This window comes from Parabacteroides sp. CAG:2 (assembly GCF_000436315.1).
Taxonomy (GTDB): domain Bacteria; phylum Bacteroidota; class Bacteroidia; order Bacteroidales; family Tannerellaceae; genus Parabacteroides; species Parabacteroides distasonis.
Genome location: NZ_FR885274.1, coordinates 1 through 48,949, shown reverse-complemented (window position 1 = coordinate 48,949; position 48,949 = coordinate 1). Strand labels below are relative to the sequence as shown.

At 46.1% G+C, this 48,949-nt stretch carries 40 protein-coding genes, 1 tRNA gene and 1 pseudogene; 28 read left to right on the top strand and 14 right to left on the bottom strand.

Translation table 11 applies throughout. From position 1 onward, the window contains the following. Positions 1–69: 69 nt before the first annotated feature. A complete protein-coding gene (locus tag QVP94_RS05130; RefSeq protein ID WP_005856666.1) occupies positions 70–1,023 on the bottom strand; it encodes an NAD-dependent epimerase/dehydratase family protein in 954 nt (317 codons plus the stop codon). Positions 1,024–1,202: 179 nt separating this feature from the next. On the opposite strand from QVP94_RS05130, the gene kbl reads away from it, so the two are divergent. Together kbl and QVP94_RS05120 are read left to right on the top strand one after the other, a co-directional pair. Beyond that, entirely contained in the window at positions 1,203–2,393 is a 1,191-nt protein-coding gene (gene kbl, locus QVP94_RS05125; RefSeq protein ID WP_005856664.1) for a glycine C-acetyltransferase, read from the top strand. 78 nt (positions 2,394–2,471) lie between these two features. After that, positions 2,472–3,317 carry a histidinol-phosphatase gene (locus QVP94_RS05120; protein ID WP_005862089.1) on the top strand — a complete coding sequence of 282 codons (846 nt, stop codon included), beginning with the start codon at positions 2,472–2,474 and terminating at the stop codon, positions 3,315–3,317. Here QVP94_RS05120 and QVP94_RS05115 read toward each other — a convergent pair. From QVP94_RS05115 to QVP94_RS05105, 3 genes are all read right to left on the bottom strand, one after another. Then, the gene (locus QVP94_RS05115; protein WP_022192115.1) at positions 3,314–3,886 is read right to left on the bottom strand and encodes a cob(I)yrinic acid a,c-diamide adenosyltransferase; all 573 of its coding nucleotides are present in this window, start codon (positions 3,884–3,886) and stop codon (positions 3,314–3,316) included. The genes QVP94_RS05120 and QVP94_RS05115 overlap by 4 nt on opposite strands. A gap of 140 nt (positions 3,887–4,026) precedes the next feature. Further along, the gene (gene dnaJ / locus QVP94_RS05110) at positions 4,027–5,181 is read right to left on the bottom strand and encodes a molecular chaperone DnaJ (RefSeq protein ID WP_005856657.1); all 1,155 of its coding nucleotides are present in this window, start codon (positions 5,179–5,181) and stop codon (positions 4,027–4,029) included. A gap of 30 nt (positions 5,182–5,211) precedes the next feature. After that, the gene (locus QVP94_RS05105) at positions 5,212–5,796 is read right to left on the bottom strand and encodes a nucleotide exchange factor GrpE (RefSeq protein WP_005862085.1); all 585 of its coding nucleotides are present in this window, start codon (positions 5,794–5,796) and stop codon (positions 5,212–5,214) included. A gap of 216 nt (positions 5,797–6,012) precedes the next feature. Here QVP94_RS05105 and QVP94_RS05100 point away from each other — a divergent pair, with 216 nt between their 5' ends. Genes QVP94_RS05100 through corA form a run of 3 tightly spaced genes read left to right on the top strand, consistent with a single transcriptional unit; the run spans position 6,013 to position 11,019 of the window. Continuing rightward, positions 6,013–7,443: a DUF4136 domain-containing protein gene (locus tag QVP94_RS05100; RefSeq protein ID WP_022192114.1), complete on the top strand. Its 1,431-nt coding sequence runs from the start codon at positions 6,013–6,015 to the stop codon at positions 7,441–7,443. Positions 7,444–7,458: 15 nt separating this feature from the next. Beyond that, positions 7,459–9,927, top strand: coding sequence for an endonuclease MutS2 (locus QVP94_RS05095; protein WP_022192113.1), 2,469 nt, complete (start codon positions 7,459–7,461; stop codon positions 9,925–9,927). Positions 9,928–9,942: 15 nt separating this feature from the next. After that, a complete protein-coding gene (gene corA, locus QVP94_RS05090; protein WP_009017510.1) occupies positions 9,943–11,019 on the top strand; it encodes a magnesium/cobalt transporter CorA in 1,077 nt (358 codons plus the stop codon). A 9-nt stretch (positions 11,020–11,028) separates the two neighbouring features. On the opposite strand, the gene QVP94_RS05085 is transcribed toward corA, so the two are convergent. After that, entirely contained in the window at positions 11,029–11,628 is a 600-nt protein-coding gene (locus QVP94_RS05085; protein ID WP_005856646.1) for a recombinase family protein, read from the bottom strand. 111 nt (positions 11,629–11,739) lie between these two features. Between QVP94_RS05085 and QVP94_RS05080 the strand changes: the two genes are divergently transcribed. Then, complete coding sequence (locus QVP94_RS05080) at positions 11,740–12,828, top strand: winged helix DNA-binding domain-containing protein (protein WP_009017512.1); 1,089 nt, start codon at positions 11,740–11,742, stop codon at positions 12,826–12,828. Here QVP94_RS05080 and QVP94_RS05075 read toward each other — a convergent pair. After that, entirely contained in the window at positions 12,790–13,065 is a 276-nt protein-coding gene (locus tag QVP94_RS05075; RefSeq protein ID WP_005862075.1) for a zinc ribbon domain-containing protein, read from the bottom strand. The two genes, QVP94_RS05080 and QVP94_RS05075, sit on opposite strands and share 39 nt — an antisense overlap. A gap of 6 nt (positions 13,066–13,071) precedes the next feature. Continuing rightward, positions 13,072–13,914, bottom strand: coding sequence for an AraC family transcriptional regulator (locus QVP94_RS05070; RefSeq protein WP_008772069.1), 843 nt, complete (start codon positions 13,912–13,914; stop codon positions 13,072–13,074). Between the two features lie 200 nt (positions 13,915–14,114). On the opposite strand from QVP94_RS05070, the gene QVP94_RS05065 reads away from it, so the two are divergent. After that, positions 14,115–14,633 carry a cupin domain-containing protein gene (locus QVP94_RS05065; RefSeq protein ID WP_022192111.1) on the top strand — a complete coding sequence of 173 codons (519 nt, stop codon included), beginning with the start codon at positions 14,115–14,117 and terminating at the stop codon, positions 14,631–14,633. Positions 14,634–14,835: 202 nt separating this feature from the next. Here QVP94_RS05065 and QVP94_RS05060 read toward each other — a convergent pair whose 3' ends face one another. Further along, positions 14,836–15,009 (bottom strand): hypothetical protein, encoded by a 174-nt coding sequence (locus tag QVP94_RS05060; RefSeq protein WP_005856636.1) that lies wholly within the window; start codon positions 15,007–15,009, stop codon positions 14,836–14,838. 215 nt (positions 15,010–15,224) lie between these two features. Here QVP94_RS05060 and QVP94_RS05055 point away from each other — a divergent pair, with 215 nt between their 5' ends. Next, complete coding sequence (locus tag QVP94_RS05055; RefSeq protein WP_005862069.1) at positions 15,225–16,433, top strand: hexokinase family protein; 1,209 nt, start codon at positions 15,225–15,227, stop codon at positions 16,431–16,433. Positions 16,434–16,656: 223 nt separating this feature from the next. Here QVP94_RS05055 and QVP94_RS05050 read toward each other — a convergent pair. Continuing rightward, positions 16,657–16,941: pseudogene (locus QVP94_RS05050) on the bottom strand (response regulator transcription factor); the annotation flags it as partial. Positions 16,942–17,058: 117 nt separating this feature from the next. Between QVP94_RS05050 and QVP94_RS05045 the strand changes: the two are divergent. After that, positions 17,059–18,255: an aminotransferase-like domain-containing protein gene (locus tag QVP94_RS05045; RefSeq protein ID WP_022192110.1), complete on the top strand. Its 1,197-nt coding sequence runs from the start codon at positions 17,059–17,061 to the stop codon at positions 18,253–18,255. Here the strand turns inward: QVP94_RS05045 and QVP94_RS05040 are convergent. Together QVP94_RS05040 and QVP94_RS05035 are read right to left on the bottom strand one after the other, a co-directional pair. Further along, entirely contained in the window at positions 18,243–19,664 is a 1,422-nt protein-coding gene (locus QVP94_RS05040; RefSeq protein ID WP_022192109.1) for an aminotransferase-like domain-containing protein, read from the bottom strand. The two genes, QVP94_RS05045 and QVP94_RS05040, sit on opposite strands and share 13 nt — an antisense overlap. 425 nt (positions 19,665–20,089) lie before the next feature. After that, a tRNA-Lys gene (locus QVP94_RS05035) sits at positions 20,090–20,162 on the bottom strand. A 494-nt stretch (positions 20,163–20,656) separates the two neighbouring features. On the opposite strand from QVP94_RS05035, the gene ettA reads away from it, so the two are divergent. From ettA to QVP94_RS05015, 4 genes are all read left to right on the top strand, one after another. After that, positions 20,657–22,345, top strand: coding sequence for an energy-dependent translational throttle protein EttA (gene ettA / locus QVP94_RS05030; RefSeq protein ID WP_005856590.1), 1,689 nt, complete (start codon positions 20,657–20,659; stop codon positions 22,343–22,345). 27 nt (positions 22,346–22,372) lie between these two features. Next, positions 22,373–23,026 (top strand): 3-keto-disaccharide hydrolase, encoded by a 654-nt coding sequence (locus QVP94_RS05025; RefSeq protein ID WP_005868394.1) that lies wholly within the window; start codon positions 22,373–22,375, stop codon positions 23,024–23,026. A gap of 131 nt (positions 23,027–23,157) precedes the next feature. Next, a complete protein-coding gene (gene glyA, locus QVP94_RS05020) occupies positions 23,158–24,438 on the top strand; it encodes a serine hydroxymethyltransferase (RefSeq protein WP_005856586.1) in 1,281 nt (426 codons plus the stop codon). A gap of 129 nt (positions 24,439–24,567) precedes the next feature. After that, entirely contained in the window at positions 24,568–26,919 is a 2,352-nt protein-coding gene (locus tag QVP94_RS05015; RefSeq protein WP_005856584.1) for a family 20 glycosylhydrolase, read from the top strand. A gap of 205 nt (positions 26,920–27,124) precedes the next feature. On the opposite strand, the gene QVP94_RS05010 is transcribed toward QVP94_RS05015, so the two are convergent. Then, positions 27,125–28,660 carry a carbon-nitrogen hydrolase family protein gene (locus QVP94_RS05010; protein WP_022192108.1) on the bottom strand — a complete coding sequence of 512 codons (1,536 nt, stop codon included), beginning with the start codon at positions 28,658–28,660 and terminating at the stop codon, positions 27,125–27,127. Between the two features lie 80 nt (positions 28,661–28,740). Next, positions 28,741–31,230 carry an alpha-L-arabinofuranosidase family protein gene (locus QVP94_RS05005; RefSeq protein WP_022192107.1) on the bottom strand — a complete coding sequence of 830 codons (2,490 nt, stop codon included), beginning with the start codon at positions 31,228–31,230 and terminating at the stop codon, positions 28,741–28,743. Positions 31,231–31,409: 179 nt separating this feature from the next. Between QVP94_RS05005 and QVP94_RS05000 the strand changes: the two genes are divergently transcribed. The 8 genes from QVP94_RS05000 to QVP94_RS04965 all read left to right on the top strand — a co-directional run bounded on the left by QVP94_RS05000 (position 31,410) and on the right by QVP94_RS04965 (position 40,343). Beyond that, positions 31,410–31,775 (top strand): response regulator, encoded by a 366-nt coding sequence (locus QVP94_RS05000; RefSeq protein ID WP_005856577.1) that lies wholly within the window; start codon positions 31,410–31,412, stop codon positions 31,773–31,775. After that, positions 31,775–32,950: a sugar transferase gene (locus tag QVP94_RS04995; RefSeq protein WP_022192106.1), complete on the top strand. Its 1,176-nt coding sequence runs from the start codon at positions 31,775–31,777 to the stop codon at positions 32,948–32,950. The genes QVP94_RS05000 and QVP94_RS04995 overlap by 1 nt, the downstream gene beginning before the upstream one ends. Before the next feature lie 17 nt (positions 32,951–32,967). Then, the gene (locus QVP94_RS04990; protein ID WP_005856573.1) at positions 32,968–33,744 is read left to right on the top strand and encodes a TolC family protein; all 777 of its coding nucleotides are present in this window, start codon (positions 32,968–32,970) and stop codon (positions 33,742–33,744) included. 3 nt (positions 33,745–33,747) lie between these two features. Beyond that, positions 33,748–35,907 (top strand): GumC family protein, encoded by a 2,160-nt coding sequence (locus QVP94_RS04985; RefSeq protein WP_009276008.1) that lies wholly within the window; start codon positions 33,748–33,750, stop codon positions 35,905–35,907. A gap of 578 nt (positions 35,908–36,485) precedes the next feature. Next, positions 36,486–37,373: an O-antigen ligase family protein gene (locus QVP94_RS04980; protein WP_288213177.1), complete on the top strand. Its 888-nt coding sequence runs from the start codon at positions 36,486–36,488 to the stop codon at positions 37,371–37,373. Between the two features lie 6 nt (positions 37,374–37,379). After that, positions 37,380–38,606 (top strand): glycosyltransferase family 2 protein, encoded by a 1,227-nt coding sequence (locus QVP94_RS04975; protein ID WP_005856568.1) that lies wholly within the window; start codon positions 37,380–37,382, stop codon positions 38,604–38,606. Then, entirely contained in the window at positions 38,590–39,720 is a 1,131-nt protein-coding gene (locus QVP94_RS04970) for a glycosyltransferase family 4 protein (protein ID WP_011966382.1), read from the top strand. Before QVP94_RS04975 ends, QVP94_RS04970 begins: the two co-directional genes overlap by 17 nt. After that, positions 39,717–40,343 carry an acyltransferase gene (locus QVP94_RS04965; RefSeq protein ID WP_005856563.1) on the top strand — a complete coding sequence of 209 codons (627 nt, stop codon included), beginning with the start codon at positions 39,717–39,719 and terminating at the stop codon, positions 40,341–40,343. Before QVP94_RS04970 ends, QVP94_RS04965 begins: the two co-directional genes overlap by 4 nt. A 6-nt stretch (positions 40,344–40,349) precedes the next feature. Here the strand turns inward: QVP94_RS04965 and QVP94_RS04960 are convergent, their stop codons facing one another. Continuing rightward, positions 40,350–41,387, bottom strand: a complete 1,038-nt coding sequence (locus QVP94_RS04960) for a glycosyltransferase family protein (RefSeq protein ID WP_005856561.1) — start codon at positions 41,385–41,387, stop codon at positions 40,350–40,352. A 125-nt stretch (positions 41,388–41,512) separates the two neighbouring features. Between QVP94_RS04960 and QVP94_RS04955 the strand changes: the two genes are divergently transcribed. The 7 genes from QVP94_RS04955 to QVP94_RS04925 all read left to right on the top strand — a co-directional run. After that, a complete protein-coding gene (locus QVP94_RS04955; protein WP_005856560.1) occupies positions 41,513–42,958 on the top strand; it encodes a lipopolysaccharide biosynthesis protein in 1,446 nt (481 codons plus the stop codon). Continuing rightward, positions 42,955–44,082 (top strand): glycosyltransferase family protein, encoded by a 1,128-nt coding sequence (locus QVP94_RS04950; RefSeq protein ID WP_005856558.1) that lies wholly within the window; start codon positions 42,955–42,957, stop codon positions 44,080–44,082. Before QVP94_RS04955 ends, QVP94_RS04950 begins: the two co-directional genes overlap by 4 nt. An 8-nt stretch (positions 44,083–44,090) precedes the next feature. Beyond that, a complete protein-coding gene (locus tag QVP94_RS04945) occupies positions 44,091–44,843 on the top strand; it encodes a glycosyltransferase family 32 protein (RefSeq protein ID WP_005856556.1) in 753 nt (250 codons plus the stop codon). A gap of 5 nt (positions 44,844–44,848) precedes the next feature. Further along, on the top strand, positions 44,849–45,697 hold the full coding sequence (locus QVP94_RS04940; RefSeq protein ID WP_022192103.1) for a glycosyltransferase family 2 protein: 849 nt from the start codon (positions 44,849–44,851) through the stop codon (positions 45,695–45,697). A gap of 525 nt (positions 45,698–46,222) precedes the next feature. Then, entirely contained in the window at positions 46,223–46,642 is a 420-nt protein-coding gene (locus tag QVP94_RS04935) for a hypothetical protein (protein ID WP_022192102.1), read from the top strand. A 3-nt stretch (positions 46,643–46,645) separates the two neighbouring features. Next, positions 46,646–48,100, top strand: coding sequence for a replicative DNA helicase (locus QVP94_RS04930; RefSeq protein WP_022192101.1), 1,455 nt, complete (start codon positions 46,646–46,648; stop codon positions 48,098–48,100). Then, positions 48,097–48,949, top strand: an 853-nt coding sequence (locus tag QVP94_RS04925) for a CHC2 zinc finger domain-containing protein (protein ID WP_288213176.1), incomplete at its 3' end; no start/stop codon positions are given. The genes QVP94_RS04930 and QVP94_RS04925, both read left to right, overlap by 4 nt.

The following is a 48,949-nucleotide window of genomic DNA, read 5'->3' as shown; positions in this document are numbered from 1 at the left end:
CGGGGATCATCCCCCCTGATGATACCCCGGCCCCTCTATCCACAAACAATCATGGCTACAACATCACTCTTATTTATTGAAACGTTCTTTCAATTTAGCTAACATGTCTTTTGTCATGGCATCCAAATCATACTCCGGCTTCCAGCCCCACTCTTGGCGGGCGCAAGTATCATCCAAGGAGTTCGGCCACGACTCGGCGATAGCCTGACGCAAAGGATCTACCTCATACTCCATCTGGAATTCAGGCATATATTTCTTGATATTATTAAAGATGATCTCCGGATCGAAACTCATCGAGGCGATATTGAAAGAGTTACGGTGAACGAACTTCGTAGAATCCGCCTCCATGATCTCGATGGCGGCACGCAAGCCGTCCGGCATGTACATCATGTCCATGAAGGTACCGGCTGCGATCGGGCAAACGAACTTCTCGCCCTTAGCGGCCGAATAATAAATATCGACAGCGTAATCCGTCGTACCGCCACCCGGAGGTGTCACGTAAGAGATCAATCCGGGGAAACGAACCGAACGTGTGTCCACGCCGAAACGGATATTATAATAATCGCTTAACAACTCGCCGGATACCTTCGTCACGCCGTACATCGTACGAGGATTACGGATCGTATCTTGAGGAGTCTTGTCTTTCGGGGTATTGTTACCGAAAACGCCAATAGAGCTCGGCGTAAATACGGCGCAGTGCATCTCACGGGCCACCTCAAGCACATTGAACAAGCCCCCCATTCCGATCTTCCACGCCAACTGAGGTTTAGCCTCTGCTACAGCCGACAAAAGAGCCGCCAAGTTGTAGATCGTATCAATATTATATTTTGATACCGTCTCAGCGATCTGCTGCTCGTTCGTGATATCCACGATAGCGGAAGGTCCCGATTCTAACAACTCGCCTTTAGGTTCCGCACCCGGGATATAACCCGCTACTATGTTCCCACCGTAGATACTTCTTAATTTCATGGTTAACTCTGATCCGATCTGACCGGTAGAACCAATTACTAATACATTCTTCATCGCGTTTAATGAGATTTAAGTTTTTTTCCGTCGGCAAAGGTATAGAGAATAAAACAGTTTAGACATGAATTTCTTCTCTTTTTTAGTATTAAAATTCAAAAAAAAAACAGACCTTTGTCTGTCGCTTTGACAACGAAGCTACTACTCACATCTAAATACTAATAAAAAACGAAGTTTTTATGTACGGAAAACTTAAAGAATTCTTGACAAATGAACTTGAAGGCATCAAAGCCGCTGGTTTATACAAGAACGAGCGTATCATTACTACGCCACAGAGAGCCGACATCAAAGTAAATGCCGGAAGTGATGTTTTGAACTTCTGCGCCAACAACTATCTTGGCCTGTCCGATAACCAACGACTGATCAAGGCCGCGAAAGAAGCCATGGATACACACGGTTATGGCATGTCGTCCGTTCGTTTCATCTGTGGAACGCAGGATTTGCACAAGCAATTGGAAGCAGCCATCTCCGACTATTTCAAGACTGAGGACACGATCCTTTACGCCGCATGTTTCGACGCTAACGGTGGTTTGTTCGAGCCGTTGTTCGGCGAGGAAGACGCTATCATCTCAGATGCCTTGAACCACGCCTCTATCATCGACGGTGTTCGTTTATGCAAGGCTAAACGTTATCGCTACGCTAACGCCGATATGGCGGACTTGGAGCGTTGCCTACAAGAGGCGCAGGCCCAACGTCACCGTATCATCGCCACGGACGGCGTGTTCTCCATGGACGGCAATGTCGCTCCGATGGACAAGATTTGCGAGCTTGCCGAGAAATATGACGCATTGGTTATGGTGGACGAGTCTCACTCTGCCGGTGTCGTAGGCCCGACGGGTCATGGCGTAGCCGAGCAGTTTGATGTTTACGGACGTGTAGATATCTTCACGGGTACGCTGGGTAAGGCGTTCGGTGGTGCCATGGGTGGCTTCACGACCGGAAAGAAGGAGATTATCGATATGTTACGTCAGCGTTCTCGCCCCTACTTGTTCTCTAACTCCGTGGCTCCGGCCATCGTAGGCGCAAGCTTGGAGATGTTCAAGATGTTGAAGGAGAGCGACGCTTTACATACGAAATTAATGAACAACGTAAGTTACTTCCGCGACAAGATGCTGGCAGCCGGTTTCGATATCAAGCCGACTCAATCCGCTATCTGCGCTGTTATGTTGTACGACGCTAAGTTGTCTCAAGATTTCGCCGCCAAGATGCAGGAAGAGGGTATTTACGTAACCGGTTTTTATTACCCGGTAGTACCGAAGGGACAAGCTCGTATCCGTGTACAATTGTCCGCCGGCCACGAGACTGAGCATTTGGACAAGGCTATCGCCGCGTTTATCAAGGTAGGAAAAGAGCTAGGCGTTATCAAATAACACCTCTCTCATTCATCATACAAGGCCACATCCGGGCAAGATGATCTGGATGTGGCTTTTTAATCACTAAGAACAATCATGCAACTCAGTAACTACCATAGTCATTGTACTTTTTGTGATGGAAGAAGTATTCCGGAGGATTTCGTGAGATTCGCCATAACACACGGGTTCCGTGCGTACGGTTTTTCCTCCCACTCGCCGCTTCCGTTCGAGACCTTCTGGAATATGTCTAAAGACGATATGCCGGAGTATCTGCAAGAGATAAACCGACTGAAACAGAAATACAGCGATCAACTAGAAATATATGCCGGTCTGGAGATTGATTATCTGGACGAGACCTATAACGCCTCGATCCCCTATTTCCAAGAGTTGCCTTTGGACTACCGGATCGGTTCCATCCATTTCCTGCCCGTATCAGAGCGTCTGGTCGAAGAGAACATGGTCTGTATAGACGGCTCATTCAGGGAATACGCCCACTCCGTGGAGCGGCATTTCGAGGGAGATGTCCGGTTGCTTGTCAAGCGTTTCTTCGATACCACGATGAAAATGATAGAGGCCGGAGGCATCGATATCGTCGGGCATATGGATAAGATCTATATGAACGGACAGAAGTACGAGATCTTCAATTTTGAGGAGGATTGGTATCGGAAGCCTTTTGAGGCTTGTCTGGATCTGGTTCAGGAGAAAGGATTGATGGTAGAGGTCAACACCAAGAACTGGACCAAGAAAAAAGAGCTTTACCCCCGTGTGGAATACCTATCACGGATGCGGGAAATGAATATCCCTGTCATGGTGAACTCCGATTGCCATTATCCGGATTTGGTGAACGACGGTCGCAAGGAGGCTTTCAAGTTGCTGAAGCAAGCTGGCTTCAAGTCCACCCGTGAGCTCGTGAAAGGCAAATGGCAAGATATCGCCCTCTAGGATTTATTTTTCCGCTTATACAGGAAGGATTGCCAACGTTCCTCGGCGTTCCCTTGACGAAACATGTCATAACGTGCCATCGTAAAGAACAGATCCGATAAACGATTCACGAACGCCATGATCCCGGCAGGAACCGGGTCTTTCCGATTCAATGTCCACAAGCGGCGTTCGGCCCTGCGGGTGATCGTACGGGCCAATTGAAGGTGCGCCGAAACAGGTGTGCCTCCCGGAAGGATAAAATACCCGTTATCCTCCATCTGGGCGGATAGATCATCGATATGGGACTCACAAAAGACGGTCAAATCATCGGGAAGCGGATTCGGATTCTGATCACGGATCGCCGATGGTGTCGCCACATGAGACATCACGGCCATCATCTCACGCTGTATCCTACCCAGCAACACCTGCCATTCATGATCGGGAGACAGCAACGTACGGACAATGCCGATCTCGGCGTTCAACTCATCCAACGTCCCATTCGCCTCGATACGGATGTCATCCTTATCGACACGCTCACCGCCATGTATGCCGGTTTTTCCTTTATCTCCTCCACGGGTATATATTCTCATAGGATACTCATTTTATGACTTATGAAAAAAGACTACCGTATTCCGGCGATAAACACTATAGTATTCATTTCCAAACACTACTGTATTTATCCACGAATACTATAGTGTTCTCACACGAACACAATAGTCTTTTCTATTTGTTAATCAAAGAAGTGCTTAAACTTACTGAAGATTTTCTCTTTCATCGTCTTATTAGGCTGGAAGTTCGGTGAATTCTCCAATCCGTTCAGCGTCTCTTTCTCCGTAGACGACAAAGTCTCGGGGATATATACACTCACGTTCACCAACAAATCGCCCGTACCATAACTATTGATGGAAGGAAGTCCTTTATTACGCAAACGAAGCACCTTACCCGGCTGTGTACCCGGCTCGATCTTCAATTTCGCCTTTCCGTCGATGGTCGGGACCTCTACCGTGGCTCCCAAGGCTGCTTGCGGAACACTCAATAGCAGGTTGTATAACAGATCGTTCTCATCACGAATCAACTCCGGATGCGGTTCCTCCTCGATAAGGATCAATAAGTCGCCGTTGATTCCACCATGTCGTGCGGCGTTGCCTTTACCATTCATGGAGAGCTGCATGCCCTCGGCTACACCGGCAGGGATATTGATCGTGATAATCTCATCGTCGCGAACGACGCCCTCACCGTTACACTCCGTACATTTCTTGACAACGATCTTGCCCTCGCCACCACAAGTAGGACAAGTCGTCTGCGTCTGCATCTGCCCAAGGATCGTGTTGGCGATACGGGTAACGACACCGCTACCTTTACACGTATCACACGTCTTCACACCCTCCGAGCCTTCCGCCCCGCTACCGTGACAATGCGAACAAGGCACATACTTCTTCACCTTGATCTTCTTTTCCACGCCGTTAGCGATCTCTTTCAGGTTCAGCTTCACCTTCACACGCAAGTCCGATCCACGGTTCACACGGCGTCCTCCACGAGAACCGCCGAAACCACCGAAGCCACCAAAACCGCCAAAATGTCCACCAAAGATGTCACCGAACTGGGAGAAGATATCCTCCATGGACATACCACCACCGAAGCCGCCACCTTGTGAAGCCCCGCCGACACCCGCATGGCCGAATTGGTCATAACGCTGACGCTTTTGCGGATCGCTCAACACGTCGTATGCCTCAGCCGCCTCCTTAAAGTTCTCCTCCGCTTGCTTATCGCCCGGGTTCTTATCCGGGTGGAATTGTATCGCCTTCTTACGGTACGCTTTCTTTATCTCATCCGCCGAAGCATTCTTCTCAACGCCCAGCACTTCATAGTAATCCCTTTTAGCCATCCTTGTATTTGTTATTTGCCGATTTTCCGATTATTCTCCCACTACTACTTTAGCGTGACGTATTACCTTGTCAAATAAGGTATATCCAGTTTGTACGCAATCCAATACCTTGCCCTTCATGTCCGGTTCCGGAGCGGGAATCGTAGCGATAGCCTCAAACTCCTCCGTGTTGAACGGCTTACCTATGGCCTCGATCGGCTTTACGCCTTGCTGAGACAGATAGCCCATGAACTTACCGAAAATCAAGTCCACGCCTTCTTTAACGGCCTCTACATCCTCAGCCGTGCGGACGTTCTGCAAAGCACGCTCGAAATCGTCGATAATAGGAAGAAGGTTCTTTAACGCACCCTCGCCGCCAGTCTTGATCAAATCGGCCTTCTCACGCATCGTACGTTTACGGTAATTGTCAAACTCCGCCATCAAGCGCAGGTGGGAATCGTTCAATTCGTTATATTTCTTTTGCAAGGCTTCCACCTCGCCCGACACATTGTCAGAGCCGGCAGTTTCATCTGCCGCATTTGACTGTTCTTCCTGCAAATTTGTCGCTTCCTCATTATTCACGTTTTCGTTTTTTGAAGCGTTTTCTTTTTTCTCGTTTGGATTCATCTTGCTCATAATCTATCTGATTTTTTTCATTACTAACTAATTGTAAGCGAAATACGGTACCACATAAATACCCTTAAAAAGTATATACACAGCATCCATATCAAGTTCATACACTATTATAGCAGCAAATATATTGCCAACTATTCCACCACATCAAAAATATCTTTACCTTTGCCTATGTTTTAAACGAAACAGGTATTTTTAGAGTAAATAAAATTCCAGAATATGATGAGAAGTGTGATTTTATCAACGTTACTATTAGTATTGGCGGTCTGTACGGTTTCCGCCCAAAACAGGAATACATCCATCTGCCGACTAGGCTTCACATACGATATCAGCCAGAGCAAGAACTGGGGAAACAACAAGCCGGTCATTAAAAGCGTCATCCCTTATTCATCCGCCGAGCAAGCAGGTATTAAGAAATACGACGTGATCGAGGAGATCAACGGTGTACCTGTGACGGAAATATCTGTCGATGAGATCCCTCAACTGCTGAATCCCGCCGGAAGAAACGATGTCCTATTGACCATCAGCAACCTTTCCTCTCCTTCTAAACAAGTATTGGTAAAGAAGGACTGCAAGAAAAGTAACGCCATCACGGAAGACCAGCTGGCGTCCGCCTATGCGATGTATAGCTTGGAGACAACCAATGAGCAAGAATTCGTATGCCCGTTCAAGACTACCGTCACATCCGACGGCGTAGATTTCGGTAACTTCAAGACATTCGCCTTCTCGACCATCGACGAGAATAACCGTAAACTGGAAACGGTCATCAACGAATGCATCGAGAACGAGTTGACCAAAAAAGGACTTACGGTTGATATCGCGAAGCCGGATTTATTGATACAGACTTTCTATTTTTTCGATAAGAACCCGAACTATCTGGGAGCGAATAAAGTATTGGTAGAAAAAGAACCGACTTACCGGTACAACTTCTCGCACAGTAAGATGGAGAAATTCCCGTTCTTGAATTACGCCGCCGCCGAAGCGGAAGCCGAATATCTGTTGCAATTCGGTATCCGTATCATCGATCAAAAAGATATCCCCGGACGTGTACTCTGGGAATGTGAGGCGAACGAGTTGCTGGAAAACTCTTATCGTTTAGACGAATACGCCCGGGTGCATGTCCCGTTGATGTGTATGCAATACCCATACACGAAATACGGACGTAACGTACCGTTCAAGGTGAGCAAGAAGACCTATAATTATACGGGGATCAGCTACGATATCGATAAATTGGATCAAGTGGTTGACGTAGATCGTAACTCTCCCGCTTATGCGGCAGGCATCCGTCCCCGTGACATTATAGAAAAGATCGGCCGCCATAAGATGGATCATTCGGCAGAGGAGTTCTCATCCGCCTACAAACGCTTTATCACGAACACGATGCAATATCGTGATCCGAAGACGATGTTTACGGACGCGAACGGTTTCAAATATTGCATGTTTTGGGACGTATTCAAATATCCCCAAATAGCGGATGCGTCGCAAAGCTCCGATTACTTGCCGGCGTTCTCTTATTTATACTATTTCGCCCCTTATATTAATCCGTCCGGCAACAACGCCTGTACATTTAATATAAAGCGTGGCAAGACAAAATTAGAAGTAATTATCCGTCCTACCATTCGCTCTGAAGTGACGGTAGAGATCAAATAAAGATTTTACAAACACGTGATATATCCACAAAATTTTGAACAAAAGACGGGCTTTGATAAGATCCGTCACTTAATCACAGAAAAATGTTTAAGCCCGCTCGGGGAAGAGCGGGTAGCGGAGATGGGATTCTCCGCCGATTTCGAGGTCGTATCCAAGCGATTGGAACAAACCGATGAGTTTATCCGTATCCTACACGGAGACACGGAATTCCCCGCCAGTTATTTCTTCGACGTGCGCTATTCCTTGAAACGGATTCGGCCGGAAGGTACTTGGCTGGATGAACGGGAGTTGTTCGACCTCAAACGTTCCTTGCAAACGATCAATGACATCGTACGCTTCTTCAAGCCCATGGACGATGAGGAAATCAAGTATCCGGCCTTGACTGAATTGGCGGGAGATATCTTTGTCTTCCCCCAATTGATTGGAAAGATCGATAGCATCCTCGATAAATTCGGCAAGGTCAAGGACAGTGCTTCCTCCACCCTATCGCAAATCCGCAGGGAGATGACGATCACGATGAGCGGTATATCCCGCAGCCTGCAATCCATCCTCCGTGCGGCGCAATCGGACGGGGTTGTCGATAAGGACGTGGCACCGACCATGCGCGACGGTCGTTTGATGATCCCGGTAGCCCCGGCCTTCAAACGAAAGATAAAAGGTATCGTACATGATGAGTCCGCCAGTGGCAAGACGGTCTTTATAGAGCCGGAGGTGGTCGTGGAAGCGAATAACCGCATCCGGGAACTGGAAGGGGAAGAACGCCGGGAAATCATTAAGATACTGACGGAATTCACGAACGTGATCCGTCCTTTAGCTCCGGATATCCTACAATCTTACGAGTTTCTTGCCGACATTGACTTCATTCGTGCGAAAGCGTTATTCGCAGAGCAAGTCAAGGCGATCAAGCCGATCGTGGAGGATAAGCGACAAATGGATTGGGTACGTGCCGTGCATCCGCTCTTATTCCTGTCTTTACAGAAACAGGGCAAGCAGGTAGTTCCCCTCGATATCGAGCTGACCGAGGGAAAACGGATCTTGATCATATCCGGTCCGAACGCCGGTGGTAAATCCGTTTGCCTGAAAACGGTCGGATTACTTCAATACATGTTGCAATGTGGTTTATTGATTCCTTTGCATGAGCGATCAAGAACCGGGATCTTCGAGCATATATTCATCGATATAGGCGATGAGCAAAGCATCGAGAACGATTTGAGTACCTACAGTTCCCACCTTACCAACATGAAGTATTTCGTGAAGAATTGTAACGAGCGGACCATTATCCTAATCGATGAGTTCGGTAGCGGTACGGAGCCCCAGATTGGCGGCGCTATCGCCGAGGCTTTATTGGATCGCTTCAACCGGAATCATAGCTTTGGGGTAATCACGACCCACTACCAGAATTTGAAGCATTTCGCCGAGGATACGGAGGGTATCGTAAACGGTGCCATGTTGTACGACCGCCATTTGATGCAGCCCTTGTTCAAGCTTTCTATCGGAAATCCGGGTAGCTCATTCGCCGTAGAGATCGCACGCAAGATCGGTCTGCCCGAGGACGTAATAGCCGACGCTTCCGCGAACGTCGGAGCGGATTATATCAATATGGACAAATACTTGCAAGATATCGTACGCGATAAACGGTACTGGGAAAGCAAACGGCAGAATATCCGTCAGCAGGAGAAAAAACTGGAAGATGTCACTTCTCGTTATGAACAAGACTTGGAAGCCGTAAACAAGCAACGGAAAGAGATCATCCGGGAGGCAAAGGCCGAGGCCCAACGTATTCTAGCGGAGGCTAACGCCAAGATCGAGAATACCGTCCGTGAGATCAAGGAGGCCCAAGCGGAAAAAGAACAGACCAAACTGGCCCGCAAAGCCTTGGAAGAGTTCAAGAACTCCGTAATGGCGACCGAAGAAGAAGACGATAAGATCGCACGCAAGATGGCGAAGCTCAAGGAACGGAACGAACGGAAGAAACAGAAACAAAAAGTGACGGCCCAGCCGATATTTAATAAAGAGGTGATAGAGGTCGGCGACAATGTACGCCTTAAAGGGCAGGTTTCCGCCGGAACCGTTATGGAACTACAAGGAAAGCAGGCCGTAGTAGCATTCGGGATGATCAAAAGCACGGTTAAGCTGGAGCAGTTGGAAAAGGTAAGCAAAGGCCAGATCAAACGGGAAATCCAGAAAAGCACGTTCGTCAGCTCCCAGACCACTGACAATATGCATGAGAAGAAGATAAACTTTAAGCAAGAAATCGATGTGAGAGGAATGAGGGGCGATGAGGCATTGCAAAGCGTGACCTATTTTATCGACGACGCCATTCAAGTCGGGGCAGGCAAGGTTCGCATCTTGCATGGAACCGGTACGGGTATCTTACGTCAGCTAATCCGGGATTATCTGCGCACGGTTCCCGGTGTCCGTCGTTTTCAAGACGAGCATGTGCAGTTCGGAGGCGCCGGCATCACCGTTGTTGAATTCGATTAAAAAGAGATCCTTATTATGAGACGGAATGAATATACACACAGGAGAAGACATATATCCAACCGGCATTTATCGGACAAGTATTATTACGCCGGCGAACATGAGACAGCAACCGGCATCCGTCTCACGCAATACAACGAACAATCTTTGCATACGAAAGAGGTGCGGATAACCGACACCTCTTTCAGCAAACTATCCGACCCGGATCAGATCAATTGGTTCGAGGTTAGCGGATTGACCAACGCGGATGCCATTACCCGTATCGTAAAAGATTTCGGACTGCATAATCTGGACGCTAAGGATATCTTGACTCCCCAACACGTGGTCAAGGTAGAGGAATACAAAGGACGAATGCTTATCGTATTAAACTCCTGCTATTACGATGTCAATAACGAGATGCGATCTGAGCACATCAGCATACTGGTAGCGAACAATACGGTTATCACTTTTACAGAAAGCAACAACCCCGTATTCGAGTCCGCTCATAAAGCGCTACTATCCAACATGCTGAACATCCGGAAAAAAGGCAGTGGATTGCTGCTCGCTTTCCTTCTAAACACCATCATAGCGAATCTAGTAGAATCCGCCTCAAAGGTAGAAGAGATACTAGAGGATATAGAAGAGACCTTGCTCGATCCTAAGAACGATCAGGGTAATATGGGTTCCCTAATCCAACAACACCGCCATGAGTACATGATTATCCGTAAGAATAGCCTACCGCTGAAAGATCAATTCTCAAAACTATTACGAACAGAGAACGGGATTATCACCCCGGATATCCTGCCGATCTATAATGACCTGCAAGACCAACTCCAATTCGTTATCCAAACAACGGAAAGCTGCCGGGAAATCACCTCTTCCCTTGTCGATCTTTATATATCCAATAACGATCTTAGGATGAACGCCATCATGAAACGGCTGACGATTGTCTCCACCCTTTTCATCCCTTTGACATTCTTGGTGGGCGTATGGGGTATGAACTTCAAGATAATGCCGGAATTGGATTGGCGTTACGGTTATTTCATAGCTTGGGCCGTCATGATAGTTACCGGAGTATTGACTTGGCTATATATGAAACGAAAGGATTGGTATTAAAACCAATCCTTACGATCTGAAGAATTTCTTCCTATACTTATAAAAAGTATTCTTAGAGACGTTGAAATGCTCGCAAATCGATCCTACCGATTCTCCCCGCTCCAACATGTTCATGATCTCCCCCTTATGGGCGTCTAAGAAGAACAACTTGGATTCCGAGCCTTTAGGACGTCCCAACCGCTTTCCCGTACTTTTCACCTGTTCCAAGGCGTCTTTTGTACGTATGGAAACCAGACTGTGATCAATCTCGTCTACTTGCTTGAAGACATTAATCATCAATTGACGATCCATCCGGTCATCGAATATATAACGGTCGTTTATACAATAGACCGTCACGTCCTTCTCCATGCAAACGGTAAGTATCCCCATCAACTCATATAAGGTAAGACACAAACGGGTAATATCCGATACGATCAAGGCATCCCCTTTCTTCAAGCGTTCGAGAACAAGTTTTAACTTTGGTCCCGGCTGTTTCGCTTTCTCTCCGGATACTTCCATGACCCATTTATCCACATGGATATCTTTGGCCGCGGCAAAAGAAGAGATCTCTTCCCTTTGAATATCCAAGTGTTGCCGGTCCGTAGCCACATTTAAATACGCTATCGTCATAAATTTCACTAATTGTTTCTAGCGTGAAGGTACAAAAAGAATGAGTATATCTTCAAGATTATGGGATGTTTAACGCTTTATTTCGTACATTTGCGTTTATATTCATATATTATGATAACACATATACGAGTAGCTAGCCAACAATTGGAACAACCCCGATTCGAGTCCCCGAAAGAGTTGGTCTCTTGGATGGGCGCTATCCAGGCGCAGGAGTATGAGATGGCCAAATGGGCGATCGGTATTCGCTTGAGATCCTCTTCCCTTGAAACGGTAAATGAGGCTTTGTACAAAGGTGATATTCTACGTACCCATGTGATGCGTCCTACTTGGCATTTCGTGGCCGCCGAGGATATCCGTTGGATGCTTATGCTATCTTCCGAGCGTATCAAGGCTGCCGTTATGTCGTACGCCAAGGGACATTTCGGGAAGATAGAAAAAACGCTGTTCACAAGATGCCTAGATCAGATCGGAAAGATACTGGAAGGATACAAAAGCCTGACCAAACAAGAAGTAACGGCGGAATTGCAAAAATCCGGGATTTTGCCCACCATAGATCACGTAAACCTTTTCCTTACATGGGGTGAGGTGGAAGGCATCGTCTGTAGCGGGATCGATAAAGGAAAGAAAACGACTTACGCCTTATTGGACGAACGTGTCCCTCCTACTCGTGAACTTTGCAGGGAAGAGGCTCTGGCGAGATTGGCATCCAGATATTTTCAAAGCCACTCCCCTGCCCAGTTACAGGATTTTGTTTGGTGGTCCGGGCTAACCGCTACCGAGTGTAGGCTCGCTATCAATCTGATCAAGGCGGAGTTAATGACCGAGACGTTCGATTCCCGTGAATATTTCATCCACCAATCATGGAAAGGAAAAAATGAGAGCGAACCTGTACTGCGTCTCCTCCCCGCCTTCGATGAATACTTGATCAGTTACAAAAACCGCACGGACGTATTGCCGCTAGAACATCATCCAAAAGCGTTCAACCGATTCGGCACCTTCTACCCGGTTATCTTGTATAACGGAAAGATAATAGGTAATTGGAGCCGCTCCATTAAAAAAAACACCATTCAAATAGAAATGGACTTTTTCGAGAAGAAGCCCCGCATTCCAGTGAAACTAATCCAGCAAGCCGAAGCGCAGATAGACGCTTTTTATAGAGGCTTATTGTACCGCCCAGCGCTTCAATGTAGGGAAAAATAATTTCATATTCGCTACGGCCTCCTCTTTCGTATAATGAAAGTCCGCATCTTTATTGAACTCATCGACAAACTGGGCACAATGATCGATCATCTGATCCATCGTACAGTCCATCGTGAAGGCCCCGTCCTTATAACAATAGCAACAATATTCCTCATTCTTGCTTCCGTCATGGTTCGTTCCAAACTCCTCATTCTTTTGCAGCGGCATACCGCAGCTTTGGCAAAATTTTGTTTCCATACTAATTTATTTTATTGGTATATAAATCTTTGTCACTTGCGTATCGTCATCCTCTTCCGAATAACTCACATATTCCTCAAACGCCATTCCATGCCGTTTGGTATAATTGAAATCTATATTTATAGTATTATATAGTTCTTGTAATCCCGCATAACTACCTTTTAAGGTATAAACCGCATATTTTCCTTTCTGCAAACGAATCGTACCGAACATCCCTGATGGAATAATCTCCTTCCCGACCGAAGCGCAAGCATAAAAACGACATTGGTCCGGATGAGTGACGTTCGGGTCATCAAAACTTAGACCAATAAAGCGGGTGTCCTCTGATAACGCTTGATTCTCTTTTAAGAATCCGATCAACAGATTCCATGCCTCCTCATAGGGTTCGGCCTCACCATATTTTCCAAAAATCCGGATATAAACCAAATCTAAATCATCTACCTCACAAACCTCAACTTCAAGATCGTGTGGATTACTCCACTTCTCGGTCTCTTCTCTCAGACGTGCTCGCAACTTATCCATATAAGCTTTCGGAGATACGCTGAATTGTTTCTTGAACGCTTTCGAGAAAGATTGGGGGTTATCATAGCCTACCCGACTCGCTAGATCTGCCAGACTCATATCTTCCGTATGCATATATAGAACCGCTCGCTCTACACGTTGCCTCGCCACATAAGCATATAATGACTCATTCAAGGCTCCTTTCATAATACGTAGTAGCTGCCGCTCGGACACGTTTACTTGCCCGGCTATTATATCCAGTCGTAAAGGGAGATGCAAATTCGCATTGATATAATCAATTACTTGATTGATTTTCCGTTGATATATGTTTTCCGTATCAGGCTTCATCCTATAGATTCTTATGATGACAAAAATACATAATCCCAACAGACTGACAATTGTCCAATCTCGCCAATTTGAGATTTCCCCTATATTTGTTTAAAAGCCATCAACTTCAAGATTCTATAGATTGTAAAATCAGTAATTCTGTTACACTTATCAGTAATTGGTATACAAAAGTAATGGAATATCTTAAATAATTTTGTGATATGGATAAAATCAAGAAAACAAATATGAATATAAAGAAAATAACCATTGCCATGTTGATCACATTAATCTCTATTGGCAATATAAACGCACAAGAAATGAAAACTGAAATTCCAAAAATTAGTGAATTCCCTACAGGAAATGAAAACACCGGGTTTGAACAATATTTCTCGGGGAAGTCTTGGCTAGCGCCATTAACAAGCAATAAGGATTTAAACGTACCAATGTTTAACGTAACGTTTGAACCTAACTGCCGAAACAACTGGCACACGCATACAGGAGGACAAATACTCATCGCCGTAGGTGGTGTGGGTTATTATCAAGAACGAGGTAAAAGCGCCCGTCGTTTACTACCCGGGGATGTTGTCGAAATCGCACCAAACATAGAGCATTGGCACGGCGCCTCACCGGACAGTTGGTTTTCGCATATCGCCGTAGAATGTAATCCCCAAACCAATAAAAACACTTGGCTTGAGCCGGTAAGTGATGAGGAATATGGGAAGACCGTAAATGATAAGTAGTAGATTTTCCTTATTGTTTACACAAACCGAGCCTAAAAGACACTCCGGTTTCCCCTAGAAGAAACTGCAGTTTCTATCCTAGCGGGAAACTGTAGTTTCCTAAGAAAGAAATACAAAGAAACTGTAATATGCTAGTAAACAGAATATTGAATAACATATTCTCATCCTATGCCCTGTATATAAGACATTCTTCTCGCAAAATTCAATCCGTGCAATTAATATCATTAACAGATTCATTCTCATACGCAGACTTTTGTGATTTTATAAATATATCACGGTACTCATCAAGTAAGTTAATGTCCTGCAAATCATTAACGCCTAAAATCTCACGGATTAAATCCGCCTTGCCTGCTTCTATCTCCACTTTCGGTATCATATATCTTAATTTAGATTAATAAATAAAATCATCTGTTTGGTGTTTTAAACAGACATCGTCACCCTTTTGTTTATACAAAATTTAAATTTAACACAACAAATTTTACAGTATCCGAAATTTATCCCCTTAACTTAATCAACCAATAAGGATAGTCAAATCCCTTTCTAAATTGTTATTCACTAACAAGGATATTTCAAAATCAAAAAATCAATCTTATGGAGAAAAATATTTTCTGGTTAGAAAATGACCAACTCAAAGAGATAGCCAGTTCATTTCGGGAAAAGGTTGAAGAGGGATTAAAACATGAAAATGCGGAGATACAATGCATACCGACTTTTATCTCTCCCAAAACCTCTGATATTAATGGAAAAGCATTGGTTCTCGATTTAGGAGGAACCAACTATAGAGTAGCGACCGTCGATCTTGGACAAGGATCACCAACCATCCATCCCAACAATGGGTGGAAAAAAGACATGTCGATCATGAAATCACCGGGATATACTCGTGAGGAGCTATTTAAAGAATTAGCCGATATGATTGTCGGGATAAAACGGGATGAGGAAATGCCAATCGGCTATTGTTTTTCTTATCCAGCAGAATCCGTACTCAGTGGAGACGCCAAATTGTTACGTTGGACAAAAGGAGTCGACATTAAAGAAATGGTAGGGCAATTAGTAGGCAAACCACTTCTCGACTACCTAAACGAACATTGTAAAATCAAATTTACAGGTATTAAAGTATTAAACGATACTATCGCCAGCTTGTTTGCCGGCCTAACCGACAATAGCTATGACGCCTATATCGGTCTGATCGTAGGAACAGGCACCAACATGGCCACTTTCATTCCGGCGGATAAAATAAAGAAATTAGATCCGAGCTATAATATACAAGGCTTAGTCCCTGTCAACCTAGAGTCGGGTAACTTCCATCCTCCATTCCTCACGACAGTCGATGATACGGTTGACGCCATTTCAGGCAGCCTTGGAAAACAGCGGTTTGAGAAAGCGGTTTCGGGTATGTATCTAGGCGATATATTGAAAGCAACTTTCCCTTTGGATGAGTTTGAGAATAAATTCGATGCCCAAAAATTGACCGCTATCATGAACTATCCGGATATTCACAAGGACGTATATGTAGATGTAGCTCATTGGATCTACAACAGATCAGCACAATTAGTCGCCGCATCGCTACTGGGCCTTATTCAGTTACTGAGATCATATAATAAAGATATACAAAAAATCTGTCTAGTAGCCGAAGGCAGTCTATTTTGGAGCGAGAATAGAAAAGATAAAAACTATAACATTCTTGTTCTGGAGAAATTACAAGAACTCCTTAATGAATCCGCATTAGCGGATGTCGAAATCCATATCAACAATATGAATAACGCAAACTTGATAGGAACAGGTATAGCGGCGCTCTCTTGAAATCAATATGAATGAAGTGAATCTTGAACTATAAAATTACGTTTTTCAAAATAAATAGAAAGTGCGGGTATTCTTTACATACGATACCCGCACTACTTTTTCCGCAGAAAAATGATTGTATAATTCACTCATAGCGCATCGCACAAATGGATTCAGCCCCAGAGGATGAAATATAACCGCAATCATATCAATATTAGCTAGTGGTTTGGATTGGATATCGTAATCAATAGAGAATACCGAAATTTTCCGCCTTATTGATAGCTTCGATCGCATTATCTACATTTAGCTTTGCCAATATATTCTTTCGGTGATTATTTACCGTATAAATACTAAGATTTAGCTTATAAGCGATCTCTTTGCTCAGAAAACCTTGCCGAATTAATATTAGTATTTCTTTCTCACGCTTGGTTAATTGAGGTTCGGCTAGAATAACTGTCGACGCAAGTATCAGTCCTGTCTTTCTATTGATAACTGTCCGTTTGATTCTTTCGGTAGGCGATACAATCGGGATAATACTTGGTTCCGAAAATCTGTACCCGCTGATATTGTGCAAATTGTATCTGTTCTCATTTATCTATTATGCTTTACTTTGCATTATTTTAGTTTTCAAATATATTTAATGATTATGAAGTTGAAATTTGCCAAGAGAATGTCTTATATAAAGGCTTCGGAAATAAGAGAAATACTCAAAGTTACAGAACGGGAAGATGTTATTTCATTTGCTGGTGGACTACCTGCCCCTGAGCTATTCCCCATAGATGAAATTAACAAAATGAATCAGGTCGTTTTGCAAGAAGCAGGAGCAAAAGCTCTTCAATATACGACTACTGAAGGGTATTATCCTTTACGTGAATGGATTGCCAAACGAATGAATGAACGCTTAGGGACATCGTTTGATAAGGATAATATTCTTATAACTCACGGTTCGCAACAAGGATTAGATTTATCCGGAAAAGTATTTCTGGACGATGGTGATATCGTATTGTGTGAAAGCCCCACCTATTTAGCAGCAATTAGCGCATTCAAATCATATGGGAGTAGCTTCATTGAAATTCCAACAGATGAAGAAGGCATGGATATGGCTACTTTGGAAGAGGTACTGAATAATACTCAAAATATAAAACTAATATATGTAATACCAACCTTTCAAAATCCCACTGGAAAAACATGGAGTTTGGAAAGACGAAAAAAACTGGCTGAACTATCTGCTTTATATGATATTCCTGTTATTGAAGATAACCCTTATGGAGAATTAAGGTTTGAAGGAGAGTCTTTACCCTCTATAAAGTCTTTTGATAAGGTAGGTAATATCTTATGTACTGGTAGTTTTTCTAAAATCTTTTGTCCGGGCTTTCGGATTGGGTGGATTGCAGGTGATAAAGATATTATCCGCAAGTATGTGTTAGTTAAGCAGGGCACTGATTTGCAGTGTAACACAATAGCTCAAATGACTATTGCCGAATATCTAAAACGATATGATATTGATGAGCATATTAGCAAAATAGTAGAAGTCTACAGAAAACGCAGAGATATAGCTTTAGAATGTATTGAACGCTATTTTCCTAATGACATAAAATATACTCATCCTCAAGGCGGGTTATTTACTTGGATTGAATTACCCGAAAATATTTCAGCGCATGACATCCTGCAAAAATGCATTGAACAGAAAATAGCCTTTGTACCCGGCAGTTCATTTTATCCTGTTGAGCACAAAGAAAATACTTTTAGAATAAATTACTCTAATATGCCAGAAGATAGAATCATGAAAGGACTTCAAGTAATAGGGGAAGTACTAAAAGAATACATACATCAGTTAAAGTGATTTTTAATTATATCCCCCAATTGTTTTAAGCGTTCTTCAAGAAGTGGAGTCCATCGTTGTCCATAGCTTAAACGCATACAATTGGTATATTGCTCTTGTAATGTAAACATACGTCCGGGGGCTATGCTTATTTTTCGCTGCATAGCCCGATAATAAAGTTCTGTTGTATCAATCTGTTTGTCTAATTCCACCCAAAGCATAAACCCTCCCTGTGGAGTAACAATTTTTGTATTCTCGGGGAAGTAATCCATGATGGAATGGGCAAAATGAATACTGTTTGCGTATAATTCTTGTCGCAGTTTACGTAAATGGTTTTCGTATCTGTCATTCTCCATGAAATTGGCAACCGCTTCTTGATTAAGCGCAGGCGTAGAAATAAGGTGAATATTCTTTTGGCGAATAATAGCATGTTTAAATTTGCCGGGAGCAATCCATCCTACCCGATACCCCGGCGCTAATGTTTTAGATACCGCACCACACCATAAAACAAGCCCCTTCTTGTCAAAAGCCTTGCAGGGCTTAGGACGTGAATTACCAAAAAATAAATCACCATATAAATCATCCTCGATCAAAGGTATATCATATCCGGCCAGCATATCAACAACTACCCTTTTATGTTCATCAGGCATACAACTTCCCAATGGGTTATTAAAGTTGCTTATAAGCAGGCAAGCTTTAATTTGTGGTAAAACTTTTTTCAGCGCATCTGGATCAATCCCTGTTACTGGATTGGTAGGTAATTCCAATATACGTAACCCCATACTATTGGCTAATTGTAACATTCCAAAATAGACCGGACTTTCAACCGCAATAGTATCTCCTACCTTAGTAATTACAGATAAAGCTAAAGCAACCGCATTAGTAACTCCAGCAGTTGTCACTATATCATCTTCTGTCAAGTTTCCCTTCCAACTATACGTAAAACGAGCTATAGATTTACGTAATCGCATATTTCCCTGTGTTTCATCATACCGGGTTCCATTACCCGGAAGTGCCTGCATAGCTCTTATAAGTTCTTTATTAAGTTTTGCAATTGGTAATAAAGTATCTTCGGGCATTCCTAATGAAAATCGAGTGATCGATTTATCTCCTATTTCTAACGAGCTGTATACGTCAGCAATCAAATCTATCACCTCTTTGCTCTCAGGCTTTACAGACGGTTGTGTTGTCGCTGGAACAGATAGGCGTATGGGTTTGTAATTGACAATATACCCTGATTTTGGGCGTGATATTATAAATCCGTCTTTTTCCAATTCATAATATGCCTGAATTGCAGTATTAAGACTTACACCATTTTCATTGCTAATAGTGCGTAAAGAAGGTAGTTTCTCACCAGCTTTCCACACGCCTTTCTTAATTTGACAGGCAATAGTTCTCGCTATTTCTTGATATAGGATTTCTTTTTTCATACTTGTCAGGTGTTATCTGTATCCTGCAAATATACAAAAATCGTGTCTGTATCTGTTTTGGACTTTGAATTACTTTTACAGAATGACTTTTGTATTGCTTTGCTATTCTTAAATGAAAGAAAGGTATTCAAGTAAACAACTGAATTTAACCACCATTAATAAAAAAATCACAGTAAAACAGGTTTCAGATGATAATATCTAAAATCAATACAGAGATTGAAACCTTCTGCATGGATAGTGATTTCCGACAATCGTACCCCCTAATCGTTTTTTGGGGAAGGGGGTACGATTTGGATACTCAACCGTGTCTTTTCGTGCCCCTTTTTTGTCTTTTAAGCAAGACTGAAACAATAAAAAAAGTCCTACAATACGTTGATATTGTAGGACTTGTCTCTTTTTTGTCGCCGTTTGGCTTTGTTCTTATGTGATCCGCCTGGGGCTCGAACCCAGGACCCCAACATTAAAAGTGTTGTGCTCTACCAGCTGAGCTAGCGAATCATCCTGTGCGTTACTTTTGTAATGCGAGTGCAAAGATAGGGGGTTTTATTTTATTATACAAATTTCAAGAGGGGTAAATTTTAGTTTTTTCATGGGGAGCAAACGCAAGAAACAAGATATAAGCACTTTACATCACGTATTACATCATGCATAAACCGGTTACATATCTTCACGAGACGAAGACGAACCACAATCCTAAATCGTTAGGATCACACAACCTAAAGCCACATGATCGCACAGTCCTAACCACAACGCCGCACAACCTCTCCTACCCTTCATTTATGATAACGCTAAAACTCAACTTCCGAGGAATAGCATATCTACCGGCTTCTTTCACAAGAGAATTGAACCGAGTAATCTCCACACGCCAAACTTGGCAATCGGTAGATATCTGATACCTATGATCTTTGTTCATTTGTAAAATAAAAGATATTTACGTAGATTTGTACACCATTATTTTAAGTTAAGGAACCAATTAACACACAAAAAATTATATGGCAGACGATAAGAAGATTATTTTCTCGATGGTAGGCGTGAACAAGATCTTTCCGCCTCAAAAACAGGTTTTAAAGAATATATATCTGTCCTTTTTCTATGGGGCGAAGATCGGAATCATCGGATTGAATGGTTCCGGTAAATCTACGTTGCTGAAGATTATCGCCGGTATCGATAAGGATTATCAGGGAGAGGTGGTCTTCTCCCCCGGGTATTCCGTAGGGTATCTGGAGCAGGACCCTAAGTTGGAGCCGGGCAAGACCGTGAAGGAGATCGTGCAGGAAGGCGTGCAGGAGATCGTGGACACCTTGAAGGAATATGAGGAGGTGAACGAGCGATTCGGCGATCCGGAGGTGCTGGAAGATCCGGATAAGATGGATGCCTTGATCAACCGTCAGGCGGAGTTGCAGGACAAGATCGACGCTACGGACGCATGGAACCTCGACAGCCGTCTGGAACGTGCCATGGACGCTTTGCGTTGTCCGCCGGAGGATCAGGTGGTGGATACGTTGTCCGGAGGCGAGCGTCGCCGGGTGGCCCTTTGCCGATTGCTGCTCCAGCAGCCGGACGTATTGCTGTTGGATGAGCCGACCAACCACTTGGACGCCGAGTCGATCGACTGGCTGGAGCAACATCTGCAACAATATGCCGGTACCGTTATCTGCATCACGCACGACCGTTACTTCCTAGACCACGTGGCCGGATGGATCCTTGAGCTGGATCGTGGCGAGGGTATCCCTTGGAAGGGTAATTACTCCTCTTGGCTAGACCAGAAGACGAAGCGTATGGCTCAAGAAGAGAAGCAAGTCAGCAAACGCCGTAAGACCTTGGAGCGTGAGCTGGAATGGATCAATATGGCGCCGAAGGCCCGTCACGCCAAGGGTAAGGCACGTCTGAACTCGTACGAGGCCCTCTTGAACGAGGACCAGAAGGAGCGTGAGGCTAAGCTGGAGATCTTCATCCCGAACGGCCCTCGCTTGGGCAATAAGGTGATCGAGGCACAGCACGTGGCGAAGGCGTTCGGCGATAAATTGCTGTTCGATGATTTGAACTTCATGCTTCCCCCGAATGGTATCGTGGGAGTCATCGGGCCGAACGGTGCAGGTAAGACTACCTTATTTAAGATGATCATGGGCATGGAAAGCATCGACAAGGGGACCTTCGAGGTGGGCGAGACCGTACAAGTAGGTTACGCCGACCAGACCCATAAGGATATAGACCCGAAAAAGACCGTTTACCAAGTCGTATCCGGCGGACAGGAATTTATCCGTATGGGCGGCAAGGAGGTGAACGCACGCGCTTACCTGTCTAAATTCAATTTCGCGGGAGCGGATCAAGAGAAGCTATGCGGCGTACTCTCCGGAGGAGAGCGTAACCGCCTGCATCTGGCGCTGACGCTGAAAGCGGACGCGAACGTATTGCTGCTCGACGAGCCGACCAACGATATCGACGTGAACACGCTACGTGCCTTGGAGGAGGGTCTGGAGAACTTCGCCGGTTGCGCCGTCGTCGTCTCTCACGACCGTTGGTTCTTGGACCGTATCTGTACGCATATCCTGTCGTTCGAGGGCGATTCCAACGTGGTCTTCTACGAAGGGACCTATTCCGAGTACGAGGAATACAAACGTAAGACATTGGGCGACGCCGAGCCGAAACGGGTACGCTATCGCAAACTAATCGTTGATTAATCATACTATTAAATAGAGTTTAATGCCATGAAAAAAAGAATGCTATCTTTGGCTGTATTAGCCGCCTCCCTCTTCTGTTTCTCCAATGGGGCGAACGCACAGAAGACCGAGAAACTGTTCAACGGGAAAGACCTGTCTAACTGGAATTTCGTAGTCGACAAAAACTCCGTCCCCGCCGATCAGGTCTATTCCGTACGCGACGGTAAGATCTTCATCACCGGCCAGCCTTTCGGCTATATGTACACCAAGGAGAAATACAGCGACTATAAATTGCACGTGGAATGGCGTTGGCCGAATGGGGATTCCAACGCAAACAGCGGCATCTTCCTGCATATCGCAGACCTAAAGAACCCCTTCCCGAACGGGATCGAGTGTAATCTGCAAGCCGGGAGGGCCGGATTGTTCGTACTGCTGGGAGGCTCCGACCTTGTCGAGTACCAGCAACGCCCGGGAGAGGAACGTCCCTTCTTCCCTGTCGTAAAGAACGTGAACCCGTCCAGCGAGAAGCCCGCCGGAGAGTGGAACGAGGCGAACATCTTCGTGAAAGACGGCGTCATCACCGTTTACATCAACGGCGTATACCAGAACACCGGAACCAACAAGGTGAAGGAAGGCCATATCGGGCTACAGAGCGAGGGTAAGGAGGTTGAGTTCAGAAACGTAACCCTCACCAAGTGGTAAGCGGAGCCGTTTCCGGCGCATCTGTAATAATTAAACGGAATCTTTTAAATAGTATTAAAATAATATAGTACATTCGCGAGGATTCCTTTTCAATGAGGAACATATCATTGCAATAACCAATTTAAGAGGTAATGAAAAGAGACAACATCATTTTTGACATTATCGAGAAGGAGCACCAACGCCAATTGAAAGGCATTGAGTTGATCGCTTCCGAGAACTTTGTCAGCGACCAGGTCATGCAGGCCATGGGAAGCTGTCTGACCAACAAATACGCCGAGGGATATCCCGGCAAGCGTTATTATGGGGGTTGCGAGGTAGTAGACCAAAGTGAGACGATCGCTATCGAACGGTTGAAAAAGCTATTCAACGCCGAATGGGCCAACGTGCAGCCTCACTCCGGGGCGCAGGCCAACGCAGCCGTATTTTTCGCCGTATTGAATCCGGGCGACACGTTCCTCGGGTTGAACCTGTCGCATGGCGGACACCTGTCCCACGGTTCACCAGTAAATAGCTCCGGCGTTCTCTATCACGCTACCGAATATAATGTAAAGGAAGATACCGGACGGGTGGACTACGACCAAATGGAGGAAGTAGCCCTTCGTGAGAAACCGAAATTGATCGTTGGCGGTGGTTCCGCTTATTCCCGTGACTGGGATTACAAACGTATGCGTGAGATAGCCGACAAGGTAGGCGCCTTATTGATGATCGATATGGCTCACCCGGCAGGCCTGATCGCCGCCGGTTTGCTGAACAACCCGCTGGAGTACGCTCACATCGTAACGTCTACGACGCATAAGACCCTGCGGGGTCCTCGTGGCGGTATCATCCTGCTGGGTAAGGATTTCGAGAATCCTTGGGGCAAGAAGACACCGAAAGGCGAGATCAAGAAGATGTCTCAGTTGTTGGACTCCGCCGTATTCCCGGGTATCCAAGGCGGTCCGCTGGAGCATGTGATCGCGGCCAAGGCCGTAGCCTTCGGAGAGGCTTTGGAGCCGGAATACAAGACGTACCAAGCACAGGTGAAAGCGAACGCCGCCGCTATGGCCAAGGCCTTCACGGACAAAGGGTACAAGATCATCTCCGGCGGTACGGACAACCACAGCATGCTGATCGACCTGCGCACGAAGTTCCCCGACCTGACCGGTAAGGTGGCCGAGAAAGCCTTGGTAGCCGCCGACATCACGGTGAACAAGAACATGGTTCCGTTCGACAGCCGCTCGGCCTTCCAGACCTCCGGTATCCGTGTGGGTACGCCCGCTATCACGACCCGTGGCGCTAAAGAGCCGCTTATGGGCGAGATCGTGGAACTGATCGACACCGTATTGGCCGCTCCCGAATGCGATAAGACTATCGGCGCCGTTCGTGAGAAGGTGAACGGTATCATGAAGGAATATCCTATCTTCGCGTGGTAAATAGGAAATTGAGAATTGAGAATTGAAAAGGATGCCAAACGGCATCTTATCTTCAACTCTCAATTCTCTTTTTAAACTCTCAAAAACATCTAAACAATATTCAATTTTCAACTTTCAATTTTTAATTCTATGAAAAAGCTCCTTGCTACAATCTGCGCCGGCGCTGTCTTGGGCCTGATGGCCTCGTGTGATGATGCTCCCGGTAAAGCGAAAGCTTACAACCAAGGTATCAACATCATCCCGACACCGGTCAGCCTTACGCAGAACGAGGGAAACTTCAAGCTAAACAAAAACACGAAGATCTACGCTTCCACCCCGGAGGCGAAAACCGTAGCCGAGTTCTTCGCAGCTAAAATGAACACGGCGACAGGCTACCAGATAGCTACCGCCGACAAAGAGACCTCCGACGGTATCTCGTTGGTTATCGACGGCTCTCTGGACGTAAACGACGAGGGATACACGTTAGACGTAGCCGACAGCGGCGTCCGTATCAAGGCCAAGACCCCTCAAGGTCTTTTCTACGGTATGCAATCGTTCTTGCAATTGCTACCCGCCGAGATCGAGAGTCCTTCCGCCGTGAAAGGTATCGCATGGACCGCTCCGGCCGTATCTATCAAGGACGAGCCTCGTTTCGGTTACCGTGGTATCATGCTAGACCCCTGCCGCCATTTCATCCCGGTAGAGAATATCAAGAAGCAGCTGGATGTATTGGCCTTGTTCAAGATCAACCGCATGCATTGGCACCTGACCGACGACCAAGGATGGCGTATCGAGATCAAGAAGTATCCGAAACTGACCGAGATCGGCTCTAAGCGCATCGATGGCGAGGGTACCGAGTACGGAGGCTTCTATACCCAAGAGGAGGTGAAGGATATCGTTAAATATGCGGCGGATCGTTTCATCACGATCGTTCCCGAGATAGAGCTTCCGGGACACGAGATGGCCGCTATCGCCGCCTATCCGGAGCTGTCTTGCGAGGGTAAGCAGGGTACTCCCCGTATCATCTGGGGCGTGGAAGACATCGTATTATGCGCCGGCAAGGAAGAACCCTTCCAGTTCTTCGAGGACGTGATCGCCGAGGTAGCTCCCCTATTCCCGGGCGAGTATTTCCATATCGGAGGCGATGAGTGCCCGAAGACGAGCTGGGAGAAATGCCCGCTTTGTCAGGCCCGTATCCGTAAGGAAGGCTTGAAAGGCGACAAGGAGCATACGGCCGAGGAGAAATTGCAGAGCTATTTCGTACAACGCATGGAGAAGGTCGTAAACAAGCACGGCAAGAAGATGATCGGATGGGACGAGATCCTTGAGGGAGGTCTGGCTCCATCGGCCACGGTAATGTCTTGGCGAGGTGAGGAAGGCGGTATCGCCGCCGCTAGTATGAACCACGACGTGATCATGACCCCGGGAAGCGAGGGTATGTATATCGACCAGTTCCAAGGCGACTACAAGATCAACCCGGTATCTATCGGAGGATTCACCACGGCGGAGCGGGTCTATAAATACAACCCCGTCCCCGACACGCTGGCAGCGGCCGGTAAAGGACATTTCATCAAGGGCGTGCAATGCAACGTATGGAGTGAGTACCTTTATAACACGGACATCATGGAGTACCGTATCTATCCTCGTATCCTAGCCCTCTCCGAGATCGCTTGGAGCCCGCTGGACCGGAAGGATTACAAGGACTTCGAACGCCGTCTGGACAACGCTCAGGTTCGCCTAGACGGGCATGGTATCAACTACTACATCCCGCAGCCCGAGCAACCGAACGGTTCTTGCAACTTCGTGGCTTTCACGGACAAGGCTACCATGACATTCACCACGAACCGTCCGATGAAGATGGTCTACACGCTGGATGGCACCGAGCCTACCCCGGAATCTACCGTATATACGGCTCCTTTCGACATCACCGAGACTACGACCGTGAAGATCGCTTCCGTGTTGCCTTCCGGCAAGATGGGTAAGCCTCGCACGATCCTCGTGGAGAAACAAACGCTGGCTCCCGCCAAGGAGGTAGCCAAGACGACCCCGGGCCTCGACATGGAGGTATTCGATGGCATGTACCTAAGCGTAAATAATCTGGAGGCCGCTCAGAAGACCGGTAAGAAACAGGTCATCAAGACGACCCGTGAACTGACCAACCAAGTGCCCGCCCCCGAATCCATGCGAGGCGTGAAGCAATACGCCGCTATCGCTACCGGCTACGTGAATATCCCGGAGGATGGCGTTTATTACATCTCTTCCGATTTAGAGGAGGTATGGATCGACGGCAAGTTGATGGTCAATAACGGTGGCGAGGTAAAACGCTTCTCCCGTCATGACACCTCCGCGGCCTTGGCAAAGGGCTTGCACGAGATCAAGCTGGTATTCCTCGGACACATCATCGGAGGTTGGCCTTCCAACTGGAACGACGGTAGCGTACAACTCCGTAAATCGGATGCCGAGAAATTCACGCCGATCACGGCTGAGATGCTAAGTCATTAAGATCATTTCCGAAGGGGGGAAGCGAGCGATCCTCCCCCCGATATATAAACCGCAGGGGCGGGATTCGTCCGCCCTCCCACGCATACACGGCACGGGAGGGCGGACAGATCCCGCCCCTACTGCATTCTTCCGGCGAATATAATTGTGTTTAATAGCGAACACTACTGGGTTCAGCCATGAATACTATTGTGTTCAACCGCAAACACTACTGTTTTTTTACCCTCAACTCATACAAGTCGTGGCGACGGTCCCGAAGGTTACGCACGCTACCATACGTATGCAACTCGTTGAGCAAATCAAGGTCCACGTCCGATACAAGGATCATCTCCGTATTCGGGGTTGCCTCCGCACGCTTGCCATCGGTCGGGAAAGCGAAATCGCAAGGCGTGAACACACCCGACTGGGCGTACTGTATATCCATATTATGCACACGAGGCAGGTTGCCCACGCTGCCCGCTATCACCACGAAGCACTCGTTCTCGATCGCCCGGGCTTGGGCACATACACGAACCCGAGAGTAACCGTTCTGCGTATCCGTAAGGAAAGGCACGAAGAGGATCTGCATCCCTTGGTCGGCCATGATACGGGAAAGCTCCGGGAATTCCACGTCATAGCAGATCAGCACGCCGATCCGGGCGCAATCCGTATCAAACGTCTTCACCATCTTCCCGCCCGAGAGTCCCCAGCTCTTCTGCTCGTCCGGGGTGACATGTACCTTCTCGTACATCTCGTAGGAGCCGTCACGACGGATCAGGTATCCCACGTTATACAGCGCCCCGTCCTCCTTCAGCAAAGGCATGCTACCGGTGATGATATTGATATTGTAACTGATGGCGAGGTTCACGAATCGCTCACGGATCTCCTCGGTGTACTGGGCCAGCCCACGGATACTCTGCGCCTCCCCCAGATGGTTGAACTTAGCCATCAGCGGAGCGTTGAAATACTCGGGGAAAAGGACGAAGTCGCTCTTGTAATCGGATACGGCGTCGACGAAGAACTCCACCTGCTCGAACACGTCGTCCAGTGTCTTATAAGGCCGCATCTGCCATTGTACCAGACCGACACGCACGGTTGTCTTCTTATCCACGTAATCCGTCGTAGGCGGCTGGTAATAGATATTATCCCATTGCAGCAGGGTAGCGCAATGCTTCGACTCCTCGTCGTTCGGCAAGTAGTTCATCATCACTTTCCGCACGTGGAAATCGTTGGAGAGCTGGAAGGTGAGCACCGGGTCGTAGATCTGGCGTGAGCGCACCTTCTCGATGTATTCCTTCGGACGCATATGATCGGCGTATTTATAATAGTTCGGGATACGTCCGCCGAACATGATCGCCTTCAGGTTCAACTTCTCGCACAGCTCCTTCCGGTACTCGTACATACGGCGGGCCAGCCGGAGGCCCCGGTAGTCCGGATGGATGAACACCTCTATACCATATAATATATTCCCGTTCGGGTTATGCGTGTTGAACGTCTCGTTACCCGTTACCTTGGCGTAGGTATGATCCCCTTTCACCATGTCATAATCCACGATGATGGAGAGGGCGCATCCTACGATCCGGTCATCCACCAGCGTCACGACCTGTCCCTCGGGAAATATCCGTATCAACGTCTCGATCTGCTTGCGGGTCCAGAAAACATCCTTGTCGGCGTATACCCTCTTGAAAGATTGCGACAACTGCGTATAGTCCTCAAGCTGCAAGCTCCGGAGCTCTACCTTGTTTATCTTATGCATTGGTTCCATAACACATTTTTTTTGTTAAAGTCGCCGCGAAGTTAGGATAAATACAGATAAAGTGTACCGGCCCTCCTGCCCTATCTGACCTACTCCATGTATAATTTCAAGATCGTCACTGAATTAGGCGGGAAATTATAGATAAGCGGGCCGCTCATCGGGAATACGATAGGCTCGGTGACAGGCGTTACGGCCCCCGGGCTCTCAAACGTATTACGAGCCTCCGGCTCCCCTCTCAATTGGATCAGCTCCGCCTCGTTACGGATATTCACTCCCTCGATACGCAAAGAGGTCTTCTCCTCGTGGCGGGTCGTATTCACGACCTTCAAGTAAATCACCCGGTTCTCCTTGTCGAGGGTAGCCACGGATACCAACGACGGGATCGGACGCATATCCACCTCATGCAGCAATACGCCGTCCACATAACAACGGACGCGCTCGTACTCGCACGTCATGCGAACCGTATACCACCGGTTACTCTCAAAAGGGAAGCGCACGGGAGAGACCAAGCTATCCTTCACGCCACCTACCTGATGGTACAGCTCGCTCGTTCCCGCCCCGATCGTAAAGGCGATATAATCCGCCTGCTCGCCCGTCCGCCCGTTGTCGCGGAGGCGAAGCTGTATCTGCCCGCTACCTTTCGTACGCCGGACGGTAGCCGTATATTCATAGGCGTAGCTCGTAGAGTCGCCGAACAATACATGGTTCCACCGGTTGGCCTCCGGCACCAACGTACCAGCCTCCGGGACCTTCCATCCCCCGCTCATCACGGATATATCCGATACGGGCACGCCGTCGATCCGCACGTCCTTGAACTCATAGCTATTATCAAACATCTCTACGCCCGCCCGGCCCGTACGTACCTGTGGTTTCTCGTAGGTATCCACGATCGTCTTCAGCACCTCATCCCCCCGATGGCGGGTAAACATCTTTAATAAATGGTAGGAAGGAGAGACCACCGCCTGATGGGTGTTGAAAGAGATCAACGGATGGCGCTGGTTCTCGAACCCGGCGTTGCCCAATACCGGGGCATACGCCAAGCGGCGTACCATATCCGGGTTCTCCTCCGCGCCGACCAAGAAACAGGCCTCGGCCACCGCCGCCCGGAGCGTACCGGCCAAGGGCCGCTCCGTCGTCCCAAACTCCCCGATAAACACCGCCGGCGAACGTCGGGAATACCGGTCGCTATTAAACCTGCTGGCGTTCGAGAGGAAGAAATGCTCCCCGGCGTAATAATGGGAATCCACCCACTCGCTACGGCCTCGCTTCGTGAGGGGCGAACTGCTGATAACGGTAATCTCCGGATAAGCCTCCTTGATCGCCTTGCGGAAAAGCTCAAAGCGCCTGAAATACTCCCCGCCATAGTTCTCGCTGCCGATCTCGACATACTTCAAGTTGAAAGGTTCCGGATGCCCGTTCCTCGCACGCAGGGCGCCCGGCAGGGAATCCGCCGGGGCGTTCGCGTAGGCGATAGCGTCCAAGGCATCTCCCGTGAGCTTATCCATCGCCGTGATATCCTCGTAGCGGGGCCGGCGGCTTTGGCTCGTGATCCCGCTATTAATAACGTAGATAGGCTCCGCCCCCATATCCTCGCACATTTGCAAGTACTCGTGGTAGCCCATGCCGTTCGTCGTACCATAGGCCCATACGTTCCAGAAATGCTTACGCTCCGAGATATCGCCCAGCGTCTCCCTCCAGATAGGGTACGTACCCGCCGTATACCCCTCCACGAAACTGCCTCCGGGGAAACGGATAAAACGAGGGGCCAAGGAATCGACCAGCGCCGCCAAGTCCGGTCTCAGCCCGTTCTTCCGTCCCTTCCACGTATCCTCCGGGAAGAGCGATACCACATCCAGCCAAAACACGGCGGAGGTATCGGCCGTGATCGTCAAGACCGCGTTCGGCGCGTCCTCCGTAGCCGTAAACGTATGCCTGTATCGTCTCCACTCGTACGGCGGCGCTACCTGAAACACATCGCTCAAGACCGTATTAGCCATCGAGTCCTCCAAGGCCACCCGGATGGTACGGGGCACCATATTCGCCCCCTTGGCGAAAAACGAGAGATCGTATCGTTCCCCTTTCCGGATCGGTATCCCCCGGTATCCCTCGGCTATCACGCCTCCGCGCCCCGACTCCCCGGAAGTCGATACGGCCACGCGCAACGACCGCCGGTTCTTATCATTCACCAGCTCCTTCATATCCGGGTATATCTGTGTATTAGGGACTATCCGCCTCCATCCCGGTACGGAATCTCCCCGCATGAAAGGGATCGTCCAGCCATTCGGGGTAATCAAGACGTTCCGGGCGGCGTCGTAAGGGCAGTTCAAGGGTGGCACGCCATCCTCGAAGCTCCGGTTCTGGATCAGCTCGGCGTACAGCCCCCCATCGATCCCGTGGTTGATCTCCTCAATGGTCAAACCATACAGATCCGGGTTCACGGGAACCGTCAGGCCATCCGCCTCCACGGTTATCGTAGAGATCACCGGCATCTCCGGCTGGCAAGAGGACAAGCCCATCCCGACAATAGCGCCAACCAATAAATGAATAACATCAAAATCTATATATTTCCTCCAACGCATCTTCGAATACTCATCTCATTTATGTGCGTACAAACTTAATCAAAAAATCGCAGTTTCCCCTATTTTCAAAGTCCGAACTGTTTTTTCAAAAAAACAATTGAAAAACATAGATTTTTTCAATTTAATATCCTAAATTTGCATAATAGATAAAACAAAAGACGACAATATTATACGACTCTATGGAGAAATCTGTTCTTTTAGTGGATGACAAGCAAGAAATCGCAAAGATAATCATGCTTTATTTATCAAGTACTTACAAGGTATCCTATAAAGAAAATCCTTTGAAAGCGATCGCTTGGCTTCAAGAAGGCAATTTACCGGATTTGATCATCTCTGACTTGAATATGCCAGAAATGTCCGGAGAGGAATTCTTGGTTTATTTAAAAGCGAACGATATGTTCAGCCATATACCGGTCTTGATCCTATCGAGCGTAGAGAGCAGCTCAAATAGAATACGTTTGTTTGAGGAAGGGGCGGAAGACTTTATCTTGAAGCCTTTCAATCCAGAGGAATTAAGGGTAAGGGTAAAACGAATATTAAGATAATGAATTATGTCTTTTTCGGTAATAACGTGCCGTTGGCCGAACGTTTACGTAAGGCATTAGGCACCGGGGTCATAGAATGTATAACGCTTCTGCAGATGAAAAACACGCTTCTTCCTGCCGAGGAAATGGATTATTGTGTATTCATCGAGAAAACAGATCCTACGTTAAACATTCCTGCGATCATGCATTTGCATAAGACGTTTCAAAATATCTATATCGTATTAATCGCCCCGGAAATGACCCGGGAGGAGAAAATATCCTATTTGCAAGCCGGAACGGACTGTGTCATCTCCGAGTCTACCTCTAAGGAAGATTTAGTGAAGCTACTGGGTATCGCCGAGAAATGCAAGAGAATGGAAAAAGCGCGTAAGCCTCAAATAAAAGAGCCTGATCTCGCCATTTTCAAGCTGCCTTTATGGAAAAGGGTCTTCGACATCATTTTCTCATCCATGGCGCTCCTCTGCCTCTCCCCTATCTTTATCATCACGGTGATTTGGATCAAGCTGGAGGACAAAGGCCCCGCTTTCTACAAGTCGAAACGAGTAGGCAGCAACTATAAGGTTTTCGATTTTTATAAGTTCCGCTCTATGTATATGGATGCGGACAAACGCTTGGCTGAATATAAGAAACTTAATCAGTATATGGAATCTATTGATGAAGAGGCCGTGGCCTCTTCATCAACTTCTGTGAATTCACAGAATGCGACCTCTTTTTTTAAAGAGAATAAACAAAATATCATTTTATATTCTGATAATGACGCTACTCCTGAAAACGACTATTTAAAAGTAAAACGTCACGAACGTTCCAACGCTTTCATCAAATTAGAGAATGATCCCCGTATAACAAAGATCGGCCATATTATCCGGAAATATAGCATTGACGAACTCCCCCAGCTATTCAATATATTAAAAGGAGACATGTCCATCGTTGGTAATCGTCCTCTTCCCATATACGAAGCTGAGCTACTGACCAGTGACGAATACATACAACGCTTCATGGCTCCTGCCGGCCTTACAGGCCTCTGGCAAGTAGAGAAACGTGGCAATTCTGGTAGTATGTCCGCCGAGGAACGTAAACAATTAGATATTAAATACGCTCATACATTTTCTTTCTGGCTGGACATGAAGATCATCATTAAGACCTTTACGGCGTTCGTACAGAAAGAGGACGTATAGATCCATTAATAAATCGTATGAAGAACTTATTTATCATCCTATTCATATTCAGTATCCTTTCGGCTATAGCTCAGAAAAAGAAAACCTATTTCGATAAAGCTACAACCGTGGAAGTAACATCTGGCTCAGACTCTATTCAAGCGATGCTAGATGATTATGAACGTATCCAATTACCACCTTTATCTGTTTTTTTAGAATCAGTATATGATCACCCTTCGATCAAGATTTACGAAGCTAAGAAAGATGAAGCTAATGCTGAAATGAAAGTGACCAAAAGAGAATGGCTAGATTATTTCAGGGTATACGGACAGTACCAATATGGACGATTAGTGCAGCTATCCTCTCATGAAACCGTAGAATATCCTGAATATCTCACAAGTCTGGGTAGTAATCAACATACTTATAGCGCAGGCATATCGGTGTCTATCCCATTTGGTGACCTATTTAGCCGTGGCCAAAAGGTACGAGCTCGGAAAGCTCGTTTCCGGCAATTAGATTATGAATATGAGATCTCAATAGAAGAACGGAAATTAAAAATATTGGAAGCTTATAATAACGTATTGCAAGCTTTAGCTACTTTGAAAGCTAAATCAGACGCTGCTGCCCTTTACAACGCCCAAATGAAAATATCGGAACAAGACTTCATCAACGGTAAAATTGACATTACGACTTTGGCCATGGAAAGAGGACGTCGTTCTGGAGCCGTAATCTCTTATCAAGAGGGTAGAGCTACCTTACACAATGCGGTAACCCTATTAGAGATGCTTACAAATGTAAAAATCATAAATCGATAATTTATGGATATTACACTATACATATCCCGTTTTTTATATAGAATTCGTCACCAACTGATATTTGGAACGCTTATTGTAACAGCATTGGTTGCCTATTTCAGTCAATTCATGGAGAAAAAATACACCGTGACAACTTCGATCTACACAGGTATTACCTCCAACACGGGTTTAGATGAAGAGACAAAACCTGATTGGCAGGCAGTAAACAACACATATGATAACTTGGTTAATTTAACAAAATCAAGAGGAACCCTAGAAAACGTATCACTAAAATTATTAGCATTAAACCTAACACAAGGAAATCCTGAAATAGATAATCTCTATATAACAGCTGACAATTACAAGAAATTAACAGCATCTATACCTGAAGAAATAATAAATTTAATAGACACGGCTTCTCTCGATAACACTATAAACAGATTTAAAGAATATAAAAACAGTGATAGCCGCAATTATTTGCATGAATTGCTCAACGGAGGAGCTGCATTCTATAGCTACGCAGCTTTATCCAGCATAATTATTAGACGCCAAGGTAATAGCGATTTGATAGAGATAGCCTACACTAGCTCAGATCCCGGAATCACATGGAATACGGTTAAGTTAGTCAGCGAAGAAATGAAATATTCTTACGATAATTTAAAATATAAAACAGCAAATGATATCGTAAAATATTATGAGCAGGAATTGAATAAATTAAGGACAAAACTCAATCAACAAGAAAATGATCTTACAGATTATAACGTACAAAACAGCGTCATAAATTATACAGAACAAACAAAATCTATCGCAAACTCTTTTGCTGATTTTGAGAACCGTTACGAAGAAACACAACGAAGTTACGAGAGCTCAACCAAAATCATCAACGAGTTAGAGAAATACATGGAAGTTCGTACTAAACTTGTCAAAACGAATGAAGAGTTTATCAACGCATTGGAAGATGTTTCCCGCATCAGTGGTAAAATCACCGAGATAGAGACTTTCACCTCTGAAAACGCATTAAACAAGGATACAGAATTAACACGATATCAAGATCAACTGAAAGATGTCGAGAAGAGAATAGCATTACTGACAGATAAAATTAACAGCTATAAAGAAAGTAAAGAAGGAGTCGCTATTGACGGATTAGTACAAGAATGGTTGTCACAGACCTTGATACAAGTGAAATCCAAGGCAGACTTAGAGATTTTAAACAAAAGAAAGCACGATTTCGAGGAGCAGTATAAGAATTATTCTCCCATTGGGACTAAGATCAACCAGCAAGAACGAGAGATCAATGTCACTGAACAGTCTTATCTACAAGTTCTCCATGCCTTAAATATGGCTAAGATGAAACAGGTGAACTTACAATTAACCTCATCAAACTTAACAACTATCTCAGAGGCCGCTTATCCATTGTTTAGTGACAAAGGTAAGCGCATGTTTTTAGTCATAGCCGCTTTTATCGGTAGTTTAATTTTCATTATAGCCCTAAATTTGGTCATTGAATTACTAGACCGTACCCTCCGGGATGCAGAACGGGCTAAACGCCTCACAGGAATGAATATATTAGGAGCCTTCAACGGACGCAACTCCCAATTGAAATACAGGGGATTTGTAAAGACCTGTAACCGAATATCAGCCGCATACGCTTGCAATCGGTTGGCTCCTTATTTGCAAAAAAATAAGACTCTATACATAAATATATTAAGTATAGAAGAAAGAGAAGGGAAGACATTCGTTGCCAAATATTTTCAAGAACGTTGGGAAGAGCTAGGTTTCCAAGTACGATATATAAGGATCGGAGAAGAGATAAACATTGAATCGTCACTATTCACCACAGAAAATATAGAAGAGTATATTAAAGCCGAAAGTCAACCAGACATTGTATTAATCGAATATCCTTCCATTCAAGGAAACAGTGTGCCTCCACATTTGCTAAGCTCAAGTCAAGTTAATATTCTAATAGCTAATGTACGCAGAGTATGGAAAAATAGCGATAAGGAATTTGTTAGTTATTTGCGTGAGATAACTAAAAATACATCTTTGTATTTATACTTGAATAACGCCTCACGAGAAGCCGTAGAAGATTTCACCGGGCAATTGCCCCCTCAGACCTCCATGCGCTCTTTCACGAACCGTATGATGTATATGGGGTTAACCGCAACCAATTCGGCCATAAAATAGCGAAGCTCATGGATACTTCAAGAGAGATAAAAGAGGATTCTTCTTTCAATATGACCCTATTAATCCTTGTCATAGGACTAGTAGGAATAGGAGGAGCTTTACTATTTAATAACATCCCTCTTTTCGGGATGATAATAGCTTTGCCTTTGTTATGTATAACCTGTATCCTATTATTGAAATATCCTTGGTTCATACTATTTGTCATTTTTACGATCAACTATTTCATATTGGGTATTACCCGATATATTCCAATAGAAGGCGTTAGCGTAATCATGGATATCCTATACGTAACAGCCTTAGTATTACTATCCATTCATGCGGCCCTTTATCAGAACATCGAATGGAAAAGAGCAATTCACCCCTTAAGCGTCATGTGCTGTATATGGATGGGATATTGTATCTTTGAAATCGCTAACCCCTCCGGAGTACTTGAGGCTTGGATATTATCAAGAGGACTGATATTCAATGGGTTTATCATTGTTATTATTACATCGTTATTATGCACTCGTTACTCTTTTTTAAAATCCTTGATATTTTGTTTATCCCTATTCACCCTTTTAGCTATAACTAAAACCTTCATGCAAAAATATATTGGATTTGACAGTTTCGAGACCAAATGGCTTAATGAAGGGGGAGCTACGACTCATATCATATGGTCCGGAGTCCGCTATTTCTCTTTTTTCACCGACGCTAGCAATATGGGGGCGAATATGGGAGCCGCCACTATGTTCTTTGGGATCGCAGCATTCCACATGCGCTCCTATTTATGTAGAATATATTATTTAAGCATAGCTATCCTAGCCATTTACGCGATGTTCCTTTCCGGTACAAGAGGGGCCATGATCGTTCCATTAGCGGGATTGGCGCTTTATACATTCGTCAGTAAACAAACCAAAACCATTATCACAAGCTCGACCTTATTATTGCTTACTTATGTTTTTTTTGCCCTTACTACTATAGGAAATAGCAACGCTACCATCCGAAGGATGCGTACCGCATTCACCCCGACAGAAGACGCCTCATTCAATGTTCGAAAAGAAAATCAAAAGAAATTGGCATCCTACATGAAATACAAGCCTTTTGGAGAAGGGCTGGGATTATCAGGTGACAGGGCTGGAGAGAGAATATCAAAACGCTTTACCACCTCCATTCCAACAGATTCATGGTATGTCAAAATCTGGGTGGAGACAGGAGCGGTTGGCTTGACACTTTACCTAAGCATGATCTTTCTATCCATTGGATGGGGAGGATGGATCATAGCCATGCGGCTCAGAGATCCGGAGCTGAAAGGGCTACTGACAGGGTTACTTTGTGGCATATTCGGAATGTTTATCAATGCATACGGGAACTCTTTCTGGGGACAATTCCCGACAATGGTAATTTCCTTTACGGGACTTACTTTTATAATGGTAGGACCCTATCTAGATCAAGAAATACAAGAAAAAAATCAACTGATTCAAATATAAAACACCATGATTGAGCAATTCTTTCAAATAGGAGAAAATTGGATAGACAAGGAGGAGTATCTATTTCAATTGATAGACGCCATCGTATTCCTATGTTTTATGGTATGCGTACTGTATTTATTCGTATTCGCCGTTTACTCTAAAAGGAAATCGACTTATAAATACCCTACGACTATGAAAAAATACCGTTTTGCGGCCTTATTTCCGGCCTATGGGGAGGATGAGGTAATTATAGACTCCGTCAAAAGTTTCCTTCAGCAAGACTATCCAAGAGAATTATATGATATTATCGTGATAGCCAACCAAATGCGTCAGGAAACCCTCGATAGGCTAAAGTCATTATCCGTAAAGATTATAAAAATGGAGAACCCACAAAGTACCAAAATAGAGGCCCTCAAGGCAGCCATCCGTTACATTGAAGAAGGAAAAACAAAATATGACAACGTGATTATCCTTGACGCCGATAATATCGTAAAAAACAATTATATAGAGAAAATAAACGATGCTATTTACGCAGGTTGTTCAGCCATACAGACGCATAGGGTAGCCAAGAACAGAGATAGCAGCATAGCGGTGCTCGACGCCGTTAGCGAGGAGATCAACAACTCTATTTTCAGGAAAGGACATACCCGCCTAGGTTTCTCGTCCGCCTTAAGTGGCTCGGGTATGGCTTTCGAATACGGTCTTTTCAAGAATATCATACAAGGTTGCAACGATATCGGGGAAGATAAGTACATGGAGCGAAAACTGTTACTCCAAAATATATATATCGAATATCTTGAAGATGTCTATACATACGACGAGAAAGTAAGAGGCAAGAAAGACTTCTATAATCAAAGACAGCGCTGGCTTGCCACACAATTCCACAACTTACTCTCAGGGATTCTCCAGATACCGGGAGCACTAATAAAAGGAAATTGGGACTATTGCGATAAATTATTTCAATGGATGATGCCCCCTCGTGTCTTATTGCTAGGGTTTATCACGTTAATTGCCGCCATCCTAAGTCCACTTGATATCATAATCTCCATTAAATGGTGGTTCCTCTTGATATGGCTAGGCATCACTTTTAGCGTAGCGGTTCCAGACTATTTAGTGGACCAAAAATTCAGGAAGGCGATCGCCAGTGTTCCCATCCTATTCTTCCTCATGTTCCTAAACACGTTCCGAATAGGGAAAAAGCATACATTCTCTCACACCAAACATTCTCCAAATCATGAAGATAGCCATTGAAGCCCAGCGAATTTTCCGTACGAATAAGCACGGGATGGATTTTGTAGCGCTCGAGAGCATTCGAGAGCTACAGAAAATCGACAAGGAAAATGAATATTTCATATTCGTAAGTCCGGGAGAAGATCATTGCCTAGAAGAAACAAGCAATACGCACATCGTGGAGGTAAAATGCCCCACCTACCCCCTTTGGGAGCAGGTGGCGTTGCCACGGGCTGTAGCCAAGATAAGGCCAGACCTATTGCATTGTACGAGTAACACGGCTCCGATTCATTGCCCCGTCCCATTGGTATTGACCTTGCACGACATCATCTTCCTTGAGCCCAAGCAGGGAGGTAATACATCATGGTACCAAAACATGGGTTGGCACTACCGACGTTTAGTAGTTCCCCGTATACTCCCTAAGTGTAAGAGAATCATTACCGTATCTCATTTTGAACGTGATCGGATTCGAGAGGCCTTATGTCTGCCCAAAGAACAAATCATGGCGATCTACAATGGATACAGCCAGCATTTTCATCCCCTATCAGGCATATCCGCCATCACCCATAAATACATTCATTCGGACGATTACCTTTTCTTCCTAGGAAATACGGACCCTAAGAAAAATGTACCCCGCACCTTGAAGGCATACAGTCTGTATCTCAAGCGCTCATCAAGAAAGCGTCCTCTATTAATAGCGGACTTACGCGAAGACAAGCTGGATATGATATTGAGAGAGCAGCATATAGAGGAAATCAAGCCTTACCTGTCTTACCCAGGTTACATCTCCAACAAGGATTTGGCATACTTGTACAATGGGGCCTTCGTCTTCCTATACACCTCCCTAAGGGAAAGCTTCGGTATCCCCATGCTAGAAGCTATGGCATGCGGTACACCCGTGATAACGGGGAATACCTCGGCCATGCCTGAGATCGCCGGAAAGGGAGGATTATTGGCAGATCCTTTCAACGAAGAAGAAGTAGCTTCCTTATTGCTGCGGCTAGAAGAAGATCAAGCATTCCATGATGAACAAATAAAATATGGATTACAAAGATCCCGATTATTCTCATGGAATCATACGGCTAGGAAACTATTGCAAGTTTATATGGAAGTCATTCAATCCTTAAAGAAATGAATATCAGCGATCTTAAACAAAAGATAAAGAAAAATGACAGATTAAAGAGAACGGTTCATTACTTAATAATGAATCAAAGAGGCTCTTGCCCTAGATTATGGGTTAAATGGTTTGTCAATCCATTTATGTTAACCTATGGAAAACGGAGCAAGATCAGAAGATCTGCTATAATGAATGTCAGTCCCATTAACTCATTCATACTTGGACAGGAAAGTATAATTGAACATTACGTCACGATAGACAACGGGGTAGGCCACGTACACATCGGTGATCATTCACGCATAGGCATACATAATACGATCATCGGTCCCGTTTTTATTGGGAATCAAGTTATCTTGGCTCAGAACATCACTATATCCGGGCTCAACCATACATACCATGATATTTCTAAACCAATCGTAAAACAAGGCATAACTACCTCCCCTGTGATCATAGAAGATGAGTCTTGGATAGGAGCGAACACGGTCATTACCTCAGGCGTACATATCGGCAAGCACTGCGTGATCGGCGCGGGCAGTGTCGTCACAAAAGATATACCAGATTACTCTGTGGCCGTAGGCAATCCTGCTAAAGTTGTCAAACATTATGACCCATGCGGACAGCAATGGAAACGAACCCGATAAAAGGGATCAATGCGATTCCTCAAAATGATAACATTTCGCATAAAGACCGGCTATCTTATCGGGATGGAGATACTTGTCGGCATACCTCCGGTTCTTAGCTCCTAAATCGTCCAAATCCATGTTCATGGCAGAGCGAAGCATTGAATTGACAGACCCTTGATCCGAGGGGGAAAAGACCAAGTTCGCTGTCACCCTCAGTAATTCACCCACATTCCCGCTATCAGGGCCAACGACACCCCGCCCGAACAAGAAAGCCATCGGAACTACTCCGGAATTAAGGATAACGCAACGCTGTATAAAGACAACATCAGACACCGCAAAATAATACGGTAAATCCTCATCTGATATAATCCGCTCATTATTCTCCGTTCGTACCCCTAAAAGATGTAATAAACAACGTATTACGGACAATAAAGGCTTCGGATAACTCCCCGGAAGCATTCTTGGGGCCAGCAAGAGCTTCTTCCTTCGAGGCAAAGAGAAAAAAGCTTTCAACGTCATCCAGACCTCATCTCTCCTCCGGAATTTGCCAAACGCCGTAACCACAAAAGTCCTCCGGTCAATGCCCCAATATTCTCTTGCCGCCTCTCTCGTCAGAGTATCGTCATAAGCGCCCAGATAAATCGGATGAGGAATTAGGACATGCCTACAATCAGGATATAGACCGGCCATCTTGCCTAGACTATAGTTACCGAGGTGTACCATGCAATCGGCCATTCTCTCTACCACTCTATAGCAAGCTTGATGCAAAGGACTTCCATAATGAGGGGATAAGTTGTGGCACGTATAATAAACCCGAGAGCCCTTCTCCTTAAAATATCTCAGCCGGGTCTCCAGCCGCTTATCGATATCCACGTCATTCACATTCCATCCCACCACTTCCTCAGGCCAATGAATGTGGATGATATCATAAGACCGGGATGGATTCCAAAACTCATCAACTGAGCTGATAGCCTCTATTCCATGAACAGAAAGCCTCGTTCGAATCACGGGAACAAATAAATTATCCCCATTTTTCTCTTTATAGACAAATAGGACTCTCATTTAATTTTATTGTTTTAATGTAAAGGTATGTATTTTTATCGAAAATAAGGAACACCTCATGAATAATTTAAATAAAAAACATATATTTGCCTATTAGGAGAATAATACACCTCTACTAGAAAAATATGGCATCAATACAAAAAGAGTTGGCATCTGGAATAATCTATACAGCTATATCAAAATACTCAGGAATCATCATTTCTTTAGCCGTGGCAGGTGTACTGGCCCGGCTGATCGATCCAGAGGAATTCGGGGTCGTAGCGATCGCCACCGTCATCATTTCATTTTTCAGTATTTTCAGTGATTTAGGGATCGCTCCAGCTATCATTCAAAACAAGCATTTAACAGAGGATAAACTTAACGATATATTCTCTTTTACACTATGGACCGGGATAGGGATCTCCATTTTATTCTTCTTGTCATCATGGCCAATCTCCTTATTTTACAAACAGAGTTCATTGCTATCCATATGTCATTTATTATCTTTCAACTTATTCTTTGCCTCAGCCAACATCGTTCCAAACGCACTATTATTCAAGGACAAAGAATTTAAATTTATAGCATACAGGAGTTTATTTGTTCAATGCATTGGAGGAATCATAGCAATCTTAGCAGCTATATCAGGAGCTGGATTATATGCCTTAATTATCAATCCTATATTCTCAAGCATCCTTATATTCATTATTTCCATAAGAAAAAAGCCCCAGAAATTAAAATACACATTTGGATCAAAATCCATTCATGAGATATTCAGTTATTCCGCATATCAATTCATGTTTAATGTGATAAATTACTTCAGCAGAAACCTTGATAAATTATTAATAGGAAAGTATATGAGTATGAATTCCTTAGGATATTACGAGAAGTCGTACCGCTTGATGATGCTCCCGTTGCAAAACATAACACATGTCATATCACCAGTCATGCATCCCGTCTTCTCCAATTTTCAAGATGATCCGCTTAAATTAGCCCTCTCCTACGAGAAAGTCATCCGCATCCTAGCATTCATCGGGTTCCCATTATCAGTATTATTATGGTTTTGCGCCAAGGAGATTACGCTCATCCTATTCGGAGACCAATGGCTGCCATCCGTTCCCGTATTTCAGATCCTATCCTTATCCGTAGGCATACAGATCATCCTGTCCACCTCCGGCTCCATCTACCAAGCAGCCAACGATACGAAAAGCCTGTTCATATGTGGCGTATTCTCAGCCCTATTGAACGTATCAGGCATCCTCGCCGGCATATTCATATTCAAGAGCCTCGAAGCTGTCGCATGGTGTATATGTGCGACCTTCGCCATCAATTTCATACAATGTTATGTATGGATGTATAAAGTGACGCTAAAACGCAGCCTAGCGTCTTTAATCAGACAACTTATTTCCCCGGCTCCGCTCGTGGGTATATTGATAGTATGCCTATGGTCTATCCACCAATCATCCATTATATTACCGGAGCTGGCAAACTTGTTCATAAAAGCGGTTATTGCCGTTCTCATCTCCTGCATATATATTCAATTGAGTGGCGTATATAACATAATTAACTTCCTAAAATCAAAGATAAAAAGATGAAAGCCCTATTCCTTATATTCCATGGATTTAACCCGGCGAACGGGATCAGCAAGAAGATACAATATCAAGTAGACGCTTTACAGGCATGCGGAGTGGATACAAGGCTTTGCTACATGCGAGAACCAGCTGGCAGGAAACTACGCATGATCGACTCCGAGATTTTACGGGATTACGGAACTGGCATAAAAGGCAAGATCCTTAAAAGAATCGAGTATTCCTCTATAGTGGAATACGTCAGGAAAGAAGGTATCGACCTCGTCTATATGCGCTCAGACAATAACGCGAACCCTTTCACGCTCCACATGGTATGGCAGATGCGTAAAAACCACGTGAAAGTGGTCATGGAGATACCTACATACCCCTATGACCAAGAATATATCGGTTTCTCCCGTAAGGCAACGCTGCTTATCGACAAATGCTTCCGCCATACGTTAGCTAAGCGGTTAAGCGGGGTCATCACCTTTTCCGATTACCAAACAATATTCGGTAGCCGTACCATACAAATATCGAACGGGATAGACTTCAAACAAATCAAGCTAAAGAAACACATAAACGACACGAGCCATGAGCTCCACTTGATCGGGGTGGCGGAAATCCATTACTGGCATGGCTTCGACCGCCTAGTAAAAGGCTTAGTCAATTATTACCAAGCAAACTCCGGATATAATGTATATTTCCACATCGTCGGCAATTTCGCGGCGAAACGGGAAGAGAACGATATTCTCCCACTCATCAAGAAATATAACTTAGAGAGATATGTGATCCTACACGGGATGAGACACGGGGAAGAATTGGATGAGCTCTTCGAACAGGCCGATATGGGCATAGGGAGCCTCGCACGCCATAGAAGCGGCATCACCCACATCAAAACACTGAAAAACAGAGAGTACGCAGCAAGAGGACTCCCTTTCATTTACTCCGAGATGGACAGTGATTTCGAGGGAAAGCCTTATATACTGAAAGCCAAAGCAGATGAAAGCCCGATCGAGATTCCCGCTATCCTGGAATTTCATAGGGGGCAAACGCTATCTCCCTGCCAGATCAGGGAGTCCGTCCTATCGCTTTCGTGGGAGAGCCAAATGAGTAAAGTATTAAGTGAAATTGATATAGAAAACAAAAAATAGAATAAGCCATGATTCCTAAAATCATACATCTCTGTTGGTTAAGTGGTGATCCATATCCACGGAAAATACAAGACTGCCTTGATAGCTGGAAAAAACACCTTCCTAGCTACGAGATCATTTTATGGGACACGAAACGTTTTAACATCCACGAAGTCCCATGGGTAGAGCAAGCGTTCAACACCAAGAAATACGCGTTCGCCGCCGATTACATCCGGTTGTACGCTCTTTACCACCATGGAGGAATCTACTTAGACTCAGACGTGGAGATACTGAAGAGCCTCGATAACTTTCTTGAGCTGCCCTATTTCGTCGGGGCGGAAACTTCCGGTACGATTGAGGCGGCCATATTAGGAGCCGAAAAAGGTTGTGACTGGATCAAATGCTGCTTGGATTATTATGAAGGACGAAATTTCATACGTGAAGACGGAAGTTATGATATCCGTATGCTACCGGAGATCCTGAACGAGACCATACTCCGTCTAAAGCCCGTCATAAACATGCCCAGCGGTAGCAATATCGACGATCTGAAGAAAAAAGACCTAGGAGAGGCTGTCTATGTCTTGCCCAAGGAATACTTCTCGCCTAAGGTATTCGATTCGAGAGAGGTATTCCTCACCCCTGAGACCCATGCGATTCATCATTACCAAAACTCATGGTTTTCGCATAAGGCTTTCGCCTACTACCGTACACGGACATTATTCATCAAGATATTCGGATACAAGGCCGTAAGGTCTTTGGAGAAGATGCTATTAAAACGATAATTATCATGAAATGGGCAAAAAAATACATATCCATATACAATCAACCCCTAGACAACGTCCATGAGGGGATCATTCAAGAAATCAAGCAAAAACTAGCGAAGGTACAAAGCGACGAGCCCGTGGTTACCGTATCCGTCATAGCTTACAATGAGGAGAGGCATTTATTGCCTTGCCTATGGGCGCTGAGTGAGATGAGATGCGAATATCCCGTGGAGATCATCGGCGTAAACAATGATTCATCCGATAGGACCGGTGAGATATTCCGTCTCGTAGGCCTCCCGCATTATTTGGAAAAACGACATAGTTGTGGATATGCCCGCCAATGCGGACTAGACCACGCACGAGGCAGATACCATATCAATATCGACGCAGATACCATGTACCCTCCCCTATACGTCCAGATCCTAGTAGATCATTTGCGGATTCCGGGAAACGTAGCCTGCTGCTCCTCATGGAGCTATATCCCGGATGAGCGACACTCAAGGCTCGACCTGTTCTTCTACGAGTTGTCACGGGATATCTATCTATACTTTCTATCATTCAAGCGCCCGGAACTAAGCGTAAGAGGGCTCGTTTTCGCCTATCATACAGAGCCGGCCCGGAGAATCGGGATTCGGGTAGATATAAAAAGAGGAGAAGACGGTACATTAGCCATGCATCTAAGAGAAGTAGGTAAGATCGTATTCATTCACGATCGCAAGGCGAGGGCCGTCACAGGGTACGGAACGGTGGGTCAAGACGGCTCCTTGCTCAATAGCCTAAAAGTAAGGGTATACAAAGCGTTAAGGAACATACACCAGCTTTTCACCAAACAAGAAAAGTATCAAGACGAGGAATCTAATTTAATTAAATAAGTAACATTATCATATAATAAGAGACGGGATATACCCCGTCTCTATAACAAACATAATTTTTTAAAGATAATAAATTCATTTTTAAGCAAAAGGTTACTCACCCCAATCTAGTCATAATAAAGAATCAAATTAATCATTTAAACCCACATTAGAAAAAATTATACCATGTTATAAAACAAAATAATTAACCAATAATAATGCTTGCATAAACCAAAACATAACCTTACCTTTGTAAAGAAAGTAGGAAATACAAATAAGTTGATTTAATGAGATACAAAATAAATAATTATTAATTCAAAAAAAGAAGGAAACGTTTCGTTTTCTATTCTTTTATTTTTATTATAAATACCTATTTATATCTTATATAGTGCGAAATGACGTTAAAAAGGGCATTCGAAAAATAGACACCTATTCAAGACAAACCACTATTTAACAGATTGTTAATCCTTAAACCCCCCATTCGATCGGGGGTTCGAAACTAGGTTCGATTCTTTATTTTCACCATTCAAAACAATACAAAGTACAATGAGACAGACAGTTAGCGTCAAAGAGTTAAAAAGTGGAGGTTACACACGTTTTCCGAGGTTATTTATCGACCTATTACTGCAAGATTACTATCCGAAGAACAAAACACGCCTTAAGATCGGCGTGTTCATATACATTTTCGGTAAACTAGCCAACAAGCCTTACAACTATCGATACGCCGGCGGCAAGCGGGTATCTATCTACGAGGGGCAGTGCATCATCCATATCACGACCATGGCCAGGGCATTGGGATGTTCCTTATACGCGGCGAGGAAAGCGCTGAACGAGCTGGCCGAGGAAAACATGATCCATAAGATCAAGGCAGGAAACGGCCTCGCCATCAAGGTACCCTTCTACAAGTCCCTCTTCATCAAGGAGGAGAAGATACAGAAAGATAACGACAAACAAGAACAGGAGTAAAGCATGGCAAACACGAGCAAAAACAAGAACGACCGCCCGGCGACACTGCCCGACGGCCTCGCCCTCCCGCAGGAGCAGGAGATCGAGAAAGCGATCTTATCGGGGCTTATGGCCTCCCACCGGCATATGCCCACGCTGGCGGCGCAACTGCTGCCGGAGATGTTCACGCTACCGCAAGTGGCGATGGCCTTCGAGGCGTACCTGAACATCTACAACCGGGGGGAGAGCGCCGACGCCCTCTCCGTGGAGAAGGAGCTGCGGAGGATAGCGCCCGATAAGGAGACGCTGGCCACCGACCTGTACCAGCTGGCGCTGGGCGGACGGTATCTGGAAACCAGCGACGAGTACATGCCTACCCACGCACGGCACCTGCGGGAGGCCTACGTGGCGAGGCAGTTCATGCTGAGCTGCTACGACTCGGCCTTGAAAGCCTCACGGCCGGACCGTGACACGGAGGCCTTGCTGAAGGAGATGGACTCGCACGTGGGCCGGCTGATGGAACGGCTCTCGCACGCCACGAACAGCGTAGGCATGAAGGAAGCCACCCTGCTGGCCAAGGAGCGCATGCTGGAGATACAACGCAGGGTGACGGAAGGACGCACGCCGGGCATACATACCGGCCTGGAGGGATTGGACCGGATGACGGGCGGCATGATGCCGGGCACGCTCAACGTGATCGCCGCACGCCCCCGGGTAGGCAAGACGGCCTTCGCCCTCTTCATGGCGCTGAACGCGGCGAGGAACGGGCACCCGGTCTGCCTCTACAGCCTAGAGATGTCGAAGGAGCAGCTGGTGTTCAGGCTGCTGGGATGCATAGCGGACATAGAGCCCTCCAAGATCCTGAAAGGGACCCTCTCCGCCCCCGAGACGCAGAGGATACAAAGGGCCTCCGACGAGCTGGAGCGACTGCCGATATGGATCGACGAGCGCACGGACCTGAGCGTGGCCGACCTGCGTTACCAGATCTCGCTCCGGCGGAAGCAGGGGCGGTGCGAGATGGTGATCGTGGACTACCTCCAACTGATGCTCTCGCCTTCCGAGGACCGCAAGAGCACGAACGACCAGATATCGGCCATCACACGGCAACTGAAGCTGATCGCCAAGGAGAACGACATCCCCGTCGTGCTGCTGAGCCAGCTGAACCGGAATTGCGAGGCGAGACCCACGCTGAAGAACATGCTGTCCGACCTGCGTGACTCCGGCTCCATCGAGCAAGACGCCGATACGGTATTCTTCCTCCGCCGCCTCTCCGTGATGAATATCGACGAGGACCCGGAGACCCGTCTCTCCACCGAGGGCCGGGGTACCCTCTCGATCGCCAAGAACCGGCACGGAGAGTCCGGGGAGGTGCGTTTCTGCCACAACAAGGGGGTTACCCGGTTCACCGACGACCGCACGCCGGTGCCGAACGACCGCAGACCGGCGAAAGCAGAGCTGGATAAAGACCTGTTCGGATGATCACGCATGACACTTTACTGCGGGTACGGGAAACCGCCCGCATCGACGAGGTAGCGGCCGGGTACCTCACGCTACGGCGCTCCGGCAAGGACCTCGTGGCGCTCTGCCCTTTCCACGACGAGCGTCACCCCTCGTTCCGGATCAGCCCGGCGCTCAATATCGGAAAATGCTTCAGTTGCGGCGAGGCGGCGGACCCCATACGCCTCGTGCGCCACATGGAGGGATGCGGCTTCGAGGAGGCCGTGCGGCTGCTGGCCCGCAAGTATGGCATCGAGGTAGAGGAGGAACGGGGCACGGAAGAGGCCGGACGGCACGAGGCACGACAGGCGATCTTATGCGGCAACGAGGCCTTCGCCCGCTCCCTCCTTCCCTACGATCCCGCCGAGGGGATAACGGGCGAGGACGAGAACGGCGAGGAAGACCTCAGGGCGCTCCGTGAGGCCTTTTCCCACTTCGGGGTAGGTATCTGCCCGCCCGACGCCCCCGAGGGCTTCAGGCGCTTCCGGAGGCGGCTTGTCTTCCCGGTAAGGACCACCGGGGGGCAGATAGCGGGCTTCGCCGGGCGGTACCGGGGAACGGAGGGGGCGGGAACGGCCAAATACGTCAACTCCGATGACAGCGAGGCGTACCACAAGGGACGTATCCTCTACGGCCTGTACGAGGCGGTGAGGGCCGTCCGCACCGAGGGCGACGTGCTGCTATGCGAGGGTTACAAGGACGTGATCGCCTTCCACGCCGCCGGTATCCGTCACGCCGCCGGGCTTTGCGGCACGGCGCTCACCGAGGATCACGTGCGGATGATACGGAGGCTGACGGGGCACGTCACGCTCGCCCTCGACCCGGACCCGG

Bases quoted from the DNA above. Each gene is read 5' to 3' on its own strand.
- QVP94_RS05130 (WP_005856666.1), bottom strand. From the start codon at position 1,023: ATGAAGAATGTATTAGTAATTGGTTCTACCGGTCAGATCGGATCAGAG.
- kbl (WP_005856664.1), top strand. From the start codon at position 1,203: ATGTACGGAAAACTTAAAGAATTCTTGACAAATGAACTTGAAGGCATC.
- QVP94_RS05120 (WP_005862089.1), top strand. From the start codon at position 2,472: ATGCAACTCAGTAACTACCATAGTCATTGTACTTTTTGTGATGGAAGA.
- QVP94_RS05115 (WP_022192115.1), bottom strand. From the start codon at position 3,886: ATGAGAATATATACCCGTGGAGGAGATAAAGGAAAAACCGGCATACAT.
- dnaJ (WP_005856657.1), bottom strand. From the start codon at position 5,181: ATGGCTAAAAGGGATTACTATGAAGTGCTGGGCGTTGAGAAGAATGCT.
- QVP94_RS05105 (WP_005862085.1), bottom strand. From the start codon at position 5,796: ATGAGCAAGATGAATCCAAACGAGAAAAAAGAAAACGCTTCAAAAAAC.
- QVP94_RS05100 (WP_022192114.1), top strand. From the start codon at position 6,013: ATGATGAGAAGTGTGATTTTATCAACGTTACTATTAGTATTGGCGGTC.
- corA (WP_009017510.1), top strand. From the start codon at position 9,943: ATGAGACGGAATGAATATACACACAGGAGAAGACATATATCCAACCGG.
- QVP94_RS05085 (WP_005856646.1), bottom strand. From the start codon at position 11,628: ATGACGATAGCGTATTTAAATGTGGCTACGGACCGGCAACACTTGGAT.
- QVP94_RS05080 (WP_009017512.1), top strand. From the start codon at position 11,740: ATGATAACACATATACGAGTAGCTAGCCAACAATTGGAACAACCCCGA.
- QVP94_RS05075 (WP_005862075.1), bottom strand. From the start codon at position 13,065: ATGGAAACAAAATTTTGCCAAAGCTGCGGTATGCCGCTGCAAAAGAAT.
- QVP94_RS05070 (WP_008772069.1), bottom strand. From the start codon at position 13,914: ATGAAGCCTGATACGGAAAACATATATCAACGGAAAATCAATCAAGTA.
- QVP94_RS05065 (WP_022192111.1), top strand. From the start codon at position 14,115: ATGGATAAAATCAAGAAAACAAATATGAATATAAAGAAAATAACCATT.
- QVP94_RS05060 (WP_005856636.1), bottom strand. From the start codon at position 15,009: ATGATACCGAAAGTGGAGATAGAAGCAGGCAAGGCGGATTTAATCCGT.
- QVP94_RS05055 (WP_005862069.1), top strand. From the start codon at position 15,225: ATGGAGAAAAATATTTTCTGGTTAGAAAATGACCAACTCAAAGAGATA.
- QVP94_RS05045 (WP_022192110.1), top strand. From the start codon at position 17,059: ATGAAGTTGAAATTTGCCAAGAGAATGTCTTATATAAAGGCTTCGGAA.
- QVP94_RS05040 (WP_022192109.1), bottom strand. From the start codon at position 19,664: ATGAAAAAAGAAATCCTATATCAAGAAATAGCGAGAACTATTGCCTGT.
- ettA (WP_005856590.1), top strand. From the start codon at position 20,657: ATGGCAGACGATAAGAAGATTATTTTCTCGATGGTAGGCGTGAACAAG.
- QVP94_RS05025 (WP_005868394.1), top strand. From the start codon at position 22,373: ATGAAAAAAAGAATGCTATCTTTGGCTGTATTAGCCGCCTCCCTCTTC.
- glyA (WP_005856586.1), top strand. From the start codon at position 23,158: ATGAAAAGAGACAACATCATTTTTGACATTATCGAGAAGGAGCACCAA.
- QVP94_RS05015 (WP_005856584.1), top strand. From the start codon at position 24,568: ATGAAAAAGCTCCTTGCTACAATCTGCGCCGGCGCTGTCTTGGGCCTG.
- QVP94_RS05010 (WP_022192108.1), bottom strand. From the start codon at position 28,660: ATGGAACCAATGCATAAGATAAACAAGGTAGAGCTCCGGAGCTTGCAG.
- QVP94_RS05005 (WP_022192107.1), bottom strand. From the start codon at position 31,230: ATGCGTTGGAGGAAATATATAGATTTTGATGTTATTCATTTATTGGTT.
- QVP94_RS05000 (WP_005856577.1), top strand. From the start codon at position 31,410: ATGGAGAAATCTGTTCTTTTAGTGGATGACAAGCAAGAAATCGCAAAG.
- QVP94_RS04995 (WP_022192106.1), top strand. From the start codon at position 31,775: ATGAATTATGTCTTTTTCGGTAATAACGTGCCGTTGGCCGAACGTTTA.
- QVP94_RS04990 (WP_005856573.1), top strand. From the start codon at position 32,968: ATGAAGAACTTATTTATCATCCTATTCATATTCAGTATCCTTTCGGCT.
- QVP94_RS04985 (WP_009276008.1), top strand. From the start codon at position 33,748: ATGGATATTACACTATACATATCCCGTTTTTTATATAGAATTCGTCAC.
- QVP94_RS04980 (WP_288213177.1), top strand. From the start codon at position 36,486: ATGCAAAAATATATTGGATTTGACAGTTTCGAGACCAAATGGCTTAAT.
- QVP94_RS04975 (WP_005856568.1), top strand. From the start codon at position 37,380: ATGATTGAGCAATTCTTTCAAATAGGAGAAAATTGGATAGACAAGGAG.
- QVP94_RS04970 (WP_011966382.1), top strand. From the start codon at position 38,590: ATGAAGATAGCCATTGAAGCCCAGCGAATTTTCCGTACGAATAAGCAC.
- QVP94_RS04965 (WP_005856563.1), top strand. From the start codon at position 39,717: ATGAATATCAGCGATCTTAAACAAAAGATAAAGAAAAATGACAGATTA.
- QVP94_RS04960 (WP_005856561.1), bottom strand. From the start codon at position 41,387: ATGAGAGTCCTATTTGTCTATAAAGAGAAAAATGGGGATAATTTATTT.
- QVP94_RS04955 (WP_005856560.1), top strand. From the start codon at position 41,513: ATGGCATCAATACAAAAAGAGTTGGCATCTGGAATAATCTATACAGCT.
- QVP94_RS04950 (WP_005856558.1), top strand. From the start codon at position 42,955: ATGAAAGCCCTATTCCTTATATTCCATGGATTTAACCCGGCGAACGGG.
- QVP94_RS04945 (WP_005856556.1), top strand. From the start codon at position 44,091: ATGATTCCTAAAATCATACATCTCTGTTGGTTAAGTGGTGATCCATAT.
- QVP94_RS04940 (WP_022192103.1), top strand. From the start codon at position 44,849: ATGAAATGGGCAAAAAAATACATATCCATATACAATCAACCCCTAGAC.
- QVP94_RS04935 (WP_022192102.1), top strand. From the start codon at position 46,223: ATGAGACAGACAGTTAGCGTCAAAGAGTTAAAAAGTGGAGGTTACACA.
- QVP94_RS04930 (WP_022192101.1), top strand. From the start codon at position 46,646: ATGGCAAACACGAGCAAAAACAAGAACGACCGCCCGGCGACACTGCCC.